50 protein-coding genes and 1 pseudogene (1 of these 51 only partly in view) are annotated in these 57,671 nt (G+C 46.1%); 38 read left to right on the top strand and 13 right to left on the bottom strand.

Annotation, left to right across the window (positions count from 1 at the left end; genetic code table 11):
- The 6 genes from C0J08_RS20700 to C0J08_RS20675 form a co-directional block, all read left to right on the top strand.
- Positions 1-930, top strand: partial view of an ABC transporter permease gene (locus C0J08_RS20700; RefSeq protein WP_212653779.1) — the 3' portion only. The gene continues 153 nt to the left of window position 1, outside the view; the window shows 930 of its 1,083 coding nt (coding positions 154-1,083); its start codon lies beyond the left edge, outside the window; it ends in the stop codon at positions 928-930.
- Positions 930-1,727 (top strand): ATP-binding cassette domain-containing protein, encoded by a 798-nt coding sequence (locus C0J08_RS20695; protein ID WP_212653778.1) that lies wholly within the window; start codon positions 930-932, stop codon positions 1,725-1,727. The genes C0J08_RS20700 and C0J08_RS20695 overlap by 1 nt, the downstream gene beginning before the upstream one ends.
- 74 nt (positions 1,728-1,801) lie before the next feature.
- Complete coding sequence (locus tag C0J08_RS20690; RefSeq protein ID WP_212653777.1) at positions 1,802-2,779, top strand: substrate-binding domain-containing protein; 978 nt, start codon at positions 1,802-1,804, stop codon at positions 2,777-2,779.
- A 68-nt stretch (positions 2,780-2,847) separates the two neighbouring features.
- Entirely contained in the window at positions 2,848-3,735 is an 888-nt protein-coding gene (locus C0J08_RS20685; RefSeq protein WP_212653776.1) for an AEC family transporter, read from the top strand.
- A 21-nt stretch (positions 3,736-3,756) separates the two neighbouring features.
- Positions 3,757-4,308: a mechanosensitive ion channel domain-containing protein gene (locus C0J08_RS20680; protein WP_212653775.1), complete on the top strand. Its 552-nt coding sequence runs from the start codon at positions 3,757-3,759 to the stop codon at positions 4,306-4,308.
- Positions 4,309-4,410: 102 nt separating this feature from the next.
- The gene (locus C0J08_RS20675) at positions 4,411-4,686 is read left to right on the top strand and encodes a hypothetical protein (RefSeq protein ID WP_110575042.1); all 276 of its coding nucleotides are present in this window, start codon (positions 4,411-4,413) and stop codon (positions 4,684-4,686) included.
- A gap of 23 nt (positions 4,687-4,709) precedes the next feature.
- Here the strand turns inward: C0J08_RS20675 and C0J08_RS20670 are convergent, their stop codons facing one another.
- The gene (locus tag C0J08_RS20670) at positions 4,710-5,885 is read right to left on the bottom strand and encodes a thiolase family protein (protein WP_212653774.1); all 1,176 of its coding nucleotides are present in this window, start codon (positions 5,883-5,885) and stop codon (positions 4,710-4,712) included.
- Positions 5,886-6,048: 163 nt separating this feature from the next.
- On the opposite strand from C0J08_RS20670, the gene C0J08_RS20665 reads away from it, so the two are divergent.
- The 17 genes from C0J08_RS20665 to C0J08_RS20585 all read left to right on the top strand — a co-directional run bounded on the left by C0J08_RS20665 (position 6,049) and on the right by C0J08_RS20585 (position 24,222).
- On the top strand, positions 6,049-7,989 hold the full coding sequence (locus C0J08_RS20665) for an acetoacetate--CoA ligase (RefSeq protein WP_212653773.1): 1,941 nt from the start codon (positions 6,049-6,051) through the stop codon (positions 7,987-7,989).
- Complete coding sequence (locus C0J08_RS20660; protein ID WP_212653772.1) at positions 7,986-9,170, top strand: thiolase family protein; 1,185 nt, start codon at positions 7,986-7,988, stop codon at positions 9,168-9,170. The genes C0J08_RS20665 and C0J08_RS20660 overlap by 4 nt, the downstream gene beginning before the upstream one ends.
- Positions 9,167-9,604: a Zn-ribbon domain-containing OB-fold protein gene (locus C0J08_RS20655; RefSeq protein WP_212653771.1), complete on the top strand. Its 438-nt coding sequence runs from the start codon at positions 9,167-9,169 to the stop codon at positions 9,602-9,604. Before C0J08_RS20660 ends, C0J08_RS20655 begins: the two co-directional genes overlap by 4 nt.
- Complete coding sequence (locus C0J08_RS20650) at positions 9,594-10,043, top strand: MaoC family dehydratase (protein WP_012071839.1); 450 nt, start codon at positions 9,594-9,596, stop codon at positions 10,041-10,043. Before C0J08_RS20655 ends, C0J08_RS20650 begins: the two co-directional genes overlap by 11 nt.
- Before the next feature lie 2 nt (positions 10,044-10,045).
- Positions 10,046-11,263 (top strand): MFS transporter, encoded by a 1,218-nt coding sequence (locus tag C0J08_RS20645; RefSeq protein ID WP_212653770.1) that lies wholly within the window; start codon positions 10,046-10,048, stop codon positions 11,261-11,263.
- A gap of 94 nt (positions 11,264-11,357) precedes the next feature.
- The gene (locus C0J08_RS20640) at positions 11,358-12,215 is read left to right on the top strand and encodes a GntR family transcriptional regulator (RefSeq protein ID WP_212653769.1); all 858 of its coding nucleotides are present in this window, start codon (positions 11,358-11,360) and stop codon (positions 12,213-12,215) included.
- Positions 12,216-12,482: 267 nt separating this feature from the next.
- Positions 12,483-13,259, top strand: a complete 777-nt coding sequence (locus C0J08_RS20635) for an SDR family NAD(P)-dependent oxidoreductase (RefSeq protein ID WP_212653768.1) — start codon at positions 12,483-12,485, stop codon at positions 13,257-13,259.
- Between the two features lie 14 nt (positions 13,260-13,273).
- Entirely contained in the window at positions 13,274-13,930 is a 657-nt protein-coding gene (locus C0J08_RS20630; RefSeq protein ID WP_249344406.1) for a class II aldolase/adducin family protein, read from the top strand.
- Positions 13,931-13,999: 69 nt separating this feature from the next.
- Entirely contained in the window at positions 14,000-14,953 is a 954-nt protein-coding gene (locus C0J08_RS20625) for a sugar ABC transporter substrate-binding protein (protein ID WP_212653767.1), read from the top strand.
- A 92-nt stretch (positions 14,954-15,045) separates the two neighbouring features.
- Positions 15,046-16,560, top strand: a complete 1,515-nt coding sequence (locus C0J08_RS20620; RefSeq protein ID WP_212653766.1) for a sugar ABC transporter ATP-binding protein — start codon at positions 15,046-15,048, stop codon at positions 16,558-16,560.
- Positions 16,557-17,546 carry an ABC transporter permease gene (locus C0J08_RS20615; RefSeq protein ID WP_212653765.1) on the top strand — a complete coding sequence of 330 codons (990 nt, stop codon included), beginning with the start codon at positions 16,557-16,559 and terminating at the stop codon, positions 17,544-17,546. Before C0J08_RS20620 ends, C0J08_RS20615 begins: the two co-directional genes overlap by 4 nt.
- A gap of 9 nt (positions 17,547-17,555) precedes the next feature.
- Positions 17,556-18,539, top strand: a complete 984-nt coding sequence (locus C0J08_RS20610; RefSeq protein WP_212653764.1) for an ABC transporter permease — start codon at positions 17,556-17,558, stop codon at positions 18,537-18,539.
- A gap of 10 nt (positions 18,540-18,549) precedes the next feature.
- Positions 18,550-19,512 (top strand): carbohydrate kinase family protein, encoded by a 963-nt coding sequence (locus C0J08_RS20605; protein WP_212653763.1) that lies wholly within the window; start codon positions 18,550-18,552, stop codon positions 19,510-19,512.
- 56 nt (positions 19,513-19,568) lie between these two features.
- Entirely contained in the window at positions 19,569-20,327 is a 759-nt protein-coding gene (locus C0J08_RS20600) for an SDR family NAD(P)-dependent oxidoreductase (RefSeq protein ID WP_212653762.1), read from the top strand.
- A gap of 10 nt (positions 20,328-20,337) precedes the next feature.
- Positions 20,338-21,780, top strand: coding sequence for a flavin-containing monooxygenase (locus C0J08_RS20595; protein WP_212653761.1), 1,443 nt, complete (start codon positions 20,338-20,340; stop codon positions 21,778-21,780).
- A 12-nt stretch (positions 21,781-21,792) separates the two neighbouring features.
- A complete protein-coding gene (locus tag C0J08_RS20590; RefSeq protein WP_212653760.1) occupies positions 21,793-23,214 on the top strand; it encodes an aldehyde dehydrogenase family protein in 1,422 nt (473 codons plus the stop codon).
- Positions 23,215-23,391: 177 nt separating this feature from the next.
- The gene (locus tag C0J08_RS20585; protein WP_212653759.1) at positions 23,392-24,222 is read left to right on the top strand and encodes an ion transporter; all 831 of its coding nucleotides are present in this window, start codon (positions 23,392-23,394) and stop codon (positions 24,220-24,222) included.
- An 11-nt stretch (positions 24,223-24,233) separates the two neighbouring features.
- Here C0J08_RS20585 and C0J08_RS20580 read toward each other — a convergent pair whose 3' ends face one another.
- A complete protein-coding gene (locus tag C0J08_RS20580) occupies positions 24,234-25,130 on the bottom strand; it encodes an EamA family transporter (protein ID WP_212653758.1) in 897 nt (298 codons plus the stop codon).
- A 295-nt stretch (positions 25,131-25,425) separates the two neighbouring features.
- Here C0J08_RS20580 and C0J08_RS20575 point away from each other — a divergent pair, with 295 nt between their 5' ends.
- From C0J08_RS20575 to C0J08_RS20555, 5 genes are all read left to right on the top strand, one after another.
- Positions 25,426-26,097 carry a response regulator transcription factor gene (locus C0J08_RS20575; RefSeq protein ID WP_212653757.1) on the top strand — a complete coding sequence of 224 codons (672 nt, stop codon included), beginning with the start codon at positions 25,426-25,428 and terminating at the stop codon, positions 26,095-26,097.
- Entirely contained in the window at positions 26,090-27,520 is a 1,431-nt protein-coding gene (locus tag C0J08_RS20570) for a sensor histidine kinase (protein ID WP_212653756.1), read from the top strand. Before C0J08_RS20575 ends, C0J08_RS20570 begins: the two co-directional genes overlap by 8 nt.
- Positions 27,510-28,613: an ABC transporter substrate-binding protein gene (locus tag C0J08_RS20565; RefSeq protein WP_212653755.1), complete on the top strand. Its 1,104-nt coding sequence runs from the start codon at positions 27,510-27,512 to the stop codon at positions 28,611-28,613. Before C0J08_RS20570 ends, C0J08_RS20565 begins: the two co-directional genes overlap by 11 nt.
- Positions 28,614-28,712: 99 nt before the next feature.
- Positions 28,713-29,651: a TAXI family TRAP transporter solute-binding subunit gene (locus C0J08_RS20560; RefSeq protein WP_212653754.1), complete on the top strand. Its 939-nt coding sequence runs from the start codon at positions 28,713-28,715 to the stop codon at positions 29,649-29,651.
- A 10-nt stretch (positions 29,652-29,661) separates the two neighbouring features.
- Positions 29,662-31,614, top strand: coding sequence for a TRAP transporter permease (locus C0J08_RS20555; protein ID WP_212653753.1), 1,953 nt, complete (start codon positions 29,662-29,664; stop codon positions 31,612-31,614).
- A 92-nt stretch (positions 31,615-31,706) separates the two neighbouring features.
- Here the strand turns inward: C0J08_RS20555 and C0J08_RS20550 are convergent, their stop codons facing one another.
- From C0J08_RS20550 to C0J08_RS20540, 3 genes are read right to left on the bottom strand one after another with little or no spacing between them, the layout of a single operon-like run.
- Positions 31,707-31,844, bottom strand: a complete 138-nt coding sequence (locus C0J08_RS20550) for a hypothetical protein (protein ID WP_212653752.1) — start codon at positions 31,842-31,844, stop codon at positions 31,707-31,709.
- A complete protein-coding gene (gene cydB, locus C0J08_RS20545) occupies positions 31,844-32,857 on the bottom strand; it encodes a cytochrome d ubiquinol oxidase subunit II (RefSeq protein ID WP_249344405.1) in 1,014 nt (337 codons plus the stop codon). The genes C0J08_RS20550 and cydB overlap by 1 nt, the downstream gene beginning before the upstream one ends.
- A complete protein-coding gene (locus C0J08_RS20540; RefSeq protein WP_212653751.1) occupies positions 32,854-34,299 on the bottom strand; it encodes a cytochrome ubiquinol oxidase subunit I in 1,446 nt (481 codons plus the stop codon). Before C0J08_RS20540 ends, cydB begins: the two co-directional genes overlap by 4 nt.
- Before the next feature lie 333 nt (positions 34,300-34,632).
- On the opposite strand from C0J08_RS20540, the gene C0J08_RS20535 reads away from it, so the two are divergent.
- The 3 genes from C0J08_RS20535 (at position 34,633) to C0J08_RS20525 (ending at position 39,985) form a co-directional block, all read left to right on the top strand.
- Positions 34,633-36,549, top strand: a complete 1,917-nt coding sequence (locus C0J08_RS20535) for a sensor histidine kinase (protein WP_249344403.1) — start codon at positions 34,633-34,635, stop codon at positions 36,547-36,549.
- Positions 36,536-37,903 carry a sigma-54-dependent transcriptional regulator gene (locus C0J08_RS20530; protein ID WP_212653750.1) on the top strand — a complete coding sequence of 456 codons (1,368 nt, stop codon included), beginning with the start codon at positions 36,536-36,538 and terminating at the stop codon, positions 37,901-37,903. Before C0J08_RS20535 ends, C0J08_RS20530 begins: the two co-directional genes overlap by 14 nt.
- A 153-nt stretch (positions 37,904-38,056) precedes the next feature.
- Positions 38,057-39,985 carry a methyl-accepting chemotaxis protein gene (locus C0J08_RS20525; RefSeq protein WP_212653749.1) on the top strand — a complete coding sequence of 643 codons (1,929 nt, stop codon included), beginning with the start codon at positions 38,057-38,059 and terminating at the stop codon, positions 39,983-39,985.
- A 65-nt stretch (positions 39,986-40,050) separates the two neighbouring features.
- On the opposite strand, the gene C0J08_RS20520 is transcribed toward C0J08_RS20525, so the two are convergent.
- Positions 40,051-40,950 (bottom strand): LysR family transcriptional regulator, encoded by a 900-nt coding sequence (locus tag C0J08_RS20520; protein WP_212653748.1) that lies wholly within the window; start codon positions 40,948-40,950, stop codon positions 40,051-40,053.
- 106 nt (positions 40,951-41,056) lie between these two features.
- On the opposite strand from C0J08_RS20520, the gene C0J08_RS20515 reads away from it, so the two are divergent.
- Together C0J08_RS20515 and C0J08_RS20510 are read left to right on the top strand one after the other, a co-directional pair.
- Positions 41,057-42,460: a M20 family metallopeptidase gene (locus C0J08_RS20515; protein ID WP_212653747.1), complete on the top strand. Its 1,404-nt coding sequence runs from the start codon at positions 41,057-41,059 to the stop codon at positions 42,458-42,460.
- 9 nt (positions 42,461-42,469) lie between these two features.
- The gene (locus C0J08_RS20510) at positions 42,470-43,252 is read left to right on the top strand and encodes a sulfite exporter TauE/SafE family protein (RefSeq protein WP_212653746.1); all 783 of its coding nucleotides are present in this window, start codon (positions 42,470-42,472) and stop codon (positions 43,250-43,252) included.
- Positions 43,253-43,513: 261 nt separating this feature from the next.
- On the opposite strand, the gene C0J08_RS20505 is transcribed toward C0J08_RS20510, so the two are convergent.
- Positions 43,514-44,803 (bottom strand): MFS transporter, encoded by a 1,290-nt coding sequence (locus C0J08_RS20505; RefSeq protein WP_212653745.1) that lies wholly within the window; start codon positions 44,801-44,803, stop codon positions 43,514-43,516.
- 145 nt (positions 44,804-44,948) lie between these two features.
- Complete coding sequence (gene xseA, locus C0J08_RS20500; protein WP_212653744.1) at positions 44,949-46,304, bottom strand: exodeoxyribonuclease VII large subunit; 1,356 nt, start codon at positions 46,302-46,304, stop codon at positions 44,949-44,951.
- Positions 46,305-46,397: 93 nt separating this feature from the next.
- Here xseA and guaB point away from each other — a divergent pair, with 93 nt between their 5' ends.
- On the top strand, positions 46,398-47,864 hold the full coding sequence (gene guaB / locus C0J08_RS20495; RefSeq protein ID WP_212653743.1) for an IMP dehydrogenase: 1,467 nt from the start codon (positions 46,398-46,400) through the stop codon (positions 47,862-47,864).
- A gap of 130 nt (positions 47,865-47,994) precedes the next feature.
- Positions 47,995-49,572: a glutamine-hydrolyzing GMP synthase gene (gene guaA, locus C0J08_RS20490; RefSeq protein ID WP_212653742.1), complete on the top strand. Its 1,578-nt coding sequence runs from the start codon at positions 47,995-47,997 to the stop codon at positions 49,570-49,572.
- Between the two features lie 172 nt (positions 49,573-49,744).
- On the opposite strand, the gene soxR is transcribed toward guaA, so the two are convergent.
- Positions 49,745-50,194 carry a redox-sensitive transcriptional activator SoxR gene (soxR, locus tag C0J08_RS20485; RefSeq protein WP_212653741.1) on the bottom strand — a complete coding sequence of 150 codons (450 nt, stop codon included), beginning with the start codon at positions 50,192-50,194 and terminating at the stop codon, positions 49,745-49,747.
- A gap of 83 nt (positions 50,195-50,277) precedes the next feature.
- Between soxR and C0J08_RS20480 the strand changes: the two genes are divergently transcribed.
- Entirely contained in the window at positions 50,278-51,471 is a 1,194-nt protein-coding gene (locus C0J08_RS20480; protein ID WP_212653740.1) for an MFS transporter, read from the top strand.
- A gap of 1 nt (position 51,472) precedes the next feature.
- Positions 51,473-52,003 (top strand): annotated as a pseudogene (locus C0J08_RS20475) (NADPH-dependent FMN reductase).
- Between the two features lie 190 nt (positions 52,004-52,193).
- Here C0J08_RS20475 and C0J08_RS20470 read toward each other — a convergent pair.
- The 4 genes from C0J08_RS20470 to C0J08_RS20455 form a co-directional block, all read right to left on the bottom strand.
- Positions 52,194-53,408, bottom strand: a complete 1,215-nt coding sequence (locus C0J08_RS20470) for an MFS transporter (RefSeq protein ID WP_212653739.1) — start codon at positions 53,406-53,408, stop codon at positions 52,194-52,196.
- Between the two features lie 317 nt (positions 53,409-53,725).
- Positions 53,726-54,682 (bottom strand): LysR family transcriptional regulator, encoded by a 957-nt coding sequence (locus C0J08_RS20465; protein ID WP_212653738.1) that lies wholly within the window; start codon positions 54,680-54,682, stop codon positions 53,726-53,728.
- 161 nt (positions 54,683-54,843) lie between these two features.
- Positions 54,844-55,479: a LysE family translocator gene (locus C0J08_RS20460; protein WP_212653737.1), complete on the bottom strand. Its 636-nt coding sequence runs from the start codon at positions 55,477-55,479 to the stop codon at positions 54,844-54,846.
- Positions 55,480-55,526: 47 nt separating this feature from the next.
- Positions 55,527-56,363, bottom strand: coding sequence for an AraC family transcriptional regulator (locus C0J08_RS20455; RefSeq protein WP_212656365.1), 837 nt, complete (start codon positions 56,361-56,363; stop codon positions 55,527-55,529).
- A 180-nt stretch (positions 56,364-56,543) separates the two neighbouring features.
- Here C0J08_RS20455 and sfsA point away from each other — a divergent pair, with 180 nt between their 5' ends.
- A complete protein-coding gene (sfsA, locus tag C0J08_RS20450; protein WP_212653736.1) occupies positions 56,544-57,257 on the top strand; it encodes a DNA/RNA nuclease SfsA in 714 nt (237 codons plus the stop codon).
- Positions 57,258-57,671 lie beyond the last annotated feature (414 nt).

Here is a 57,671-nt window from a genome sequence, read left to right as displayed (position 1 = left end):
AGTATCGTTTTAATTTTGGCGATCGTTGGTTTTAGCATGATAGTGGGTGGGCGCTTTCTGCACCCATTTAACCTGTCTTTGATTCTGCAACAAGTCACTATTATCGGTGTGATTGGTGTTGCTCAGACCTTAATAATTCTAACGGCGGGAATCGATTTGTCCGTCGGTGCCATCATGGTATTGGCGTCCGTGGTCATGGGCCGTATGGCGATGGATTATGGCTTCGAAGCTTGGCTTGCCTTGTTGATTGGTATTGGTGTTGGTGCACTGGCTGGCTTTATTAATGGCCTATTGATTACGCGTATGAAACTGCCGCCATTTATTGCCACTCTTGGTTCCTGGAACGTCTTTTTTGCTTTGAACTTGTGGTACTCAAAGAGCGAAACCATTCGTTCTCAAGATATTAGTGCTGCTGCGCCTTTGTTGCAGTGGTTGGGTGAAACCATCAACGTATTTGGTGCCAGATTAACTTATGGTTCTTTGTTGATGTTGGCGATCTTCTTTGTGATTTGGTATGCGTTAAATTGGACTCCGTGGGGACGTCACGTTTATGCCACAGGTGATGATCCTGCGGCCGCGAAATTGGCGGGTATCCGTACCGACCGTATCTTGCTGTCTGTGTATATTTTAGCGGGTGTGGTGTGTGCTATTGGTGCTTGGGTATTGATTGGTCGTATTGGTTCTATCAGTCCACAGGCTGGTTACACGACAAACTTAGACAGTATTACCGCTGTGGTTATCGGTGGTTGCAGCTTGTTTGGTGGTCGCGGGTCGATTTATGGCACCTTGATTGGCGCCTTAGTGGTTGGCGTGTTTCGTAATGGTTTGGCACTCGCTGGTGTCGATGTGCTTTGGCAAGAGTTCACCGTCGGTATTTTGATTATTGTTGCCGTTGGTGTCGATCAGTGGATCCGAAGAGGAACAGCATAATGGTAGCTCAATACGATAAGACTCCTGTGTTACAAACCAAGAATTTGGTAAAGCGCTATGGCAGTGTAACAGCCATTGATCATGCGGATTTCGAGCTGTACCCAGGTGAAATTTTAGCGGTGATTGGTGATAACGGGGCAGGTAAGTCCTCATTGATCAAAGCCTTGTCTGGCGCATTGATTCCTGATGAAGGCGAGATCTTGTTAGACGGTAAGCCAGTGCATTTTACGTCACCAATGGAAGCCCGCGCATTAGGCATTGAAACGGTTTATCAGAATTTGGCGGTTTCTCCAGCGTTGAACATTTCTGATAATTTGTTCCTTGGTCGTGAATTACTCAAGCCTGGGATTCTTGGCAAGGTGTTCCGCATGCTAGATAAAAAGGAAATGGAGCGCCGTGCTCGCGATAAGATGGCCGAGCTTGGGTTGATGACGATTCAAAATATCAGTCAAGCCGTTGAATCTTTGTCTGGTGGTCAACGTCAAGGTGTGGCGGTTGCACGCTCTGCTTTATTTGGCAGCAAGGTGGTTATTATGGATGAGCCTACCGCCGCCCTTGGGGTGAAAGAGTCACGCCGAGTCTTGAATCTGATTAAAGAAGTACGTGACCGTGGATTGCCTATCATCTTGATCAGTCACAATATGCCCCATGTATTTGAAGTGGCTGACCGCATCCATATTCATCGCTTGGGTAAGCGAGCGGCGATTGTCACTCCACAGTCTCATACTATGTCTGACGCTGTGGCCATTATGACAGGCGCTATGGACGTCGGTGAATCCGAGGAAGCCGCTGCCTAAGATAAAAGTGAAACCGCTATTTTTATCTGTCATCAGGTAGGGCAAAATAGCGGCCTTTCATCAGGGGAAATACCATGAGCGCAAGCAAACCATCTACGTCGCTTTTTGATAAAGCACGACAGCTTTGGAAGTCGTACCGAGTGATGCCTAGCCTGTTGGCGGTTTCGGTCATTGCTGTTTCTCTTTCCCCTTTGGTATCGCAATCTTCAGAGCCTCAACCTCTCAAGTCAATTGGTATTAGTGTTGCGGATTTGGGTAATCCTTACTTTGTTCAGCTGGTGGAGACGGCTTCTGCCAAAGCAGAAGAACTGGCGGGCGAACCGGTTAAAATGTTGATTCGTTCTGATGCCTATGATTGGCAGCGCCAGATAGGACAAATTAATGATTTTATTAAGCAAAAAGTTGACCTGATTGTTTTAACCGCGGCGGATGAGTACAAGGTGGCAGCCGTTGTCGCCAAAGCTCAGCGGGCGGGAATTAAGGTAATTGCGGTTGATGTGAATGCCCAAGGCGCGGATGCCACGATCACGACGGATAACGTTCAGGCTGGTGCGATTGCCTGTGAAAAATTGGCGGAGAAAATCAATTACCAAGGTAACTTCGTAATTATTAACGGGGTGCTAGTCTCTTCTGTCATAGAACGTGTGGCGGGCTGTAAATCCGCATTGCACAAATACCCAAATATCTCTCTTTTAAGCGATCGCATGAATGGTACAGGCAGTGTGGAAGGTGGCATGGAAGCCATGACGTATTTGATGGAAGAGTACGATCACATTGATGCGGTGTTTACCATTAATGATCCAACTGCATTGGGAGCGTTGCGTGCTGCTCAACAAGCTAATCGCAGTGAGTTTTTGATGGCGTCTATTGATGGCTCCCCTTTCGCTGCGAAAATCATTAAGCAAAATAATAATCCGTGGATTGCTACTGCTGTTCAGCGGCCCATTCCTATGGCGGAAAAAGCCATCGAAATCGGAATGGATTTATTGAAAGGTAAAAGCGTTGCTCAGCGTTTTATTTTGATTCCATCGACGCTTATTGAGAAAAACTAATCTCTATTCCATCTTGGTCTTTGAATACAAGGGCGTTAAGCTAGTGCCCTTCAGGATAGAGGTTATTAATGGACACTTCGACGTTATTCTTACAAATTTTTAATACAGTTTTCCCCCTGGCCAGCATAGTGCTGGTGGCTTTCTTTTATGCACGAGTTCGACCTACCGACATGACGGTCGCGAATCGTATTAATATCAGTGTGTTTTGTCCTGCGCTGATTTTCTCCGTAATGTCGTCAAAAGATTTTCATATTGCTCAGTATGTTGATTTGATTGTTGCGGCAACGGTTGTCGTTTTAGGCTCTGGATTACTCATTTGGCCGCTGTGTAAGTGGTTGAAAATATCGCCTAAAACATTGGTTCCTCCCATGATGTTCAATAACAGTGGTAACTTGGGTATTCCGCTGATTGTATTGGCGTTTGGTGAACCGGCTTTGCCTATTGCTGTGGTGTTGTTCCTAACCGAGAACTTGCTGCATTTTACTGTTGGCATGTATTTACTTAACCCCAAAACCAACCTGCTTAATGTGCTGAAGATGCCAATGATTATCGCGACGATTCTTGGTCTAATCTGGAGTCTGCAAGGTTGGACTGTTATGCCCGCGGTGAAAGTCTCTGTAGATATGATGGGACAAATTGCCATTCCGTTGATGTTGTTTGCGCTTGGTGTGCGCATGACGAATGTGGACTTCAGTGAGTGGAAGCTTGGTGTCATCGCTGGCTTCCTGTGTCCATTGAGTGGTCTGATTATTGCGTCTATTTGGTACTATGTGGTTGGAATGTCGGTAGAGAGTTTCGGTTATCTATTGATTTTTGCCTGTTTGCCGCCTGCTGTATTGAATTATATGGTGGCCGAGCTTTATCAACAGGAACCTCACAAAGTGGCGTCGATTGTGTTAATCAGTAATTTGATGAGTGTTGGGATTATTCCTTGTGTTTTGTTCTATGTTTTATAAATCCACACTAGGAGAGCAAGCATGATGTTACAAATTGCTTTAATCGCTTTATTGGTGGCTGCTTACGCCATTGCTTCTCGTGTTTTAAAGTCCAGTATCGCTTTGTTAGGGAAAAAGAAACTTGCCAATGAAGTGCGCATCACCTACGTTTCGAAAATGCTTCACCTTGGCTTGACCGCTTTTTTTATTTTGCTGGTTTGCTTAGTGTTAGGCGTTGGTTACGGACAGCTGGCGATCTTTTTTTCCTCTGTGTTTGCTGTTGTTGGTGTGGCTCTATTTGCTCAATGGTCTATTTTAAGTAACATCACGGCGAGTTTGATTATCTTCTTTGGTTTTCCTTATCGTGTTGGTGATTGGGTCAAGGTTGTCGACAAAGACGATGAGATTTTAGGGCAAATTATGGAGATATCGTCTTTTCACGTGATTATTCATCGTTTGTCAGGTGATGTGGTGACTTATCCAAATAGTTTGATTTTGCAAAAAGCCGTGGTGCGTTTTGAGAACAAAGAAGCCGCACTGGCAATGAGTCAATTTACGCCTTCCAGTCCCTCATCAGATAAGGTGACAGATTAAGTTTGTTTATTTTGAATTGAACAAAAAATAACCAAATTTTTTAAGATTGCTGGTATTTGTGTCATACTAAGAGGCTTTCATCAGTAAGAAGAGAAGCTGCCAGTGAAATCTGATCCTGAGTCTTTATTAAAAAACAATGACGAGCTTATCCATTCTGATGCGCTTAAAGTCAAATCTCACGCCCAACGACCTCAAGAAGATTGGGTTCTTCATACCCTAATGATTGAAGGCTACGACGTGCCTTTCCGCTTTAAACGCCAGGGGAAATACCGCACATTACGTGGTGCTCGTGTCAATTTAACCTACTACCCCACGCAAGAAATGGTTGCCGGCATTCCGGTTGAAATCATGAAAGTTGTTAGGGTAAAACGAACCTAGTTGGTCGTTTAATCATGTGGCTTTCAGCACCGTTCTAGGCAGATCGCTACGCCCATCCCGCCTCCAATGCATAACGTCGCCACACCCTTTTTGGCTGATCGGCGCTGCATCTCGTGCAGCAGTGAGACAACAATGCGACAACCCGATCCTGCTAAAGGATGACCGAGGGCGATAGCGCCGCCGTTAACGTTGACGATTTCAGGGTCAATGCCAAGTTCTCTCAAGACGATGATAGATTGTCCAGCAAAGGCTTCATTGATCTCTGCTAGTTCTATTTGACCTATGTCCCAGCCTGCTATATGCAGCGCTTTTTGGGTAGCACCGATTGGGCCAAGTCCCATATTCATTGGCTCTAGTGCAAACGACGCATAGGAAGCAATGCGTACAACGGGGTCCAAGTTGGCTGTTAATAAAGCCTGTTCACTTGCGACGAGAACGGCCGCAGCACCGTCGTTTAGACCGGATGCATTGCCTACTGTGATGGTGCCCGTTTCGCAAAAAGCCGGCTTAAGTCGCGCCAGTTTTTCTAATGAAGATAGGTAAGGGTGCTCATCCTTGCTGAAGTAAATATCGCCTTGCTTAGAAGGGAGTTTAATGGGGGTCAGTTCTGCATCAAAGCGATTGGATCGTATGGCATCATCGGCTTTTAACTGTGAATGGTGCGCGAAGCGATCCTGCTCTTCCCGCGATATTTGCCATCTGGCGATAAGATGTTCGACCGTGTCACCCATGTGAAGGTTATGAAACGCATCCCATAAGCCATCAATAATCATACTGTCTTGGATTTTGAGAGGGCGTTGTTTTGCTGCGATCTGATTGGACATGATCAATTGAGGGGCATTGCTCATAGAGTCTTGCCCGCCCGCAATAATCAGGTTCGCATCGCCTGCTTTAATTGCTTGAGCCGCTAGGTGAATAGATTTTTGCCCACCCCCACAGACCTTGTTCACCGTAAAGGCGCTAACGTTAGGCGCAAGCCCTGCGAGTAATGCTGCTTGCCTTGCGGGATTCTGCCCCGCACCGCCAGTAAGTACTTGCCCAATAATAACCTCATCTATGTGCGTTGGATCTAGGTCTAACTCCTGCAACATATGAGCGATAACTTGAGCGCCAATGTCCGCGGCGTTCAGATCAGTTAACCCTCCTGATAGTTTGGCAATTGGCGACCGTTTCCCCGCAACAATGTAGACCTCGTTCATAGCATCAACCTATTCAGCATTTTTGTTGTTCTATTGATTTGATATTCTAAGTATAACCAGAATATTGATTTCTGAGTATACTTAGAATAGTCTTGATTCTTAGATAAATACAAAAATAAAAACAAATTGTGCGAATTAGGCACACTGTTAAGAGGTAAGGAATGTGAATCAGTCATTGTGGTCACCGACGCAATCAATGAAAGACGATTGTGCTTTAACACGTTTTGCTCATCAGGTTGGTTTACCAAATCATGATTATGATGCGTTGCATCGATGGTCAATCAGCGACCTAGACGGTTTCTGGTCCCAAGTGTGGGATTTCGCAGGGGTGATAGGCGAAAAAGGGAGCGATATATTTGTCTCTAACGCTGAGCACTGGATGACGGAATCACAGTTCTTTCCTTCTGCGCGGTTAAATCTAGCGGAGAATTTACTCAAACAGACGGGCAGCGCGCCTTGCGTGATTGAAACCAATGAATCTGGCGATCGGCAGGTTTATAGTGCGGATGAGGTGCGTGCAGAAGTCGCACGCGTGGCTCAAGGTTTAAGGCAAGCGGGGATTGAGCCAGGAGACCGAGTTGCGGTCGTGATGCCCAATAAATTCTCCTGTTTGGTGACGCATTTGGCGACCTTAGCTGTCGGCGGCGTATGGACCTCGTGCTCTCCAGATTTTGGGGTAGAGGCCATTATAGATCGGATTGGTCAGGTTACTCCCAAGCTCCTGTTCGTAGAGCCCACTTTTCAATACGCTGGCAAACAGCATGACATCTCACAATCTGCACTGTTATTGGCACAACGCATAGAAAGTGTTGAGCAGTTAGTCATCGTCGGGCCCCACAGTTTAGAACCCCAAGATAAGGTCACGCACTGGTCTGATTTTGGAGATGAAGCAAACCTAGAGTTTACGCGTGTCGGCTTCGATGATCCGGCTTATATCTTATATACCTCGGGTACAACGGGCGTTCCCAAAGCGATTGTTCATCGCACTGGGGGAGTACTTCTGCAGCAATTAAAAGAGCATTTGCTGCATAATGATGTGCGTAAGGGAGATCGGGTGCTGTGGTACACCAACACCGCTTGGATGATGTATCACTGGATTGTAGCCGCGCTAGGTTGTGATGCAGTACTGGTTTTATATGACGGCGCTCCCATTTTAAAGCAACAAGCCGGATTGGATTGCGCGCCTTTATGGCGAGTTGTCGAGCAAGAACAGCTCACTCATTTAGGTATCTCTCCAAAGTATCTGGGGACGCTCGCTGAAGCCGAATTTGAACCCCAGCAACACCATGATTTGTCGTCATTACGTTGGCTCTTATCGGCCGGCAGCCCAGTTGCGCCGAGCCAATATGATTGGATCTACTCAGCGATTTCAAAGCAGGTTGGTTTTTCGTCTATTTCGGGCGGTACCGAATTGATGGGCTGTTTCTTACTGGGGTCGCCTTGGCACTCATTGCGAAAAGGGACCTTAACCGCTAAGGCTCTAGGGATGGCCATCAATGTGCTGGATAATCGAGGGGCGCCTGTTATGGGGAGACAAGGCAATCTGGTATGTACCGAGCCTTTCCCGTCGATGCCTCTTTCGTTTTGGGGTGAGGATGGCTTCGCACGGTACAAGAAAACGTATTTCTCAGACAGGGATGAAATTTGGGTGCATGGCGACCACGCTCAAATGAACAGTGATGGCACCGCAGTTATCTACGGCCGTTCCGACAATACACTCAATCCCGGCGGGGTCCGAATTGGCACCGCTGATATCTATAATGCCTGTGAAGGTATCAAAGAGATCGAAGATTGTGTTGTCTTTGGTCGCCCGATTGCGGGAGACGAAGAAATTGTCTTGTGTATTCAGCTAAGAGAAGACGTGACTGCTCATGATGGATTGGCTCAGCGGATACGTAAAAGTATCAGAATGGCCTGTTCACCTCGACACGTCCCCGCTGCGATCTATTTAGTAGACGATGTGCCGTACACCCTGAATGGTAAGCGTGTTGAAGGTGCAGCTCAGTCATCATTACTTGGCAAACCGGTGAACAACGTGGCTTCGTTACAAAACCCACAATGCCTTGAGCAATATCGAAACCTTGCTCAGGAGCGTGCGTTATGAGCCAGCCCAAGGCCGCTATTATTGGTGTAGGAGAACTCAAACCTTGTCGAGTGACCAACGGCGCGAGCACGCTAGGGATGCTGGCCCAAGCATCAGCGCTCGCGTTGAAAGACGCGGGCATCCGTAAGTCTGACATCGATGGCTTACTGGTCGGCCCTCAGGTAGGCGAGACTCCCCAGCACGTACCCGCGACTGTGGCAGAATACCTCGGCTTACAACCAAATATGGCGAATGTCGTGGATCTAGGCGGTGCGTCTGGCCCAGGGATGATATGGCGTGCCGCCGCCGCTATCGAAGCAGGGATGTGTCATACCGTGCTCTGTGTGCTGGGAAATCATCGTAATCCTGAGGTTCCACGAAGCCCAAATCGCAATCCGATTCGTGAGTTTGATGTCCCCTTTGGTGCCTCGGGCGCCAACACAACGTATGCGCAACTTAAACAAGCCCATATGACCGCTTTTCAGTCGAAGGACGAGGACTTTGCGCTGATTACGCAATGGGCGCGTCATAATGCGCAGTATCATCCCCATGCCATTTTCAACGGTAAGCCATGTGATGCGAGCGATGTTTTGCAATCACCCCTTATCGCAGAGCCTTTGCATTTGTACGAAATTGTCATGCCAGTCGCAGGGGCAGAAGCGGTCATCGTCACGTCTGTCGAGCGTGCCAAAGCGCTCAATAAACCCGCCGCTTATTTAATGGGAGCGGGGGAGAAAGTGACACATCGCGCATTATCTCAAGCGCCTGATCTAACGTCTGGCCCTCTAAAGCCTTCGATGGCGCAGGCGTTTAAGCAATCGAATACATCGGTTACGGATATGGATTTGCTGTCTTTGTATGACTGCTACACGATTATGGTGGCGCTGACACTGGAAGACAGTGGTATTTGTCCACCCGGAAAATTTGGCGATTTCTTACGTCACAATACCTTTGGCTACGATGGTAGCTGTCCTATGAATACGCATGGCGGACAACTTGGCTTTGGGCAACCTGATTTAGCCGGGGGAATGACGCATGTGGTTGAGGCCGTTCATCAGCTCAGAGAGACAGCCCATGGCCGTCAGATCCGCTCCGCACAGTATGCCCTTGTGACGGGAAACGGAGCCACCTTATCTGAAGCAGTAGCTTTGGTACTCGCCAGTGAAAAGGTCGCACTAGACAATCTAGGAGAAGGCCAATGAAATCGTTTGATTTTGCGCCGCTGAAAGTCCCCGGCCCGACTAAAATCCCGCTTACAGAGCCGTTTTGGCAAGCAGCCGCCAACGGTGAGCTGCATACGCAATACTGTGAATGTTGCCAGTCGTATGTATTTTATCCGCGCGAAATATGCCCCTTTTGTTGGAGCGATCAGTTGACGTGGCGTCAAGTGTCTGGACAAGCGACGATCAAAACCCACACCACTATATGGAAGCCTGGTCACCCTGGTTGGTCGGCTGTGACGCCTTATACCGTTGGCATTATTCAGTTAGATGAAGGCCCTAGTATGTTGGCACTTTTGTTGTTAGAGCCCGAGCAACTAGAAGTTGGGCGAGCGGTTTGCTTTAAAACCATCAATATCGGCGGACAACTAATGCCCGCTTTTACCATCCCTGAGGACAATCATCATGACAAATAAAAATAACGCTTGGACGAATACTATGCACGCTCAGCCCGCTGTGGGAGATGTGGCGGAAATCAGTCGCACGACTTGTGCGGAGGATATAACGGCATTTACTCAAATGACAGGGGATCATAATCCCGTTCACTATGACAAAGCGTTAGCGGAAAAGACGCCTTTTGGCAAAATCATTGTCCAAGGAGGAGTTTCTTCTGGCATATTAAATGCGGTCGTTGCAGAACGTGTGCCCGGGCCTGGTACTGTGTTTTTAGGTGTTCAATGGAATTTCAAAAAAGCCGTTGGTGTTAATGAAACCATTACCGGGCGCGTAGAAGTGGTCAGCGTGCGTGACGATAAACCAATTTGCCAACTCAAGACCACGGTTATCGACAGTACCGGAGACGTGTGTATTGAAGGTACTGCTACCACTTATACCATGCCACTGAAGGATCTTTAATAATGTTAGACCAACCCGCAGGCCGATGGTCCGCCCTGATGGTCATCTGCCTAGGTGTTGTAGGCGTATTGGCGACTTGGTTCTCAGCGACGGCCATCATCCCTGAGTTAATTAAGGTGTGGCACTTATCTAACAATGCTGCATCGTGGTTAACCAACGCAGTACAACTGGGCTTTGTCGTTGGTGCCTTGTCTGCGTCGTTGGTGAATCTGCCTGATATTATCCGCCTCAATCGACTAATGGCGCTGTCTGCCTTATTAGCTGCCATATCGAACAGTTTGCTACTGCTAACCCCCTCGGTAGAAGTCGCCATTTTATTGCGTTTTCTAACCGGTATGTGTCTCGCGGGCGTCTACCCTGCCGCACTGAAACTGATGGCGACGTGGTTTACCAAGGGAAGAGGTTTAGCGTTGGGGTTTCTGATTGGGGCGCTGACGATTGGCTCGTCTGCGCCTCATTTATTTCGTGCCGTCACGGACAATATTCAATGGCAATGGGTGGTCCTGGTGTCGTCATCGACATCACTGTTTGCGGCGGTTTTGTTTTCATGGAAGGTAAAAGAAGGCCCTTATGCATTTGGTAAGGCGCTGTTTGATCCGAAACAGTGTTTGAAGGTCTTCACATCGAAGCCATTGTTCCTCGTCAATATGGGGTATTTTGGCCACATGTGGGAGCTCTATGCTATGTGGGCATGGCTGTTGGCCTATGCCAACGCGGCGTCGCTGCATTTGGAGTCTTTCCCTTTTGGGTCACCCTCCATGTTTTGTTTTATCGTCGTGGCATCGGGCAGCGTCGGGTGTATTTTAGGTGGAGTACTGTCTGACCGCTTTGGTCGCTGCTATACCACGATTGGGATGATGTCGGTTTCGGGCTGCTGTGCATTGCTGATGGGGTTCGTATTTGATGGCCCGGGTTGGTTGTTGGCGAGTGTGGCCGTGATTTGGGGAATGAGTATTATCGGCGACAGTGCGCAGTTTTCTGCGGCGGTGACAGAGCTAGCGGATAAGGACTTCGTCGGCACAGCATTGGCGCTACAATTAGGCATAGGGTTTGCTCTAACCGTGATTGCTATTTCAATATTGCCGCTGTTGGCAAATGCGCTAGACGGGTGGCAGTGGGTCTTTTTGATACTGGTTCCGGGGCCTGTTATAGGGAGTGTTGCAATGGCGCTTTTGCGCAGGTTGCCTGATGCAGAACGACTTGCGGCAGGGGCGAAGTAAATGTAATACGTCTTAATAGAATGCATATTTTTACTGGGCCGTCACAAACAGGCATAATGCTACTTAACACAACATGTTATAGGGCATAAGATCGATGAATGGCGATGCAGTGGAAATGGATAAGCGAAGCAGGGGACGCCCTAAGAATGATGAAAATAATAGCCCTGCAGCAAAAGCGTTGCGCCAGATGGCTAAAGACAAAGCGTTTTTTGACCGCAAGTCCCATACACCGCTTTGGGTGCAATTTAAAAATGCACTAGCTGACAAGATTCATTGTCAGGTTTTACTGCCTGATATGCGCTTACCCTCCGAACAAACCATCTGCGAAATTTTTGGAGTGTCTCGCTCGGTCGTGCGTATGGCATTAGGTAGTCTGGCGACGGAAGGGCTCCTTTACAAGGTTGCAAGAACGGGAGTCTTCGTTGCTCAGCCTCGCATGGAAACCGATTTCTTGACCTCCAACATGTCAGTGCACGCTGATTTAGAAGCGCGCGGCTACACTGTGACCTCAAAAACATTTGAGTTCAGTCGAGTGAAAGCGGATGACGCTGAGATACGCGTGTTCAACCTTTCAAAAGACGGCACTGTCGTCCGAATTGGGCGAATCTATTACTCCGATGGCGCGCCCATTACCCATACCATTATTTCGTTACCAGGTTATAAGGTTCCAGACTTTGAACACTTGGATATCGAAGATAAATCTATGTTCCAGCTCCTAAAAGACCGTTACGGCTTAGTAGCAAAGCGAGCGGAGCGTTGGTTCACCGCCGCGATGCCATCGGTAGAAGTCTGTGAACGACTTGCCCTAAGCAGTGACCAGCCTGTGATCGCAATCGAATCCATTGCCTATGATACGAATGATATGCCGCTAGAATTTTATCGTGCTTACTATAATTCAGCGGTTGCACGAATTCATGTCGCTACTAGCAATGGAGATTCCGGTAGCAATTAAAATAGGTGGGTTTTAAAGCCCTTTGATACATTATACCCCATAGTAAACCTTTGTTTTTTTAATCAAAAAACAAAGGTTTTTTTTGCGTTGATGAAATAAAAAACACCTTCAAAAATCACTTTTTTCTGGTAATGACCAAAAATAATTCAATTTCTGGTAATTACCAGATTGACATGGTCGAATTTCATGCACTATAGTGATTTCTACAGGATGAGCAGGCGCTTAGTTCTGACGAGTTGATAACAATAAATAAAAAAAGAGATCGACATGAACTATCCCGATATTTTTGATTTATCAAAAAAAGTCGTCGTTATCACAGGCGCAGCCAGTGGTATTGGGCTTGAATCTGCCACGGCATTTGCTGCTTGCGGTGCCAATCTGGTGCTGATAGATCTCAATCAATCCTCGTTGGAATTGCTAAAAGAGACCCTTCTCAATCAATACTTCATCACCATTTCTACTTATGCCGTCGACGCAACGAATGAAGCGGCCATCGTTGATTGTGCTCAGAATGCGATGAGCACTTTCGGACAGATTGATGTGTTAGTGAATTCTGCTGGAATCGCTTTGTTGCATTCAGCGGCCGACATTTCTTCTGAAGACTGGAATAAAGTGCTTGATGTGAACATCAACGGCACTTTCTGGGCTTGCCGAGCGTTTGCCGCGCAGATGATGAAACAAGGCGGTGGATCGATTATCAACTTAGGATCTATGTCGGGCAACGTCATCAATCAACCTCAGTTTGCTTCAAGCTACATGGTTTCCAAAGCGGCCGTGCACCAGCTAACCAAAGCTTTGGCGGTTGAGTGGGCACAACAAGGCGTAAGAGTAAATGCTCTGGCGCCGGGGTATGTTGCAACAGATATGACATTAGAGATGCGCGCACAGCCGGAGTTATTCAACAAATGGCTAGAAATGACGCCGTTAGGTCGACTAGGTTCGCCTTCAGAAATCGCTGCGATGATTCTATTTCTTGGATCTGATGCATCTACTTATTTAACAGGCTCCGTCGTTGCCATCGACGGTGGTTACACCTGTCTTTAGACGTGAGGGACACAATGAACAACTCAACAGAATTAATGGAAATTGATATTCGCCAAAGCATCATTGATGCCTGTATTTCAATGAATGCGTTGCACATTAACCAAGGCACATCGGGCAATATTTCTGTGCGCTTCGGAGAGGGGATTCTTATTACACCGACATCCATGCCCTACAAGACTATGACTCCTGCAGACATTGTTTGGATGGGGTTTGATGGGCAGATTGTGGGCAACAGAGCGCCTTCGTCTGAGTGGAATTTTCATATGGAAATTATGCGACGTAAGCCTGAAGTCAATGCCGTGGTGCATGCACACCCTACGGCTTGTACAACTCTATCTATTATGGAAAAGGAAATACCGCCTATCCATTACATGGTAGCTGTTTGTGGTGGTCACAATATTCGTTGTGCACCTTATGCAACGTTTGGGGTCAGCCAATTATCGGAAAATGCATTGCAAGCGCTAGAAGGACGTTCTGCTTGCTTGCTTGCACATCATGGAATGATTGCTACGGCGGCGTCACTGGATAAAGCTCTGTGGCTAGCTGTAGAAGTAGAAACTCTTGCGAAACAATATTTAGGTTGTTTGCCAATGGGCGAACCCCCTTTGTTATCAGAAGAAGAGATTCAGAATGTTATCAATAGGATGTCTGGTTACGGACATGCTGATTGAAAATGATGAAATTGGCTGAGTCAGTTTTTGTACTGAATCAGCATTCACTCACAACATAGGAATATCAAAATGCAATCAAATAAAAACAAAAATCGCACAATGATCACGACTTCAATTTTAACCATGGCTGTAGCAGTAAGTTCCTACAGTGTTGCAGCTGAGAAACTTCCTTTATCCGGTAAGACAGTCGGCGTAACCGTTATCGGCACAGACCATGATTGGGATCTAAAAGCCTATCAAGGGCAAGTTGATGAGTTAAAGGCATTAGGAGCAGAAGTGATTGCTCTTGATGCTGGTCGTAATGATCAGACTCAAATTAGTCAAATTCAAACGCTAATTGCACAACGGCCTGATGCCATTATTGAGCAATTAGGTAATCTGAAAGTTCTTAACCCATGGTTGAAACGAATTAATAAAGCCGGCATTCCTTTATTTACCGTTGATACGGCAACCCCTTATGCGATCAATAATACGACCTCTAATAACTACAATATCGGTGCTGAATTGGCTCTACAAATGGTGCAGGATATGGATGGCAAGGGCAAAGTTGTAATGTTTAATGGGTTTGCATCGGTGCCTGTTTGTAAAATTCGTCTCGATCAAGTCCGTTATGTATTTGAGTCGTACCCAGATATTGAAATCATTGACCCCGAATTACGTGATGTGATCCCTAACACAGTTCAGCAAGCGTATTCTGATATGACAGATATGCTCACGAAATATGGACCAGATTCTGGTTTGAAGTCCGTCGTTGCCTGCTGGGATGTGCCAATGATTGGTGCGACTCAAGCCATTGAAGCGTCGGGTCGTACAGATGTGAAAACCTATGGGGTAGATGGCAGTCCTGAATATGTGGAAATGGTCCTAGACCCAAATTCACAAGCAGGTGCTGTCGTTGCTCAACAAGCCTATGAAATTGGTAAACAAGCCGCCCAAAACGTTGCGACCTATTTGAATGGTGGAAAAGTTCCTTCATTTACTATGGTGCCAGCTGTGTTGATTAATAAAAGCGGTAAAAACTGATTCGAATAAATTCGAAGCAGAATCATTGTTCGGTTAATCGTGCCTGCATTCAGTAGAGGTATGATTAACCGCCTATTTTCTTAGGGGGAATCATGAATTCAGTCGCAGTAGAAATGCGAGACGTATCCAAGGTATTTGGACCTGTCAAAGCACTCAATCAAGCATCGTTGACTATTGAGTACGGGACGATTCATGGGGTTGTTGGTCAAAATGGTGCGGGTAAATCCACTATTATTAAAGTCTTGGCGGGGATTTATCGTCACGATGAGGGTTCTATCTTTGTCGAGGGCAAAGAGCTAAAAAGTATTACCCCGAAGATCATCGAGAAGTGCGGCATTCATTTCATTCACCAAGATCGTTTACTGGTTAGCACCGCAACGGTAGCCGAAGCTATTTTTTTGCGTAATGAGCCAACCTTTGGACCATTTATTAATCACCGAAAGATGAATGCGCAAGCAACAGAGCTGTTGCAGCGATACTTTGATTTGGAGCTGGATCCAACAACGCTGATAACCGACTTATCTACGGCACAGCAGAAAATCGTGCAGATTACGCGATCTCTCAGCCAGAACGCAAAAGTCCTCGTGCTAGACGAGCCGACCGCAGCGTTGGTTACGAAAGAAGTGGAAAGCCTATTTACAGTGTTACGTCGCCTAAAAGAGGAAGGCATCGCCATTGTATTCATTTCTCATTACATGTCAGAAATTGAGAGTATTTGTGACACGGTGACGGTATTGCGTAACGGTGAAAATGTCGGCCAAGTGTCACCAAAAGAAGTCGGCATCGAAAAGATCGTCACCATGATGACCAATCGAGACACTTCCGAGATGTACCCAAGACGTAATGTCGACGTCGGTGCGCCCGTTTTGGAAGTGGACAATCTCAGCCTAGCCAGCCATTTCGACAGCGTGTCGTTTCAAGTTGGCGCGGGTGAAGTGGTCGGTCTGGCTGGTTTGCTTGGATCGGGTGATAAGGAAGTACTGCAAAGCTTGTTTGGTCTGTTACCACCTGACAGCGGTACGGTTTCTATCGATGGCACACCTCATAAATTCCGAAGCCCTGTTAACGCTGTAGAAAATGGTATTGCCATGATACCGGAAGATCGCCGTGCGCACGGTGTTGCCGTCAATCTCTCTATCGCTGAAAACATCACCTTAGCCTCGGTCGACAAAATCTCCAAGAGAGGGTTTGTGAATCGCCAAGAAGAAATCGAATCAGTCGACGCATTGATCGAAGAGCTTGGGGTTAAAACACCAAGTGGCGACATGCTGGTGCGAAACCTATCAGGTGGTAATCAACAGAAAGTGGTCGTTGCCAAATGGTTGTCATGTGATAGCCGAGTGTACTTATTGGATGAGCCGACTGTAGCCGTTGATGTAGGCTCTAAGATCGAAATCTATGGGCTGATTAACCGATTGGCGGCGGAAGGTAAAGGGATTGTGTTTGTCTCCTCTGATTTTGAAGAGTTAGCAGAGATGTGTGATCGAGTGCTGGTGATCTATAAGGGCGAAATTATCGGTGAGTACGAAGGCAGTAGCATTAATTCTGAGCAACTGCTCGCAGCCGCTTCGGGTAAAAAAATAACGATAAATAGGAGTGCAGTATGAAGCTCCAACTGTTCAAGTCCGACATGAATTCAAATGGTTATACCCTACAAAAAATGGCGATACGGCTCGGTGCATTCGCGGCGTTTTTAGGGATTATGGTGTTCTTTGCTGTGACAGCGAGGGGCTTTACCACAAGTTACAACATACTCAATATCATTGAGCAATCGACGATTTTAGGTTTTTTAGCGTTCGGTATTACGGTGGTGTTTATCGGCACTGGGACCGATGTGCAAAAAGGCGGTATCGATCTTTCAATTGCTGCCAACGCGGGTCTCTGTGCGGCGGTGTATGCGGTATTGTTAGAGCGCGGTTATGGCGATAGTTTGGCGATTCCAGCGGCCATTGCTACCGGTTTGTGTGTCGGCTTTCTCAATGGCTTTGCCGTGGTGACACTGCGCATTATGCCGTTATTGAGTACGCTCGCTGTCATGAATATCGCAGCGGGGTTAGAGCTGGCGGTGACGCAAAACACCGTGATAGGTGCCGCGTCACCTCTTCTTGACACCCTTGCGTTTGGTAAATTCCTTGGTATCAGCGCGCTGGCTTGGTGTCTCATCATTGGTGCCGCCCTGATGGTTGCTATTGTGCATTATAGCCCAGTGGGGTTACGGCTTTATTCGGTTGGTGGCAACGTCGAAGCCGCTAAATCCGTGGGCATCTATGCGGGGCGATATGTGTATGGCAGTTATCTCTTTTCAGGCTTTGCTGCGAGCGCAGCTTCGATATTAATCGTTGCGCGGTTAAGCGCATCTACGCCTGGCACTGGACTGTTGTTGTTGCCTGTCTTGGCGGCAGCGCTGCTTGGTGCGGTCTTTTCACGGCGCTTTGTGCCGACCATTGGCGGTACGTTATTGGCGGTATTGTTTATCGGCGCATTGTCGAATGGCTTTCAGCTACTAGGTATCTCTTCTTACTGGGTAAGCGGCGTACAAGGCGCTCTGATTCTAGTGGTCGTGGCCGTTACTTCATTTGCAAAAAAATCATAGGGGAAGGATATGACTGTTAATAATAAAACGCTTACCCCAAAAATGTCCCTCGAGTCGATGTCGCACAAAGCGGTTTACGTTGCCTTTATCGGTGTATTTATTCTGTTTTCGATGACGGCCGAAGGCTTTTTGAACTTCGATAACTTTTCCAATTTGATTGCGAACAAAGTGGTCCTGCTGGCGATTGTCGCCTTGGGAATGACCATCGTTATCGCAGCAGGTGGGATTGATTTGTCTGTTGGCGTGTCGATCGACCTCGCTTCTATGGCGTTTATTATGATGATTGGCGCGGGACATCATGGTGTGTTTGCTGTCATCGTCGCTATTTTAGTCGCGGCTTGTGTCGGGCTAACCAATTCTCTGTTGATCAATAAGCTCAAGATCGATCCGTTCTTAGCGACACTCGGGGTGCTGTTTATTGGTAAGTCGGTACAGCAACTGGCGACGTCTGGTGGTGTACCGATTTATCTGACAAAAAGTGAGTTCGCGGCACCGTTTGAAGCGATCACTCGTACGTCTTTGTTTGGCATTCCAACACCGTTTCTCGTATTAGTGGCTTGCGTCATAGCCGTTTACCTTGCGTTGCATCGCGGTAAATTTGGTCGTTATGTGAGTGCTCTAGGCGCGCAGCCTGGTGTGGCCAAATACTCAGGTATTCGAGTGCCATTTCAGCTCACCTTAGTGTTCGTCTCGTGCTCGGTTTTGTGTGGCATTTCCGGTGTGTTGTTGTCTTCAACAGTGCGCTCCTATGTACCGCTTGCGGGAGACGCCTTTTTGCTGGATGCCATTGGCGCGACGTTTATCGGTACCGCCATTAGTAAAGAACGCAAACCTTCTGTGTTCGGTACCATTTTAGGTGTGTTGTTCTTGGCAATGTTGAGAAATGGGTTGCTGCTGCTTGGTTTGAACTTCTTCTGGCAGCAAGTTGGGATCGGGCTGCTTGTATTTATTGTATTAGGTTTGTCTTTTGGCCTTCGAAAACGTGCGGAATAAGGGGAATAAAATGCCAAGTTTTGATGTAAGTTCTGTCGGTTTTGCTGTGCTGGATGTCCTAGGCTATCCCGTGAGTCGTATTCCCGAAGGAGGGCGCGCGGACTTTATTGAACAAATACGGATGACCGTCGCAGGCACAGCCGCGGCGACCGCGGTGGACTGCGCCATTCTAGGTTTGAATACGCGTATGGTAAGCACCGTCGGCACAGATGAAATGGGCGACTTTTTAGTTAATAAAATGAATGCTTTCGGTCTTGATACGACGCTAGTGAGACGTGACGGAAGCGTTCAAACCTCTGCAACCATTTTGCCTGTGCGACCCAATGGCGAGCGTCCTGCCTTACATGTACCGGGAACGGCCGCGACCTTTGATGTGGCGGATGAAGATATGGAAGCCGCTTTGGATGCTCGCATTATTCATATTGGCGGCACGGGGTTACTGCGCACATTCGACGGTGCCAAGACATTGCGTTTTATTCAAAAAGCGAAAGAGCTTGGGCGCATCACAACGTTTGACTTGATTCAAGCAACGCCAGAGACCACGGAGTTAGTGTTACCACTGCTACCGTATATCGACTACTTCATACCTTCCATCGAGGAAGCATCGGCGATGGCCGGTTTGGAGTCTCCTGTTGAGGTGGCTTATTGGTTCAAAGAAAAAGGCGTCAAAAATGTCATCTTGACTATGGGGGGAGACGGTGTATACGTCGACCCAGAACAAGGGCAGCCATTCTCATTGGCGGCGCATGAGATTGATGTCGTCGATACCACGGGATGTGGCGATAGCTTTTCTGCCGGCGTCATTGTCGGGCTGGTTAAAGGCTGGACGTTACAAGAAAGCGTTCGATTTGCCGGTGCGGTAGCGGCAAAAGTGGCGATGGGGCTTGGATCGGACGGCACATTAACATCGTTTGATGATACATGGTCGGCAATGAACGATTGGCCTTTGAAAGCAATGTCGGCAACGAGTTAGCGCGGCTGGGTCTGCCAAATTCGCAAACTATTTAAAACAAGAATAAGAGGTTCGCAATGTCTGATTTAACAAATAAGGTTGTTTTGGTGACAGGTGCTAGCCGTGGGATCGGTCGAGCGCTTGCAGAAGGCTTGGCTGAGCATGGCGCGGATGTGGTGATTTGTGATTTACCACGTGAAGAAAAAGGGTTAAACGAAGCAAAGTCTGCCATTGAAAAGCTTGGTCGCAAATGTTGGGTGTTTGGCGCAGATATTACCGATAAGAGTGCCGTCGAAAACATGGTGGCGCAAGCGACAGAGCAAGCTGGGCATATTGATGTATTAGTAAATAATGCAGGCATTCTTAAACCGTCATTACTGGAAGACCTTAGTGAAGGTGATTGGGATGCGCACTTTGCGGTGAATGGTAAAGGCTTATTGTTTGTCACCAATGCGGTGCTACCGCAAATGCGCCAGCGCAAAAATGGGCGCATCATCAACATCGCCTCGATCGCCGCCCGTCAAGGTGTGCCAACACAAGGGCATTATGCGGCAACCAAAGCAACGGCGGTGACCTTAACACGTGTCTATGCCCAAGAAACGGGGATGGATGGCATCACCGTCAATGCCATTTGCCCCGGCATCATTTTAACGGAAATGGGCAAAAACAATCTTGGGTCTGAAGAAGCCATCAATCATTGGAAAGAGGTGGCGGCGCTGAAACGTCTAGGTGAGCCGAGTGACATTGTTGGGCCTGCGGTGTTTTTTGCCTCGGATTTAAGCGCATTTGTGACCGGGCAAGCACTGAACGTATGTGGTGGTATTTACTTTCACTAAGGAGGCTATGATGGAATCGGTAGCAATTATTGGTGGGGGGCCAAGTGGGATCGCGGCGGCCCGATATTTGAAGTCACAAGGCTTTGCCCCAGTGATTTATGAGAGCCACAGTGACGTCGGAGGGCAATGGGCATGCAAAAACCCAAACTCAGGCGTGTGGCCCCAAATGCGTACGAATACTGCGAGAATGGTGACGCGCTTTTCTGATCTTGATCATAAAGATGACATCGCACTGTTCCCGAAAAATACGGAGATTCAGCAATACTTAAAAGACTATTTGAGCGCGTTTGAGCTAGACAGTGTATTGCAGACTCAGACACGTCTCACATCGTTATCACGGGTAGAGGGCGTTTGGCATCTTGAGCTTGATCATGATGGTGAGGTGCAACACAAAACCTTCGATAAAGTGGTGATTGCAACAGGCGCTTACAACACGCCTGACATCCCGAAGATTGAGGGCTTAGCAGAGTTCTCAGGTGACTGTGGTGTGATTCATGCCTTTAATTATGACGACCCAGAACGCTACCGCGGCAAAAAAGTGCTCGTCGCTGGGGGGAATATCTCATCATTAGAAATCGCGTCTGACTTGGCTATGCTCGGCACAGAAAGTGTTACAACCACGATGCGCCGCCAGCGATATGTGATGCCTAAATTGATCACAGGTACGCCAACAGAATGTTATGCCTTCACTCGGAGTGCCGCGCTTTGGCAAGAGCAGGCAACACCAGAGGAATGGGCGGTGGAGACACGAGAATTCATTCTGAAATATTCAGGTAACCCTGCTTGGTATGGGGCTCCAGAACCTGACGAAGATGTGCTTGTTGCGGGGACGACGGGCAGTCAGAATTTTTTGCATCTGATCGCAGAAAATAGAATTACCTGTAAACCTTGGATCGAAAAAGTAGAGGGCCGAGTTGTCCACTTTACCGATGGTAGCCAAGCGGACTTTGACGGCATTATCTTTGGTACAGGGTATACCTTGAATTTACCATTTTTGAGTGACGAGTTACGGCAACAGCTAAACGTAACCAACAAACACATTACCTTAGCAAATCATACCTTTCACCCAGATGTACCGAACCTAGCCTTCATGGGATTGTGGGGACAAATCGGCCCTTACTTGCCTGTACTGGAACAACAAGCTCGTTATCTCGCTTACAGTTGGAGCGGCTTGATACCTCTAGATGAAGACACACTCCGAACCGCCTGCAATGACAGTGTGAACCAGAAAGGTAAGGATCTCTACCAACATATGCAGACGATCAAATTTGCGCGATTGAATGGTTCAGACCCAGAAGGGAAAGTGCCAGAAGATGTTGCGACACTGATTCATCATCATCCGGTGACGGCGCTGACGTTCAAATTGGTTGGCCCTGATGCAATTCCCGATGCTTATGAGCAACTACAGCAAGAGTCGATGCGTTTCGGCTTGAAACCCACGTCTTTGCGTTAGAAGGAAACAACGATGAACAATATCGATAAATTTTATATCAATGGCCAATGGGTGACGCCCCACGGTACGGCAAAGCATCCACTCATTAACCCCGCAGATGAAAGCTTTCTTTATGATATCCCGATGGGCAATGAGCAAGATGTGAACGATGCCGTTCAAGCTGCCCGCCAAGCGTTTGACGCGTGGCAATTGACCAGTAAAGCAGAGCGGCTGACGCTGTTGCGTCGGCTACTAGAGCTTTATAACGAGCGTTACGACGAGATTGCTCAACTGATGACGAAAGAAATGGGAACCGTTTTGTCGTTTTCAAAAGACGCTCAGGCGTGGGTAGGGCGGGCTCACCTAGAAGCGGCGATTGACGCACTGGATGAGCTTGAAATGGACACCATGCAGGGCAACACGCAGATATCCTACGAGGCTGTTGGTGTGTGCGGTTTGATTACACCTTGGAATTGGCCCATGAACCAACTCGTGGTGAAAGTCGCTCCAGCTTTGGCCGCGGGCTGCACCGTGGTGGCAAAGCCATCTGAGTACTCTCCGCTCTCTTCACTGCTGTTTGCCGAGTTGATCGAACAGGCAGGCTTTCCGGCAGGCGTTTATAACCATGTTACGGGCTATGGTGAGGTAGCTGGGGAAGCGCTTTCTGCCCACCCTGACGTGGACATGATTTCGATTACGGGATCGACTCGCGCGGGGATTGCGGTGGCCAAAACGGCAGCGGAAACGGTCAAACGTGTTGCTCAAGAGTTAGGAGGCAAATCTGCCAATATCGTAACGCCTGAAGCCGATCTAAAAACTGCGATTTTTGAAGGGGTCGGAGCGTGTTTTGTAAACTGTGGTCAGGCGTGTCGTTCACCCGGACGTTTACTGGTCCCAGCCGACAAAATGGAACAAGCGAAGCTATACGCCAAAGAAGCCGCAGAAGCACATACCGTGGGTCACCCTGAACAAGCGGTGAGTCTTGGTCCTGTGGTGAATCAACTGCAATTTACGCGTATCCAGTCTCTGATTCAGTCTGGTATTGAAGAAGGTGCAACCTTAGTGAGCGGCGGGCTTGGTCGCCCTGAAGGGTTGGAGTCAGGGTTCTACATTAAGCCCACCGTGTTTGCTGATGTAACACCAGGTATGACGATTGAACGTGAAGAAATCTTCGGGCCAGTCATTACGCTTATCCCATATCAAGATATCGATGAGGCGATACGAATTGCCAACGATACTGTGTACGGTCTGTCTGGTTATGTGCAGTGCCCAGATTTAGATAAGGCACGCTATATTGCGCGGCGCCTGCGTGTTGGGTCGATCTGGATTAACAATGCTGCTTGGGATGCCAGAGCCCCGTTTGGCGGCTACAAACAATCAGGCAATGGTCGTGAGCACGGTAAATGGGGGCTGCATGACTATCTTGAAATAAAGTCCACCGCAGGTTGGTCCTAAGCTCTACAGTGTTTGATATGACTCCACTCTAGCTGCGTTTACTCCCAGCGGGTTTGCCCACCTATAAAGTGGGCATTTTATCTACCGATTCTTTTCTTCTTCATGATATGAACTTAATATGGCGCTACCTGTCTTTAATGCAGGTTTTCAAGATTGCATATTAGGTGTAGAAAAATAATGGAAGTGAGTCGTTCTGGAAATTGGTTTGCTACGATAAAGCGTATTGAGCGCAGTGTGTGGTTCCAAGGTTTCATCATCAGTATCATTGTGGTTGCTGCCTTAACCGTTGGTGCAAAAACCTATTCTTTACCCTATGGCATTGATACGGCCATTAACTATTTAGACAATTTTATTACTGTCTTCTTTTTGGTAGAGCTGTCGCTGCGCTTTATCGCTTGTGATGATAAACGTCGCTTCTTTAAGGATCCTTGGAACGTTTTCGATACGGTTATTGTGATTGGTAGCTTGGTGCCCATTTCGAATACAGAAATGATTTTGGTGGCTCGTCTGTTACGAGTTTTCCGCGTTTTACGTTTGGTCTCGATCATTCCAGACTTACGCTTTTTGATTAATGCCTTGCTGAAAGCCATTCCGAAAATGGGCTACATCGCCTTGTTGATGTTTATCATTTTTTACATCTTCGCGGCGGTTGGCTCTATCTTTTTCCATCAAGTGAATGAGACCCTTTGGGGGGATATTGCTATCTCAATGCTGACGCTGTTCCGCGTTGCCACGTTCGAAGATTGGACGGATGTGATGTACGAGACGATGGACGTTTATCCATTCAGCTGGATTTTCTACATCATCTTTATCTTTCTCACCGCGTTTGTTTTTTTAAACATGATGGTTGGTGTGGTGTTGGATGTGATGACGCGTGAAACCGCGCAAGAAGAGCACGAAAACCAAGAGAATCATCATCAAGCCTTGGTTTCTCAAATCTCTGAATTGCAAGCTCAAGTGGCGCGTCTTGCGGATAAAATCGACGCGCAGCAAGACAAAAAAGATTAGGTTCTAGTCATTTAAGCGGTGCGCTGGCTAATTTTCTTTAGCCAGCGGCCACCGAATGTGTTCAACATTAACCCCAGCAAAACGATTAAAATTCCTATCCATTGCATAGAACTCACCGTTTCTGACAGAAAGATCTCGGCTGATGTTAAGCCAACCACGGGAACGCCCAAGGTAAGAGGTGCGACAGTTGCTGCAGGGTAGCGAGACAATAGATGACTCCACAAACCATACCCCGCCAATGTCGCAAAGATGGATAAATAGGCCAGCGATGAAATCGATTTGAAGTTTAGTCCAGTGAGGTTGTTCCACATTACGTCTGGACCATCTATGAGGTAAGCGCAAATAAAGAAAGGAATCGGTGGAATCCAACTCGACCATACAATCATGTTTAAGTTAGTGTCATAACCTTTTCGGCTGATGATCTTGGTGAAAATATTACCCAATGCCCAGCTTGAGCCCGCCGCAAGCGTTAATCCAAAACCCAGTGCCGACATGGTGGTGTCTTCATTGTCAAAACCTATGACCGCTAAGCCTCCAATAGCAATACCTATGGCCAATACCTGATAGGGCCGAATGGTTTCTTTTAATAACAAGATGGCGAATAGTAAGGTGAAAATGGCCTGAGATTGCAGCACCAAAGAAGCCAATCCAGCCGGCATACCAAAGGACATAGCACTGAATAAAAACGCAAATTGCCCGAAGTTTAACGACAGAGCATAACCTATACACCAAAGCAGCGGCGTCTTAGGTCGAGAGAAAAAGAAACAGCCAATCATACCAATAACGAGAAAACGTAATCCGCCAAGCATCATGGGAGTTAACTCATCCAGTCCCCAACGCATAACGATAAAGTTAAAGCCCCACGCAAAAATAATGAGCAGTGCCAAAAACATATCTTTGCGAATCATGTTGAGTCCTTAACTTAAGAATGCTGAGGTGAAAAGTAAACTAACCACCTTACGTGTTTTCGGTGGTCTTGCACATGGACAGATAAAGAAAGAACGAAGGATACAGACCGGCAATCGTACCTGTAATTAAAAAAGCCCAGTATTCATTTTTTCTTTGATGTATTGATAGGAGAGATAGTCCATTCTTTCAGGTCAAAATATAGGTTAAATTGACAAGGTTGTAAGAAAGATTGGAAGATCGCCTATATTCAATCTGCCTTATAACAATAAAGACGTCACAAGAGCAATTAGTATCATGCGTATTTTAGTAGTGGAAGATGACCGGATTTTAGGTGAGGCCATCAGTCAAAGAATCAGTCGAATGGGGCATGGTCTTGATCTTGCCCAGACGGGTTTACAAGCGAATCAAATGTTGGCTTTGCAAGAGTATGATCTCATGCTTTTAGACCTAAACCTGCCAGATATGACAGGCAATCAAATTTTACAGACGCTTCGGAAAAAACATTCTAATACGCCGGTTATTGTGCTGACTGCGCGTGATGGTATTAAAGATCGTATTGAGTTATTAGATTTAGGCGCAGATGACTATATGACGAAGCCAGTGGATTTTGGCGAGCTGGAAGCTCGCTGTCGTGCCTTGCTTCGACGTAGTCAAGGGCAAGCACAAAATACCATAGAGTATGGCAATGTTAGTTTAGATCTTCAGGCATGCTCAGTGACGGTAGACGGTCATCTTATCGACCTGAAACAACGAGAATTTCGTTTATTAGAAGTCTTTATTAGTCACACGGGTCGAGTTTTAAGTAAAGAAGCCTTAATCGAGCATATTTATAACTTTAATGAAAACCCAAATCCAAGTGTGATTGAAATCTACGTAGCGCGCTTGCGCAAATCCTTGCAAGGCAGTGATATCAATATTAGAACCATTCGTGGCTTGGGTTATTTGCTGGAAAAACATCGTGGCTAAGGCGACTACGTCGATTCGTCGGCAATTGATTTTAATGGTTGCGACGGTATTGATCGTGATTAATGTGATTGCTCTTTGGAGTGCGCATATTTATGCGAATAGGGCGGCAAAAGAGTCTTATGATCGGCTTTTATATGGTTCCGCTTTGCAGATGGCCGAGAATATTAACCTCTTGGATTCGCAGTTTTTTATCGATTTACCTGTTTCTGCTTTTGAAACCTTGGCGTTATCTACCTCAGATCGCGCGTTTTATTCCATTATGAATGGACAGTATCAGGTGCTGACAGGGTATAAAGATCTTCCCAGTATTCCGTTCACCCAGTTGCTTCAGCAATCCATCGAAAAAGAGAAATTTGTTCCTATTTATTATGAAGCCATGTATCACGGTGAGACGGTGCGGTTTGTGGCGTTGGGAAAGCGCTTATTAGAGGCGGATAGCGTGAACGATGTCTTTATTATTGTTGGGCAAACACTAGACGCACGACGTGCTGCCGCGACCGAAATTAGTCATATGGCTCTGCAGTTTGTTACCTTGTTCTTCTTTATCACTTTGCTTTTATTGCTTTTTGTTATTTGGCGAGTATTACAGCCATTGCAAGCAATCAAACAAGCCATTACAGAACGTTCTCCCCAAGAACTATCGCCACTGGAAGCCAAGGTACCCAGTGAGATAGCGCCTTTGTTAAAGAGCATTAATTACTTTATGGCTCAACTGGATAATACGTTAATTCGTTTAAAGCGCTTCACCGCGGAAGCGGCCCATCAAATACGTACTCCCTTGGCAGGTCTAAACTCACAGGCCCAAAATGCCCTAGATGAAACCGATGAAGAGCTACGTCAAAAGCAACTGCAACATATTTTAGAGAGCAGCAATGTATTGACTAATACGGTTAATCAGCTGCTTAGCCGCGCTACATTGACGCATCGTTATCAGAGTCACCCTTTTAGTCCTGTCGCTTTGGATCATGTGATCAAAGAGACTTGTCGCGAGTTAGTGGTTTGGGCATTAGAGCGACAGGTTGAAATTGAATATATAGGAGACATCCAAGTTACTATTAAAGGAGATGAATTCGCGCTTAAACAAATGCTACAAAACATCATTGAAAATGCGATCAAATACAGCCCAAAAGGCGGTGTCGTTGAAGTTGAATTAATGATGATGGATGAGCTATCTCAGACGTCGATCGTGTTACAAATTCGAGACCAAGGAGTGGGGGTTCCAGATCAGGATAAGGAACATATTTTTGAGTATTTTTATCGTAGTCCGGATAACTTTGCGTCGGGTTCTGGAATTGGTCTATCGATAGCAAAAGAAGTCGCAGAGCACCATGACGCTCGATTTCATTTAAAAGACAATCAACCAACCGGGCTGATTGTGGAAGTTATTTTTTCCCAACAAAAAGGGCTTTCTTATGAAAGTTAGTTGCTTGCTGGGACTTTGTTTCATTTTGCTTAGTCAGATGGTCTTTGCTGATTCAGGGCAACAAAGCAGCTATGTTGCTTTTCCAAGCTTGGATAAAAAACTGAACCAACAAGAAGCGGTTCTTATTGTCCATGGCGCTATAAATCATCAGGCAATTTCACCTTTGTTTAGGGCATATCAAGAAAGGTATCCGAATATCGCTATTCATTACACTGAATCGAATACTCGACACCTTTATGAGCAATTTATATCACAACCAAATACTCGACCTGATGTGATGCTTAGCCCTGCGATGGATCTTCAGTTTAAATTGGCAAACGATGGTTATGCATTGGCTTATGATTCGCCAGAGCTTGTTAATGTCCCCAAGGATTCTCATTGGCGAAATGAGCTGTTTGGTTTTACTTACGAGCCAATAGTGACAGCGATCAACGCTGATATTTTGGCTGGAGCCGCTTTGCCTCAAAGTCGCGAACAGTTGTTGAATTTGATCCGCAGTAAGAACCACCTTTTAGACGATAAAATAGGGTTGTTTGATATTCAGCAGTCAGGTTTTGGTTATTTGGCGTGGGCTTATGATGGACAACAATCTCGCAGTTATGGAAGGTTATTAGAAGCGTTTGGTACACATCAAGCTCGGCTTTATACCGAGACTTCATTAATGCTGAATGCGCTGCTAAAGGGGCAAATATTTGTCGCTTATAACCTGGTAGGTGCTTATTCTTATCAATGGTCCCAAGCATACTCGTGGATTAAGACCATCATGCCGACGGATTATACGACCATTATTATGCGTACCGCATTTATCCCTCGCGATGCTAAGCAAGCAACGTTAGCGAAGCGTTTTATTGATCTTTTATTGTCTCCAGAAGGGCAGCATATACTTGCTAATCAATCTGGTGTTACGCCAATTAGTACCAAGGTGAAAGGTCCATATAGTCGTGATGAGTTGAGTAAGTTACCGCATGGGATTTTTCGTCCAATTCCTCTTGGGCTAGAGTTACTTCTCCAAACAGACGATGCAAAAAAACGGCTTATTTATCATGAGTGGGACAGTGCCATGTTGTATGCCCCTAATGATTCCACACCATAGCTTTTTATTTTATATAAAATGGCCATGAAAGGTTCATGAAAGGTTTCCTCGCTAGAGTGTTTTAGGCAATAACAAAACAAAAATAATTTGGAGAATACTATGTTTAAAAAACTGCTTATAGCGAGTGCTCTGTGTGCGACTTTAGTTAATAGTCCTGTACAAGCTGCAGAACGTGTATCCATTGGTACAGGTGGAACCGGTGGTTTGTTTTATGTAATTGGCGCAGGTATTTCTGAAACACTTAATAAGTATATGGAAAATACGACGGCACGAGCTGAAGTGACAGGTGCGTCAGTGGAGAATAACCATCGTGTTGCTGCAGGACAAATGACACTGGGGCTTTCCTCTTCTTCGACACTGTTTGAAGCAAAAAATGGCAAAGGTCCATTTAAAGTGAGTGGGCCATTAGATGTTGCTGGTATTGCCTACTTGTATCCAGCCGTATTGCAGGTAGCAACGATTTCCGGAAATGGTGTCGACTCTTTTGAACAGTTAAAAGGCAAACGTGTCAGCATGGGGCCTCCAGGCAGTAATGCGGCTGTATTAGCTACGCGCTTGTTGCAAGAATATGGCGTTTTTGACGATATAACACCACGTTTTCTTTCTTATAATGAAGGGGTAAAAGCACTGGTTAACGGCCAAGTTGACGCTACGGTGGTTTTGGCTGGTGCTCCGACTTCCTCTTTGATTGATCTAGATTCACAGACCGACATGAAGTTATTGTCAGCGGATGTGGCTAAGCTGGATACCTTGATCCAAAAATACCCTTTCTACCAAGCATACTCTTTACCTGCAGGAACGTATCCTGATCAAACAAAACAAGTTGTGATGATTAATGATCCGGCGATTTTGTTTACCAGTGGTAAAGAAGATCAGAGCAAAATTTATAACATCACTAAAACAATTTTTTCTCATCTAGATGAGCTTGGTCAGATTCACCCTCAAGCGAAAGCAATTACGTTAAAAACAGCGCAGCGTACTCCTATTGCTTTGCACCCAGGTGCGAAAAAATACTATGACGAAGTAAGCGGTAAATAGGAGCGTCATCATGTTGAACTCAGGTTCCAGCAATGGCTTTCAAAGCTTGCTCCTTGAATCAAAATTCGCTGGTAGCAAGGAACGTCTAGCAGTCTCTTTATTGTTTAGTGTGATCGCCGCTGGAATCGCCGGTCTTGTACTTTACGGAGCTTATTATGGCGGCATCACCGCATTACTATTGAGGTCGTCGTTTTTCTCTTTAGTTGCGGCAGCGGCCATGTTGTTCTATGCACTGAGGTACAAAAGTCTCGTCGGGCGTGGGGTGTTTTATCTATTCGCGCTGCTGGCGTTAATTCCGGGGCCTTACTTGTGGCATTACTACATTGATATTGTCATGCGTGGCGCTATGTCAGTAGAGCAAGATAGATGGATCTTTATTGCTTTAATTATGGTGGTATTTGTCTTTGTGCGTATCGCCGTAGGTTGGGCATTAATTGCTCTAATGACGCTCGCTTTTCTCTATGCCTACTTTGGCTATCTAATACCGGGTAAATACGGTCACGGCGGCTATGACATTAGCCGATTAACCTCTACTTTGATGTTATCGACAGAAGGGGTTTATGGTGTGCCAATGGGGGTCGCCGTTGAGTATATTTTCCTCTTTGGCTTATTCGGTGCCATCTTAACTAAGATTGGTACGGGGGAAGTATTTGTCGATTTGGCTCGTGGTTTGACTGGACGAGTGCAAGGTGGTCCAGGTTTGTCTGCGGCTTTATCGAGTGCATTGCTAGGCTCCCTTAATGGCAGTGCTGTGGCAAACGTAGTGACCACTGGTACTTTTACTATTCCACTGATGAAACGTGTCGGTTACAGCGCCAAATTAGCTGGTGCGATTGAAGCCGCGGCATCTTCGGCTGGACAAATTATGCCGCCAGTGATGGGCGCAGCGGCTTTCTTGATGGCGGAAATGATTGGAATTCCTTATGCCGAAGTGGCATTAGCCGCCTTAGTTCCCGCACTCTTGTATATTTTGGCTTTGATGATTTCTGTTCGACTAGAAGCAGGACGTCTTAACTTAGCAAGAGACACCGAAGCAGGATTGCAACTTTTGATTAACACCCTGAGAACGAAGAGTTATCTTTTGCTTCCCTTGGTGGTGTTGATTGGCTTGATGATCTCAGGCAAGTCGCCAACCCAAGCTGCGGTTATGGGAATTCTTGCTGGGTTGCTGGTTTGTCCGTGGAAAAAAGCCACTCGTATCAATCCGTTAGATATCATCTCTGCTTGTAAAGAGACTTTGTCCTCAACTTTACCTATTGTTGCCGCCGTTGCTGCTGCTGGTGTGATTATTGGGATATTGAACCTTACCGGCATGGGCTTAATGTTGTCTGGTTTGATCATTGAACTGGGCGATGGCAATTTGTGGGCCGTCTTGTTGCTCACTGCATTGGCATCCTTCGTCTTAGGAATGGGATTACCAACATCGGCGGCGTATTTATTACTCGCAGTATTGGTCGCGCCTGCAATGACGCAATTAGGTATGGAAACCTTGTCAGCGCATATGTTTATTTTCTACTTTGGTTTGGTGTCGGCGATTACGCCACCTGTCGCATTGGCTGCTTATGCGGCTTCGACTATTTCCGGGGCGGAACCAAATGAAACGGCGGTTGAGTCTATGCGTTTGGGTTTTGTAAAACTCTTAGTGCCGTTCTTGTTTGTCACCATGCCTGGGGTTTTATTGATCGGAACAACGGAGAGCGTAATGGCCGCGATTGTGTTTGCAACCTTGGCAACGACTTCCATGAGTATCGGTTTTTCTGGCTGGTTACGTGAGAACTTATCTTGGGTAACGCGTTTGTTATATGTTGTTGCTGCTGTACTTATTGCATGGCCTGCAGCGGCAACAGATACCTCTATTGCTGTTATGGGGGCTCGAGTAATCGGTATTGTTCTGCTTGCTGGCTTGTTGTTTAAAGCCAGTATTCAAACAAAATCCAATACAACACTTAAAGCGGAATCTTAGTTAGTCGCTAGGAAAGCAAAATAAACGGCATAAAAAAGCGCATATTTTGAAGTATGCGCTTTTTTTTATGGTGCTCCTTTAAGGTCGTCCTGCTAAGGCAGCCCTGTCATCAGGAGTTTAATGCCGTATGAGGTAGTGAGTACGGCGATAAACCCCGCACCGTATAAAAGTAAAAACCATTGCCACGATTTGAGCTTGGCGGCTTTGGCCTTCAGACTTTTTAGAGTCATTAGTAGCCCTCCTGATAATCTTCCACCTTGCCAGCAAAAACACGGTAGCCCCATAACGTGTAGGTGCAAATTAATGGAACGAAAATACATACGCCCGGAAGCAAGAAGAGCAAGCTGCTGTCTGGCGAGGCGGCTTCCATAAAGGTTAACTGTCTTGGTATTAGATATGGGAATAAACCCACCACAAGACCCGCGAAGCCTAATAAAAACAAGGTGGCGGCATACCAAAATGGTCGGCCTTCATGGTGCACTGTGCCATTCGCGTGACTGTTTAGATCTTTCCAAGCCAACAGTGCAACCACCAAGGTGATGATAGGCAAGGGCGATAACCACAAGAAATTGAATCCCGAAAACCAACGCTGACGAATTTCAACTTGGCTTGCTACTGTCCACACACTGACGATCACCATGGCCAAAATCGTGATCAACAAGAGCTGTTTGCCGAGTTTTGCGGCATGTTCTTGAATGCGACCACGGCTCTTCATAAACAGATAACAAGCGGCCAACAGCGCATAACCCGCCATAACGGCAAAACCAGTCAAGATGGAAAAGGGTGTTAACCAATGCAAGCTAGACAAACTGTCTACCCCAGCTGGCACACCTTGCACGATTGAGCCTAGCAACATGCCTTGGCAAAACGCCGCAATGGCAGAACCCGCACTAAAGGCAAAATCCCAATAGGGGCGAGAGGTATCGGATTTAAACCGATATTCAAACGCCACCCCGCGAAAGATCAAAGCAAACAGCATTAGCATGATAGGCAAATAAAAGGTTGACGTAATGCCAGCATAAGCCGCAGGAAACGCGGCAAATAACACCACGCCCCCAAACACCAACCAAGTTTCGTTGCCATCCCAAACGTGTGAGATAGAACGCATTAGATGATCACGCTCGCCGTCTTGGTCAAACCAAGGGTAGAGAATGCCAATCCCTAGGTCGAAGCCATCGAGCAACACATACATAAAGATGGCAAAGCCCAATACAAGGAAGTAGAAAAAAGCCAAATCCATCATTTATCTCCTTGTTTGATTGTCGGGTTATTGTGTGTTTGTCCATTCTGCTCTTGAGTTGTCAGAGATTTCACCCAAGCTAAGGCGTAACCCGGTGCTTTCATACCAATAAGTTGCTGTTCTAGCGCTTCCATAGACGGAGGCCCTTTTTTAATCAACTTACGCATGAAGTACAGATAAACACCAATCAGCAGACTGTAAATGATGACAAACATGGTCAAGGTAAAGAGCACGCGTTCTGCGGGCAGTGGCGACACGATCTCGGAGGTTCTAACCAGATTATAGACAATCCAAGGTTGGCGACCGATTTCGACCACATACCAACCCGCCAGTACCGCAATGACGCCCATCGGTGTAAAGAAGGTTACCAAGGAGAGAAACGCTTTGTTCTCATACAAGCGTCCTTTACGACGCAATAGGAGGGCTAGCGCAGCAATGCCCATCATGCCGACACCAATCCCGACCATGACACGGAAAGACCAAAATACTAACGGCACGTTTGGTCTGTCTTCTGGTGGTACGGCTTTCAAACCTTGTACCGCGCCTTCCCAAGAGTGAGTTAGGATCAAGCTGCCTAGGTTTGGAATACCGACTTGATAATCGTTGGATTCGGTCTCCATGTTAGGCATAGCAAATAGCAAGAGCGGAACGTTTTCCTCTTCGGCAGGCCAAATGCCTTCCATCGCCGCCAACTTAGTGGGCTGATGCTCTCTCACGTTTAAGCCATGCATATCGCCAATCCATGCTTGCAACGGTGTTAACACCAAAGCAAACCACATGCACATAGATAAGCCTTTTTTGGCAAAAGGAATGTTTTTCTTTTTCAGCAAGTAATAGGCGCTGATGCCCGCTACCACGAAGGTTGCCGTAATTAATGACGCCATCACCATGTGAGTGAGACGATAAGGCATGGATGGGTTGAAGATGACGGCCATCCAGCTTTCCACTTCAAACTTGCCATCGATGATCTTGTAGCCCGCTGGGGTTTGCATCCAAGAGTTGGCCACTATGATCCAAAACGCTGAAATCCAAGTACCTATCATCACAGTGAGTGTGGAAAAGAAATGCAGCTTGCGACCAACGCGCTGCCAACCAAATAGCATCACGCCAAGGAAGCCGGCTTCCATGAAGAAAGCGGTGAGCACTTCGTAAGCCATCAGCGGCCCAAGTACTGCGCCAGTAATCTCCGAGAATTTGGAGAAGTTGGTGCCAAATTCATAGGACAAAACGATGCCAGACACCACCCCCATACCGAAGGTAATGGCAAAAGGTTTGATCCAGAATTTGGCCAGTTGGAGGTAATAAGGATTGTGTGTTTTTAGCCACATGCCTTCCCAAATGGCGATCAGTGTCGCCAAACCAATGGTGATACTGGGAAAAATAATATGAAAGCTCACCGTAAAGGCGAACTGAATGCGAGATAAAATGGCGACATCGAGATCCATGGCAACTCCCGTTTAAAAATTAATATGGACTTAGGAATTGTTCTTAACGCGTTGAGCACGCATTTGTTGTAACGCCAGAGGCAATAGGGCTAAGCCTACAATGCTAAAAAGCGCGATGATTTCGGTCATTAAAAAGCCAGTATTCATGATGCTTGTCCTGTCATTTGAAAATAGTTTGATTTAAATCAAGGTTGTCTTACCTATAGCAAGGGACAGGCCAACTATTAGTTAAATTTATACCATTGATTTTAAAGGAAAAATTTCTGGCTTTGCGTGAGGTGTAAAAAAGGTTTACGATTTTCTCACTTTTAGATGTAAACGAGGTTTACGATTTTGACACTTTCCCTGATGTTTGAAGCGGCCATGTTGGTGACCAGTGTCTGCGGCGTATTGGTCGCGGTCTGGTTGTTGTGGCGAGCTAGAAAACAAAGTGATCTACAAGCTCTAGCAGGTTTTGCCATTATGATGGCGATTTGGTGTTTTGGGCATGTGGTCTTGTTCCAAGGCTATAAGCAAATAGGCATTCATATCATTTTGGCTAATCCACTGATGCCAACGTTCTTTTTGCATTTTGCCATACGCTTTGTGAACTCGGGGGCTGTTAAAGAGCCGCTGTTAGAACGTTTATATCGGCTTGTGCCTTGGTTTTATTTCACCAGTTTTGCCGTCGTCCTACAAAGCTGGTGGGTTGGTGCAGGGGAGGCTATCAGTACTTTGGATACGCGTTCCTTTTTCATCTTCACCGAGGCGGGGGCATGGAACCTTGCCTACACAGTATTGGTCGGTATCTTGGCGCATGGGGTGTTGTTATTTGGCTGGTATCGTCATTCCGGCAATAAAAAACGCTCGATTTTGGCGATGTTTGGCGTTGGCGCTTGGGGCTTGTTGTTAGCGACCAGTTTTGTGTTTCCTTCCTTTGGCATTAGTTGGTTTCCGTACCCCATGCTCTTGCTGCCAACCTATTTGCTGTTGTTGGTTTATGCGGTAGTTCGCTATCAAATTTTGTCGGTCAATGCCTTTGCCAATCGTGCTTTGCTTTGGGTTGCCATGATGTTGGTGATTCTCTGTGTGATCGCGGTCATCAGCGTGGTGTCTGGTCGTATCGGCTTGCAAGCGCTGGCCAATGTACCCAGTTGGCAGCTCTGGTTGTATTCCTTGCTGATTTTGGTGGTAGCGGCGGTGATTTATCAGCCTTTAAGTCGTTTGGTTTCTCGGCTGATTTATCCCGGCGCGTTATTAAATGAAGCCGTGTTAGATATCTGGTCAACCCAATTGAAAGAGGCTCAGGACTGGGCAGAATTGACCAACGTTGGTGAGCAGTTACTCTCGCGACAAATAAGACAAACTGTTGCCATTCAATTGCAACATGGCGACTTTCCAGTAGAAGAAAAGAATAATGCGTTGGCCATACAAGTGTCTCGGTCTGAGTCAGATTGGCACTTTGTATTAATCGGTTGGGAAGATGCCAGCCCTGGCATGCGTCTTACGGCGGAAGTGTTTGCGTCTTTGTTTACCACCAGTTGTGGTTTGTTGGAAAGATCCTTGGCATTGGCGGTGGCGGAACGAAAACGCATGGATGAACAGCATTTGGTGGAACTGGGCAGTTTGTCTGCGGCCATGGCCCATGAGCTGCGCAACCCGCTTAATATCATTTCCATGGCGGCTTATGACACCCCTGTGGAGACGCGCCAACACATTCAGACCCAGCTTAAGCGAGCCGACCGTTTAGTGAGCGACATGTTGGTGTACTCAGGTGGCTTGTCATTGCAAATTGTTGCCACGCCATTGCGATCATTGATTGCTAGCGTATTGGCACAAGCTCAGCTTGAAGGCGTGAGTTATGAGCTTGATATAGAGGAAACAATGGAGCTGGAGGCCGACTCGCAGCGATTGCAGCAAGTGTTCATCAACCTGATTGATAATGCCGTGTCCTTTTTACGCTCCACGCCCGACGGCAAGTTGTTTATTGAAGCCAAAGAAGAGGACCAACAGATTGTGATTCACGTCCATAACAACGGACCCGCAATCGATACCAGTTTACAAGGCGAGGCCTTGTTTCAACCCTTTGTGACCAAGCGAGCGGGCGGTAGTGGTCTTGGCTTAGCCATTGTGCGCCGTATTGTTGACGCCCATGGTGGGAAGATTTGGCATCGCTCTGATTTGGCTTGGCCAGTGACCTTCGAACTTATTTTACCGCGCCATTTTTCTGGTGCAGCGCTTTCAAATAGAGAATTCCATGACTCAAAATAAAATACTATTGGTTGATGACGAACCTGCTTTTCGTGAACTGGCAAGCCGTTGGTTGGCGAACCAAGATTACCATGTGAAAACGGCGGCAAGTTTAGCCGAAGCGAAATTGGCGTTAGCGGAATTTGATGCGGACTTGGTGTTATTGGATTTATCTATGCCGCCGCATTTTGATCCGCAAGTGACCTTGGAGGCGATGGATGAATTCGCTGGCCGCCCAGTGATTATTATCACAGGCCACGCCGATCGAGACTTGGCCTTAAAAGCCATTGAACTCGGGGCATGGGACTTCATTGCCAAGCCGATTGATCCTGATATGTTGGCCGTAGTGGTGCGTCGAGCCATCACCAAAACCACCTTAGAACGTGAATTAACTCAGTTAAAACAAGTGAGTGGATCCGCTCATGGGGCGTCAGCCTACATTGGTCATTCGGTGAGTTCGCAAAAGGTGAGGGCGCTGGTGGAGCGAATTGCGCCGACCGATGTACGTGTCTTGGTGACTGGGCCATCTGGTACTGGCAAAGAGGTCATTTCTCGTACCTTGCATGACTTGAGCCACCGCGCGGCCAAGCCGTTTGTGTCTGTTCACTGTGGTGCGATTCCAGCGGAATTGTTGGAAAGCGAGTTGTTTGGTTATGTGAAAGGTGCGTTCACTGGGGCGGAAAAAGACAAAGTCGGTTTATTGAGTTTAGCCGATGGTGGCACCTTGTTTTTGGATGAAATCGGCGAAATGCCATTGGCCATGCAGGTCAAGTTGCTGCGGGTGTTGCAGGAAGGCACTTTCTTTCCGGTGGGAGGACGAGAGCAGAAGCACATCGACATTCGAGTGATCTCAGCGACCAATGCCGATTTAGTGGAAAAGGTTCGCGAAGGCAGCTTCCGAGAGGACCTGTATTACCGTATTAAAGGCGTCAATATTGAAAACCAAGCACTGTCGGAGCGACTCGAAGATGTGCCTGTGTTGCTGCAATCCTTCTTGCAGCGTTTGCAAAATCAGCAAGCCATGCCACTCCAGCTGAGCCCCGAAGCCGTGCAATGGTTTCGTGATCAAGCTTGGCCTGGCAACGTTCGTGAATTGAAAAATGCGCTGGAAAGTGTGGCCTCTATTTGTCCACAGGGGCAAATCACGATGGACGATATTCAACTCTTGTATCCAAATGGCGAGAAAATTCGTCCAACGTCGGTTAATTTGCCAACAAGTGACGCTTCGCTGGATGAACAGGTGCGTGATCTTGAAATTCGTTTGATTACCCAAGCCTTAGAAAAGAATCAAGGCAACCGCACTCAAGCGGCTAAGCAATTAGGGATTTCTCGACAAGGCTTGATTAAAAAAATCGAGCGCTATGGGTTGTCATAACTTTGGTATGCCTGAGTTCGTTCTTTGATGAAGCAATACTTTCGACTCTTGAAGATATTGTTTTTTGTACAAAATTTATTTTGTTGTTTTTATGAACTGCGGTGTAGTATCTGACGATAATTTTACAAAATAGCGAATAATAAGGATGTTATTATGAAGTGGCAAAGTCTATCGATTAGAAGTCGCATGTTCTCTGTGCTCGCTGTGTTGCTGGTGGTTAGCACTGTGGTGTCTGTCAGCACTCAGGCTCTTTCCACTCTGGATACTGAGTTGGAACAGTTAAAAAAAGACGTTTTACCTACCTATCTGGCCAATTTGGCCTCGCAAATCAGTACGGAAATTACCCCGTTAATTACAGCCTCACATCTGATGACTAATGACAATTTTGTTGAAGATTGGGTGCGTAAAGGGGCGTCAGATAACCAGATTGCGTTTATAGAAGCTAAGTTGAAATCCGTGAAAGAGATCGCAGGAAGTGACTCGACGTTTTATGTGTTAAATGGGCCAAATGGGTTGGAATATTTTGGCTATGAAAAAGACTTTTTTAGGACGCCGTTAACGGACTACCCATTCAAAGAGTTCTATCCAAACTTTTTGGCGACAGGACAAGATTATGAACTGAATTTAGAATATGAATACAAGATGTTGTTTATTAACTATCGCAGTGATGATCTTGATCCAAACACTAATAAACCTTATTCCGTAGCAGGGCTTGGCATTAAAGCGGATAAGCTGATTAATATGGTTCAGAAGCTTAAAGTAGGACAGCAAGGTCGTGCCATGTTAGTAACAAGTGATGGTGAGGTTCAGGCAAAGGGTGATTCACCGTTTATGGAAGTGGTCGATAAAAGTCATCTTTCTAGCCTGTTAAACAACAAAAAGGACGTCGTACTCGATGATGTGACGATTAATGGGCAGGTTTATTATCTTGGCTCTTTATGGGTGCCTTTGTTGGATAGATTTGTGATGCTTTCTGTACCGAAGCAGCAAATTATGGCACCGATTTATAAGCAGCTGCAGAATGCCTTCCTTTATTCCATTGTTTTTATTTTAATTTCTTTGTTCATTCTTCATTTTGTGATCGGTTCTCTGACTCGTCCCATCGTTGCGATTGGCAAGGATGTTCGTTATGTGTCTGATAGCTTAGATCTTAATTATCAAGTCAAAAGCTCTGATAAGGCTGAAATTGGTGGTTTGGCCGATGCCGTTAACTCCTTGTTATCAACTTTGAAAAGTTCGCTTTTGACAGTGAATGATGCGGTTAAAACGACCGATGGTGCTATTGCTGGTTTGCATCAACAGGTGGATGAACTTTCCAAAGCCTCTGAGGCAGAGAAGCAATCGGTTGATCAAATTTTTAACTCTACCCAAGACATTACCGAGCAGAGTGCGCAGGTAAAAGATTTAGCCACCAAAGCGGGTGAATTGTCGGATCAAAGTAATGTCGAGCTTCAGCAAGCGAATAAAGAAGTTCAGAGCAGTTTGGTTTTTCTTGAAGCGCTGGAAGTGGATATGTTGCAAAGCAAAACCAGCTTAGGCGAGTTGAACGACAATATAGAGAAGATTGTTTCTGTTTTGGATGTGATCAGCTCGATTTCTGAACAGACTAATTTGCTGGCTCTTAATGCGGCCATCGAAGCCGCTCGGGCGGGCGAACATGGTCGCGGCTTTGCCGTGGTGTCGGATGAAGTTCGTATGTTGTCGCAGCGTACCAGCGAATCCACCAATGAAATTCAAAGTATCATTACTCAGTTAAGAAGCGCATCGACTCAAGTGACGTCACAGATGGATGTAGCCTGTGAAAAAAGCGTTCAGACCTTAGATAGTCAAAAATTGGTGTCAGAAAAAGTGAATGCACTTGATGACTTCTTACAGCAACTATTTGATATGAATGAACAGGTCGCCGAGCGGGCAGGCATTCAAAACGCTTCTGTGGAGGATATCAATCAACACTTATCTATGTTGGCAGCACAAAGCGAGCAGACAACTGAATTATTCCATCAGAGTCGAGCGGCGACGAATGCCATTGGCGATGAAATGCATCACCTTAAAGAGAAAGTGGATCTGTTTAAAGTGACTTGATGCTTATTATGACTTTTACCGAGCCTAGAAAGTTAGGCTCGGTTTTGACTGATTTTAGTATCGGGTTAACTGGCTTTTTTAAGTGACTCGGTTAGGTGAGTGAGAAAGTATTGTACGATAGCTGGTAACTGCCTTCCTGACATAACTTGCACTTGCAAGCTACGCTGGGCTAAAGAAGGCTCGCGCATTGGTCTGATGACCAGTCCGTCTTGCTTGGCTCGTCGCGCTACCGTTAATTCTCCACATAAAGCAATGGCATTTTCACTTTCGCTGGCAAAGGTATAGATGGAGCCAACCGATTCGCTCGATAAGGCTGGAATAATCTGTACTCCTTCCACATGGCAGGCGATATCAAATAAATAGCCAACTGTTGTACCTGCGCCTGATGTTGCAATAGGGTAATCGACTAAGTCTTTGACGCTAATCGATTTTTGATGAGCAAGAGGGTGATGTTTAGATAGCATGGCAATGATGGGAGAGGGGACTTGCATGGAGACCTCGACTCCTTGCTCTGGTTGCAAGTTAAAGGTGAAAGCTGCGTCTACACTCCCTTCTCTGACCAGCTGTGAAGCTCGGCTAGACTCTACCACTTTTAAGGAAAACCTCGCGGCTGGGTATTTAACCCGAAACGTCGCAATGACATTGGGTAAGAAGTCCCAAGCCATCCCCTCTGGACAAGCAATGACAACAGACTGTTGTTGGATGTTACTGAGCCCACGCATTTCTGAGACAACATTTTTAAATTCTAAGACGTTGCGTAGTGAGTAGGTGTACAGCACTTCGCCTGCAGGTGTGAGTGTCATCCCTCGTGCTTTGCGCTCAAACAGTGTCAGTTGCAGCCGTTCTTCCAGTTGTGTGATTTGACGGCTGATGGCAGATACTGCCACATGCAGCTCTTCCGAGGCGGCAGAAAGGGAGCCTGTTTTGGCAACCGAATGGAAATATTTAAGTGGAATCTCATGCATGGCTTTCTATTAAATCGAACTCTTGGTTACAGAAATGATAATTGTGATAAACCAGTGGTCATCTTAAGCTAAACCACAATTAAAAATCGACTTCTTAGGAGATAAAATGCCAGATTCATCCTCACAAGGGCGTCAGTTGGCTTTGGATTATGCTGTCCAAAATATAGCAGATGGGCAATTTTTTGAGACATTACAACGTCGTGTCGCTTATCAATCAGAAAGTCAAAATCCGGATGCCTTACCTGAGCTGGCTCGTTATCTAAGTGAAGAGATTCTCCCATACCTAGAAATGTTGGGTTTTCACTGTGACATATTCGACAATCCTATTGCTGGCTGCCCGCCGTTATTGATTGGTACTAGAATAGAAGACCCGAGCTTACCAACCTTACTTACTTACGGGCATGGTGATGTAACCAATGGGCAGGCTGAACGTTGGCAAACAGGGACGCACCCATGGCAGCTGACTCAGCACGGTGATCAACTATTTGGACGTGGTACAGCAGACAATAAAGGTCAGCACACCATCAATCTGATGGCTTTGGAAGCGGTGTTAAAGGTTCGAAAAGGCAAGTTGGGATACAACCTAAAAGTCTTGTTCGAAATGAGTGAGGAAGTAGGTTCAAAAGGTCTTGAACAATTCTGTCAATTGCATAAAGAAGCATTGAGTGCAGACTTATTTTTAGCGTCCGATGGGCCGCGCTTAAATGCTAAAACACCAACTATCTTTTTAGGCTCTCGTGGTGTTTGGCAGTTTCGTTTGCGTTGTAAAACGGAAAATGGTGCGCGTCATTCTGGGAACTGGGGCGGTATTATTACCAATACGGCTATTCGACTACAACATGCTTTAGCGACACTGGTTTCGCCGCAAGGTAAGGTTATTCCTGATTGTTTGCGAGCACCTTTTCCAGAAGGGCTTACCGCTGACATGATGCGAGCTTTACCGGTTGGCGGGTATGCAGGTGATCCTGAACTAAATGACAATTGGGGGGAGCCACAACTGTCTCTGGGAGAACGTTTGTTTGGTTGTAACACTCTTGAAGTCATTGCGTTAGGTGCGGGTGATGTTAACAAACCGATTGGCGCGATTCCTGATCTTGCTGAAGCGGTATGTCATCTTCGTACTGTACCGGGTACGGATCACAATATAGTCGAAAATCTGTCTGCGTATTTGAAAGAAAAAGGTTTTGCTGATATCGAAGTGATTGTTGAGGGCGGGTACAGTGCAACGCGTCTTGATCCTAATCACCCGTGGGTAAGCTTTGTTCAGTCATCAATGAATGCTTCGTTAGGACAAGAGACTACCGTACTACCGAACTTAGGAGGAACCATACCAAATCATTGTTTTGCTGATGTGCTTGGTTTGCCTACGGTTTGGATGCCGCATTCATATCCTTCTTGTAAACAACATGCTCCAGATGAACATTTGCTTGTCAGTGTGGCTGAGCAAGGTTTGGCTGCGGCAGCGGGCGTTTTTTGGGACTTAGCTGATTTTCAAGTAGTTTCAAAATAGAGAAAACAGATGGATTTTTTAATGTATTTATTGCTAGGGGCCTGTTCAGGCGTTCTAGCTGGATTATTTGGTATTGGCGGTGGGTTGATTATCGTGCCTGTGCTGGTATTTAGTTTTACCGCTCAAGGTGTGGATGGCGAGGTGCTAACACACTTAGCGGTGGGGACATCACTGGCCGCCATCTTCTTTACCTCCATTAACTCTGTCTTAGCACACAATAAGAAACAAGCTGTATTGTGGTCTATGGTGATCTGGCTTGGTGTAGGAATTTTGTTTGGTAGTGCTTTCGGTGGCATTTCTGCGGCATATATTCCAGGTGATAATTTACAGAAAATTATTGGCGTATTTGCGCTGGTTATGTCGTTGCAAATGGCGTCTGGCTGGCGACCTTCGAGTCAATCGAACAATTTGTCTAGGCCGGTAATGATGTTCTCGGGCGGTATCATTGGTTGGGCTTCGGCTATTTTTGGTATTGGCGGCGGTTCTCTCATGGTGCCTTTCTTAACTTGGAAAGGTGTGGAGATGAAAAAAGCCGTTGCCACTTCGGCGGCATGTGGGCTGCCAATTGCGTTATCAGGTGCCCTATCTTTTATTTCTATGGGCTGGAAGCAAGATAATTTACCAGAATACAGTATTGGATTCGTTTATTTGCCTGCGTTGGTGGGGATCGCCTTGACCAGCTTCTTTTTCGCGCGCCTAGGCGCCAAGCTTGCCCATCAACTTAACCCTGTGTTGCTAAAGCGTTTGTTTGCTTTGTTGCTGGCTTTAGTCGGTATAAATTTTTTATTGTAAGTAAAGTGCAGATTCTTCTGTCAGCGTGTTAGTCCCCTAAAGTGTTTGTCCTCCCAGGCGCACTTTAGTTTTTCCTCAGTAGGTTCGTCCTGCTGGGGATTTTTTATAGTAATTCAGTGCATAGTCCGATTAAAAGTATCCATTAAGACTACTTGGTGATTCAGAGTGTCGGGGTGTTAGTTTAGATACAAGCCGATTTAAGATGGTCTTCTAGGCATAAAAAAGCCGTGTCTGGCACGGCTTTGAGTATGGAATAAAACTTTAGGCTATGTGGAAGCGTTTGCGAATAACGATTAGCGTTAATAAGCTCACGACACAGGTAAATAGCAAGTAGTAACTTGGAGCCAATAAATCGTCGGTGGCACTGATCACCCAAACTAATAAGAAAGGCGTGAAACTACCGAATAGAGTCGTGCTAACGTTATAGCTTAACGCCATGCCTGTGGCCCGTACTTTGGTTGGGAACAGTTCTGACATCAATGCTGGTAAGCCACCGAAATACATGGCTTTCAGGATGCTTAGCCAGAATAAAACCGAGGCCAGCATGAGCAAGGTCGCATTATGAGACAGCAATAAAAACGCAGGATAGACCGTAAAGAAGAACAACAGACCGGCGATTGTCATGAGTCGAGTTCGGCCCATCCGATCAGACAGAATGCCGATGAAAGGAGTAAGCAATGTCAGAACGGTGTAGCTGATGAGGGTTCCACCGTAACCAATAGAGCTACTTAGACCTAAATACTTGGTGGCATAGGTCGGCATAAAAATAATGGAGTAAGTCACAGAGGTCGACAGTATCATTGCGCCAATATTGCATAAAATCGCTCCCTTATTGTCTTTAAATAGCTCAAATAACGGCACCTTAGCGTGTTCCGCTTCTTTGAACTCTCCCGCTTCTTCAATATGGCGGCGAATATAAAGGCCAATCGGGCCGATCAACAGACCGAAAATAAAAGGGATTCTCCACCCCCAGCTCTCCAGTTGATCTGTAGTCAATGTGGCGGTCAGCACTAAGCCAAAACCAGCACCTAACAATCCACTGACGCCTTGACTGGCAAACATGAAGCTAGAAATAAAGCCTTTGCGTTCTGGATAGTGCTCAACCAACATGGCTGTGGCGCTGCCAAACTCACCGCCAGCAGAAAAGCCTTGTAGCAAGCGTGCTAATAAAATGCCAAGCGGTGCCAGTAAACCAATCGTGTCATAAGTTGGCATGATTGCGATTAAGAAAGTGCCAGCCATCATTAACCAAATGGTTAATAGCATTGCCGCTTTCCGGCCTACTTTATCGGCATAGCTGCCAATCACTATTGCGCCCAAAGGTCGAATTAAATAAGACATGGCAAAAGCGAACAGAGCCAACATTAAAGATAAGGTTTCGTCATCCGTTGGGAAGAAGAGCTTTGAAATGGTGCGCGCAAAAAATGCATAGGCAATGAGGTCGAACCACTCTAGGGCATTGCCAATAGAAGAGGCAACGATAAGCTTTAAAAGCTTTCTGTCTTTTGTTTGGTCAGTGGCAGCTAAGTTGCCTGAAACAGTGTCTGACATTGAAGGGGACTCCACAGTTTATTTAATAATTATTTCAATGGAAGATACTATGGAGTCATTAGGTTTTGCACAATTGTTCATTTATTAAGACATCTTTGCCTTTTTTAGAAAAGAGGTTTGATCATTTTGGTGCGTGATTATGCGTTTACTTAGAAAGAGCGTTACTCTCATTCACCGTGCAATGTATCTCGCCATCCTGAACTCTCACCGAAATCGCATCGCCTTTTTTTGTTTCATTGATTGAGCGAATGATTTGATCGTCTTTCGAGGCAATGGCGTAGCCTCTGGCGAGCGTATTAAGAGGGCTGACGAGATTGAGCTTATCAAGGATACGAGCAAAAGCCGTTTGTTTATTGGCCAGTGTGTGACTCAGTGCACGAGCAAGTCGGGCATCCATGTCTTTTAGTTTTTGTCTATCCTGATCAATTCGGCGGTTAGGGCTATTTTTTACAAGCCGATGAGTCAAGTTGGTGGTTTGAGTGTGTTGCTCCAGCATCTTGCGCTGCATGCTTTGTTGCAAGCGACGTTTCAATTGCTCAAGTTGGTTTTGCTGTTGTTCAATACGCTCTTTGGGGTGACGAATGCGCTTGGTGGTAAAGTCGAGCTGTTGCTGACATTGTTCGAGGATGCGTGACATACGTCGAACCAGTTGTTTTTCTTGTTGCTCAATTTGCCGAATTAGATGATTGCGATCTGGGCTCAAAAGCTCTGCGGCAGCCGTTGGTGTGGCGGCGCGCACGTCGGCCACAAAGTCGGCAATGGTAAAATCGGTTTCATGGCCAACGGCAGAAACAATAGGCGTTTGGGCAGAAAAGATCGCTCGGGCCAAAGTTTCGTCGTTAAAACTCCATAAATCTTCCAATGAACCGCCGCCGCGACCAAGGATGATGGCGTCAAAATGTCCGCTGCCGTCGGCTCGTTGTAATTGTCTTAGAATGTTTTTGGCAGCGTCTTGGCCTTGTACTAAAGACGGCAGAATAGTCAGTTCGGTCAACGGAAAGCGGCGACGGAAAGCAATGACCATATCTCGTACTGCTGCACCGATGGGAGAGGTGATAATGGCAACCCGCTCTGGTTTGGTTGGCAATGGTTTTTTGTGTTCCGGTGCGAACAGACCTTCCGCTTGCAAACTGTTCTTTAGGCGTTCAAATGCCTGTTGTAGTGCGCCTTCGCCAGCGGATTCCATACTTTCCACGCTAAGTTGGCAGTCGCCTCTTGGGCCATAAAACGTCACTCGAGCACGCAGCCGAACCATGTCGCCATCTTTAGGTTTAAAACGTACAGCGGCATTTTTGCCTTTGAACATAGCGCAGCGTATTTGGGCTCGATCATCTTTTAAAGAAAAGTACCAGTGTCCTGAGCCTGGTTTGGCGAGATTGGATATTTCCCCTTCCACTAAGATCCACGGTAAGCTGGCTTCAAGTAGTTGTTGTATTTGTCTATTTAGTTGTGAGACGGTGAAGGCGGTTTCTTGCGTTGTAGGAGCTGTAAATTTTTTCATCAATCTCTCGTGGTTTTGATTTACCGAATGCAACTATTGGAGTAGAATTACTTGCCATCTTAACACCCTTGTTGGCATTGGAAACTCCCCATTATGTTACGAATTATGCAAGAAGCTTTAACGTTTGACGACGTATTGCTTGTCCCCGGCTATTCCGAAGTTCTTCCTAAGGATGTTAGCCTCAAAACGAAAATCACTAAAGACATTGAATTAAATATTCCGCTTACGTCTTCAGCGATGGATACCGTTACGGAACATCGTATGGCGATTGCTCTGGCTCAAGAAGGTGGCATTGGCATTGTGCACAAAAACTTGACCATTGAAGAGCAAGCGCGTGAAGTGCGTCGTGTGAAAAAATTCGAAAGTGGCATCGTTCGCGATCTCGTTACCATCAATCCTGAAGCCAGTGTTCAAGAGCTTATGGATTTGACGGCGGCGAACAGTATCTCAAGTGTACCTGTTGTTAAGGGTTCTGACTTGGTTGGTATCGTGACAAGTCGTGATGTGCGCTTTGTGAAAGACTTTGACAAAAAAGTCTCTGACATTATGACACCAAAAGATCGTCTTGTGACGGCACTTGAAGGTGCTTCATCTGGTTCTATTCGCAAATTGCTTCATGAAAATCGCATTGAAAAAGTGTTGATTGTTAATGAGCAGTTTGAATTGCGTGGCATGGTTACCGTAACCGACTTTAATAAAGCCACCACTTTCCCAAATGCTTGTAAAGACGACCAAGGTCGTTTGCGCGTTGGTGCCGCCGTTGGTACGGGGGCCGATACAGAAGAACGTGTGAAAGCGTTGTCTGATGCGGGTGTGGATATCATCGTTGTTGATACGGCACACGGTCATTCTAAAGGCGTAATCGATCGCGTTCGTTGGGTAAAAGAAAACTTCCCTCATATTCAAGTGGTTGGTGGTAATATTGCAACCGCCGAAGCCGCGATTGCTCTAGCAGATGCGGGCGCTGATGGCGTGAAAGTCGGTATTGGCCCAGGTTCTATTTGTACTACTCGTATCGTTGCGGGTGTGGGTGTTCCACAAATCAGTGCGGTGGCGAATGTGGCTGAGGTGATGAATCCTCGTGGCATTCCGGTTATCGCTGATGGTGGCGTTCGCTTTTCTGGTGACATTGCAAAAGCCATTGCGGCTGGCGCGAGTGTCATTATGGTTGGTGGTCTGCTTGCTGGTACTGATGAAGCACCAGGCGAGGTTGTCTTGTTTCAAGGTCGTGCTTATAAAGCCTACCGTGGTATGGGTTCATTGGGTGCAATGTCTCAAGCGCAAGGCTCTAGTGACCGTTATTTCCAAGATTCAAGCAGCGTTGAAAAATTGGTTCCAGAAGGCATTGAAGGCCGTGTACCGTCTAAAGGCCCAATGGTGGCAGTTGTTCATCAGCTTATGGGGGGGGTTCGCTCTTCCATGGGTTATACTGGCTCGGCTGATATTGAAACAATGCGTACCAAGACTCAGTTCTCTAAAATTACGGGCGCTGGTATGCGTGAGAGTCATGTTCATGATGTGACGATTACCAAAGAAGCGCCAAATTATCACGTGGGTTAATCGCGAGATAATTTGACACTGAGATGGGGCGTACAACACGCCCCATCTTTATTTATTGCTCTTACTATTTATTGATTGCTTCTACAAAAAAGATTGGTTTCTTTGAGTAGAGTGAAAGGAATGGCTAATAATGTCGCAAGATATCCACGCTCATAAAATTCTTATTCTTGATTTCGGTTCTCAGTACACTCAGCTCATTGCGCGTCGTGTTCGTGAAATCGGTGTTTACTGTGAAGTTCGTGCTTTTGATATGGAAGATCAAGAAGTTATCGACTTCGATCCAAAAGGCATCATCTTAGCGGGTGGCCCTGAATCCGTTCCTGAGCCAGGTTCTCCTCGTGCTCCAGAAGCTGTATTCACATTGGGTGTGCCGGTATTTGGTATTTGCTACGGCATGCAAACCATGGCAGAGCAATTGGGCGGTAAAGTTCAAGGTTCTGAAATTCGTGAGTTTGGTTACGCGCAAATTCGTAAGCACGAAGGGCCTGCGTTGTTTGATGAGATTCAAGATCACATTGCTAACAATGGTGTTGCCTTGCTTGATGTATGGATGAGCCATGGCGATAAAGTGATTGAAATGCCAGAAGACTTTACTTTGATGGCATCAACCGACAGCTGCCCAATTGCGGCTATGGCCAACGAAGCGAAGAAATTCTACGGTGTACAATTCCACCCAGAAGTCACTCACACCCTACAAGGTGGCCGCATCCTATCGCGTTTCATCGTCGATATTTGTGGTTGTGATACTTTGTGGACGCCTGCCAACATTGCACAAGATGCGATTGAGCGTATGCAAGAACAAGTTGGCGACAAAAAAGTTCTTCTAGCCCTTTCTGGTGGCGTGGACTCTTCTGTTGTGGCGGCATTGCTTCATAAAGCGATTGGCGATCAATTGACGTGTGTCTTTGTCGACAACGGCTTGCTTCGTCTACATGAAGGCGATCAAGTCATGAAAATGTTTGCCGACAACATGGGTGTAAAAGTGATTCGTGTTGATGCGGAAGACTTGTTCCTTGGCAAACTAGCAAACGAAGCGGATCCAGAGAAAAAACGTAAGATCATTGGTAACACCTTTATCGACGTATTCGACACAGAAGCGACCAAACTGACGGATGTAGAGTTCCTTGCACAAGGTACTATTTACCCAGACGTGATTGAATCTGCTGCGTCTAAAACAGGCAAAGCACACGTTATCAAATCTCACCACAACGTAGGTGGTCTGCCAGAAGACATGCAATTCAAACTGGTTGAGCCTTTGCGTGAACTGTTCAAAGACGAAGTGCGTAAGCTGGGTCTTGAACTAGGCCTACCGTATGACATGGTTTACCGTCATCCTTTCCCAGGGCCAGGTCTAGGTGTTCGTATCCTTGGCGAAGTGAAGAAAGAATACGCTGACATCCTACGTCGTGCCGATGCTATCTTCATCGAAGAGCTACGCAACGCTGGCTGGTACGAGAAAACAAGCCAAGCCTTCGCGGTATTCCTTCCAGTTAAATCTGTTGGCGTAGTAGGCGACGGCCGCCGTTACGAATACGTGGTAGCACTTCGTGCCGTTGAAACCATCGACTTCATGACAGCACGTTGGGCGCACCTACCGTACGAACTGCTAGAGAAAGTGTCTGGTCGTATCATCAACGAAATTGAACACATCTCCCGCGTGACCTACGACGTATCCTCTAAGCCACCTGCTACTATCGAGTGGGAGTAGGGCTGATTATAAATAGCTAATAAAGCCTTTAGGAAATAAATGAAATGCCAGCCAGTAATACTGACTGGCATTTTTTATTTTAATAATTTATCGAATCAAAGTTTCCTATCAACTTAAGTTGTTCAGACGCTCGTTTTTTTATGAGTGATTCTTTACTTGTACTAATTCATACTTATTCTGTCATGCGTCTCGGTCCGTTTCCTTCTGCACCCAACTCATCGTAAGGGTTGAGAAGTTTGCATCGTTCAAGAGACAGGCAACCACAGCCAATGCAATCGGCCATCATGTTTTTCAATTCTGTTAATTGCGTAATCTTCTTATCTAACTCATATTGCCAACGCAATCCTAAGGCTTCCCAATCTTCTAGGGTGACGCGGTTACGGTTAGCGAGTTCTTCCAGCTCTAATAAAATATCGTCTAACGAAAATCCCGTTCGTTGAGCCACCTGAATCAAAGAGACAATGCGAATAACATGCTTAGGATATTGCCGATGGTTAGAGGTGTTTCTCTGACTTTTTATTAGTCCTTTTCGTTCGTAGAAATGCAAAGCCGATACCGCTACTCCTGTTCTTTCACTTAAGGTTCCGACTGAAATCCATTCAGGCATGATTATTTTGCGCATAATGCTTGACCTCAACTTAAGTTTAGGTTTCAGAATAGTCGAAAATTTCAACTATCTCAATCTTTTTGCCGAGGAAAGGTTTTATGAAACTAAAAATGCTCGATGCCAGCGCCCTGTGTCTACTGATGATTTCCACACTAACGGTCATGTCGAATGCGACGATTGCCCCAGCGTTACCTGGGTTGGCCAATGAATTTTCAGGGACAACTTCTTCTGGATTGCTAGTCAAAATGCTGTTGCCGATCCCCGCGTTATTTGTGGTTATCTTCGCGCCAATTCTAGGCTGGACAGCCGATAAATTCGGTCGCAAAAATCAAATCATTATTGCAACCATCGTCTTTGCTGTAACCGGCTCTGCAGGGGCTCAGTTGCAATCTCTCGAAAGTATTCTTATTAGCCGCGCCATTTTAGGTATATGTGTTGCTGGCTTGATGACGGCGGTAACCGCGCTGATTACCGATTATTATGCGGGAGATAAAAGAAGCCAGTTTATGGGGCTGCAACAAGCCTTCTCTAATATCGGTGGTATTATTTTTATTGTTACAGCAGGTTATTTATCAGGTATCAGCGCACGGCTTCCTTTTTATATCTATGCCATGGCTATTTTGCTGGTTCCACTCGTATTTCTCTCGATTCACGATAACCAAAAAAGCCATAAACAGAGCGTTAGTAACAGTGACGATATCGATACAGGTTGGAAATTCCCTCTACTCGGTTGTGCGATATTCATTTTCTGTCACATGGTTGTCTTTTATATCTTGCCAACCCAAATCCCATTTTTTATGGCGGAAATAGGCGTTGCTGACCCCAGTCTGTCGGGCTTAGCTATCGGCATGAGCACATTAACCGCGGCAATCACAGGCGTTTTGTTTGGCAAGCTAGTCACGAAAATTCAAAGTTATGGTGTGGCACTTGTTGGTTTTCTTTTTATGAGTCTGGCCATGTTGGTGTTATCCCAAGCCACGTCGTATAGCCTCGTAATGCTTGGCTGTAGCCTGATGGGCGTTTGTATGGGGCTGATAATGCCTAACTTCATGGTGAAAGGTATGGAGTTAGTTCCCAGCGCTAAACGTGGTCTTGCATCTGGCGTATTAACCAGCAGCATTTTTATTGGGCAATTTGTCTCGCCATTTATTACCTCATCACTCATTTCCAAGTTTGGATATAGCGATTTTTATTTATCAGCGATGGTTTTCACCGTCATTCTAGCCATTGCTGGTACCACCATACTGAAAAAGCAATCATCGATAACTTCCACTTTTAACAGAGGTAACTAACATGAAAGTATTGGCTTTTGGCACAAGTAACAGCAAACACTCTATCAACAAAATACTCGCCTATTACGCGGCACAAAAAATAAGCGACGCCGAAGTAACATTGCTCGATCTGAACGAGTTTGAAATGCCCATCTACAGCGTGGATAGAGAGCAAGAGTAGGGGATTCTACAGTTAGCACGCGATTTTTATCGGGCAATTGGTGGGTCCGATGTGGTAGTGATATCGTTTGCCGAATATAACGGCTCGTATACCTCAGCCTATAAAAATGTGTTTGATTGGGCTTCTCGTATCGATATGCAAGTGTTTCAGAATAAAACTGTATTGATGTTAGCCACGTCGCCGGGCCCAAGTGGAGCGCAGAGTGTTTTAGGTGCAGCACAGGCGTCAGCGCCTTACTTTGCTGCAAATGTGATCAGTGCGATATCGTTGCCTAGTTTTTATGATCATTTCGATTTAGAGAGTAATGTAATTACTGATGAAGTGTTCAATCAGAATTTGCTCACAGCCATCAGTAAGCTTTCAGTTTTTTAATGCTTGACGCCTTTAAGTGTTAAGCTTGCGAGACGCAAAAAATAAAAAGAATCGACACATGGTACAGATGATGGTATCGATAATGAGTGTCTTTCTAAGGGCTGTTATATAAGCTAATTTTTTATTGGCTAATGGTCTGTGTTCGAGTGTAAAAAAGCCCCCAACATTGCATGTTAGGAGCCTGTGGGAATTAGGCTGTTGCCATTCTTAAACGTAAGACAGGTCTGTCGTCGATTGGCAGGTGGAGTAAGGCCGAGATAAAGGCGAGGATGACGGCTGACCACCAAATTGGGTCGTATGAGCCGTAATAGTCGTAGACCAAGCCACCGACCCATGCCCCTAAGAAGCTGCCGATTTGGTGAGAGAAAAACACCAAGCCATAGAGCGTTGATAGGTAGCGAGCACCAAAGATTTGACGCACTAAGCCGGAGGTAATGGGGACGGTTCCTAACCAGCAAAAGCCGATGGCAGCCCCGAAAATGCCAGCGGTTAGTTCGGTGGTGGGGATTAACACAAAGGCGGCGATGACGGCGGTACGTACGAAGTACAAGGCTGACATAACATAGTGTTTACTAAAACGGTCTGCCATGGCGCCCCAGAAGTAAGATCCTAGGATGTTAAATATGCCCACGTAGGCCAGTGCCATAGCGGCAGTGGATGCGGGTAGATTTTTATCCAGCACGTAGCTTGGGAGGTGGGTGGCGATAAACATCACATGGAAACCACAGACAAAAAAACCAATATGAATTAACCAGTACCCTTTGTGCGAAAAGGCTTCTTTCAAGGCTTCTTTTATTGTTTGTTTGTCTTCGTGTATCGGAGTTGTGTGATGAGTCTCTTTCTTGGCGGTCTTAATGAATAGAGCAAATACCACGATGAAGCTACACAGGACTGCGAATATCTGCATGGCGCTTTGCCAGTCATAAATGCTCAACATGGTTTGCGCACCTGGGATCATGGCAAACATGCCAAATGATCCTGCCGCTGTGGTTAGACCGAAGGCTTTTGCCGCATGTTGCGCCGGTACTACTTTCGCGATGGCACCCAGTACGATCACGTAGCTGGTGGCACTTAAGCCCAGTCCAACCAGTACACCTAATGTTATGTACATCATGGTGGGTTCGACCGTGATCGATGTTAAGTACAGACCTAAAGCGTAAGAGATAGCGCCTAAAACGATGATGCGTTTTGGCCCCCAACGGTCCGCGGCCATGCCAACAAATGGCTGGAACGCGCCAAACAGTAAGTTTTGCAAGGCAATGGCAAAACTGAAGAACTCTCGTCCCGTATGGAAATAGTCGGAAATGGGAGCCATGAAGATACCAAAAGATTGCCTGATCCCTAGGCTGGTAATCAATATCCCTATGCCTAGCCAAACTAGGAGTGGAAACCGGAAACTAAACATAATATTGCTCTTAATTATGGCTATGGGGATGAGAGAGTTCTTTGTTTCCTCCTATGGATTTATGGCCACCACGGTTAATGGTTTGCGCTGTCATTATTTCTCTGGGCTGGGTGAGCGATAGATAAAGGTCAATGACAGACACAACATAGTTAACAATCTCAGCACTTTAGCGACAGTGGAATGAAACAAGTGCGTATGTGCGCTTAACTAGTATATTGGCGGAGTTTAGAGCGTATTTGGTAGGGACTCAAATGATAAAAAGTGAAGGGGTCTATGCAAAATATACATAAATTAAATTTATCATTAATCAGGCTGAACTATGGCGTTAGCTCCGCATCCAGCCCCATCTCTACCACGCGTTTAGCGATTAGTTTGCCACACTCTTCTTTTACAATACTTCTTAGCCATTTTTCTGAGGGGGAGTACTCGCACCTAGGATGCCAAATCATGGAATAATCAAACGGAGTAAAATGAAAGGGTAAAGGTTTGACGACCAGATCATAGCGTTCAGACATTAAATAAGCCAAATCGGCTGGTACGGTAATAATAAGTGGCATCATATCTACAATGGCCAGTGCCGCTTCTAAATGATAGGCCCTTAGAACCATTTGGCGTTTTGGTTTATCTTCTAGTGCTTGCTCAATAAGAGATTTAACCCCATCGCTTATGGCGATCATGGCGTGAGGAAAATTTAAATAATCCTCTAGGCTCATCTGTTTATTGGCTAGTGGGTGTTGTTTAGACAATAGACATGACACTCCAACTCGGCCCAATGTTTCATATTGTAATGGTTCAATAGAATGTATGGGGCGGCAAATCGCCAAATCTGCTCGACCGTAGGTGAGTTGTTCTTTTAAATGTGCGTCTTGTAGTGGCAAAAACTCGAAGGCGACATTGGGAGCTTCTTGATAAATGCGGGGCAAGGCAAAAGGTAAAATGGTTTGCATCGCATAATCTGTTGTCACAATGGTGAATGTTTGGTCGCAGGACTTAGGGTCAAAATCAATGGGGGATAATAGCTGTCTAAGAGAGTTGAGAGGTTCACCTAATGCTCTGTTCATTGACAAGGCCTTTTCGGTTGGAACCAAGTATTGTCCCTGACGGGTAAATAAAGGGTCCGATAATAAGGTGCGTAATCGTCCCAGCACTCGGCTCATGGCGGATTGGCTGAGGTTTAAGCGAGCAGCAGCTTTGCTTACGCTGCGCTCCTCAACGAGGATTTGTAACGCCACTAACAGGTTTAAATCCCGACGATAGCTTTCTTCTACTTTCATACCTAGCCTGAAACAATCTAACAACCTTAACAGTGTCACCAGCAAATGTCGGAAAACACCCTCTAGTTTGGAAATTATACTCTGTCAAATCCTTCAGGCTTGGTCTTTTCTAGACGTAATTTTGCCTATTATCCCCCATGGTTTAAGTAGCCAGATGGATGTTAAAGAAAATACCCCGCAAATAAGGTCAGACCAAAGCCTATTAGGATGGCGCCGGCCACTCTCTCAACTATGTGTATGTAGGCTTTTAAATAGGTTTGAACCTGGGGGCGACCGATGGCGGTTGCGATAAATAAGTCCCAAAACAGCACAGCAAGGAACATCCATACGCCGCAAGAGATTTGTTGAATCAATGTCACCTCACTGCCAAGGATGACTGTCATTAAGCTCATATAAAATAAAGCGTTTTTAGGATTGAGTAGAGCAGAGTTTAACCCGAGGATGAGTTGGTGCATGGCGGAGGGTGGCGTCTCTTGACCGGTTTCCAGTAGCGCGTTGTTTTTTCTGCTGCGTAGGAGTTTTTGCCCGACCCATAAAAGGTAAATGGCACCAGCGGCTTGAATCAATGCAAAAGCCATTTGATTATCTCGAAGGTTTGCCCATCCCAGTATGACGAGTGCGATATAAATCGCATTACCTAGGGCGACGCCAAGACAGATAAACCTACTGCCTTGTAATCGGTGGCGAATAGAGTGGGCAATGATTAGGAAAAAGTCCTGTCCTGGGCTTAATAACGCGACGAAGTGGGCCAGTGCTAATGCAGGAAAAGCCGCAGGAAGAAGGGTTGTGAGTGACATAACAAGTTACCTATAGATTATTTTTTTCCAACTATAGGCTTTGGGTGTCAGGGAATATTGTCGAAAATTGACGTTCCTTGTTGATATTGGCGAGGCGTTGAAGCGGTATAGTTCACAAAAGTACGATGCAGTTGGCTCTGATCTGAAAAACCAACTTCCGCGGAGACATCCACTATGCTCATTCCTTGTCTTAATAAAATCTTAGCTTGCTCGATGCGGTTATTGTTAAGAAAGGATTTTGGCGTGATGCCATAATGCTTTTTAAAACGGCGAATTAATGTTTCCGCAGGTTTGCCAAGTTCTTTCGCTATGACATCAAGGGACGGAGCCTGTGTTATATCTTGTAAGAGTCGAGTTTTTAGCTCACTGGCTAAATGGCTTTCGTCTTCATGTTCCAGAATAGGAGAGCAATAGCGGGTGACTAGGTTAAACACCTGCCTTTCTAGGCGGCTTGCTGTTTCCTCGTTGTCTTGATTTAACACGGCATGGATTAGCTCCGACAATTTTATCTCTGTGTCTAGGGCTGGTAGTAAATTGTGCTGGCAGTCGTATTTTTTGATCTTGTAACCATAGAGTTTTGACAACAAGTGGCAGCACCATGTGTTGTCGATATAGAGCATGTGGTAACTGCGTGGTTGACCCTGCAAGGGATTACAGGAGTGAACGACGTTGGGCTCAATAAGAACCATGTCCGCTATTTCAAGCGTCATCTTATTGTTTGGTAGGGTTAACTGTGTTGTACCTGACTCAATGATGCCAATGGAGAGTTCGGAGTGACAGTGTGCTTTATAGCTTTGCGTGCTGTTTTGAGTTGTGCGTATTGTGAGGAATGGAATACCCTTGCTACTCCAAAAATGCTGATTAACATTACGAACCGTATCCATCACAAAGCAAAACTCCAAACCAAGGATCTTATGATCCTATTGCACCAATTGGTTTTGCGCAACCGCCTAGGGCTCTCTTAACGTTGGTGTCTGTTTAAGGTCTATGAAAATGCCTTTCCTTATAGGAGAGGGGTTGTTTTAGATGGTGATGGTTTTCATAAAAAATTCTGGAGTCCAGTTGTGAAATTTCCAACACCCTTAATAGAAGGGAAATTGATTAAGCGCTATAAGCGTTTTTTGTCTGACATCGAGTTGCCAAACGGTGACGTTGTGGTGGCTCATTGCCCAAATACGGGCTCCATGAAACGATGTCAGCAGGATGGGGCTCGTGTTTGGCTATCTAAAAGTGATAACCCAAAGCGTAAGCTGGCTTATACCTGGGAGCTGGTGGAAGTCGACGCTCAGTATCTAGCGTGTATTAATACCGGTTACCCAAATAAGTTAGTCGGTGAAGCCATTGCAAATGGCGTGGTGAAAGAACTTGCTGACTACCCTGAACAAAAAGCGGAAGTGAAATACGGAGAGAGAAGCCGTATTGATTGGTTGCTCACAGGCAATGATGGTCGTAAATGCTACGTGGAAGTGAAAAACGTCACCTTATTAGAAGAGGACGGTTTGGGGTGTTTTCCAGATGCGGTGACGGATCGTGGTCGCAAACACTTATATGAACTGGCGAAGATGGTTGAAGAAGGTCATCGAGCAGTAATGTTCTTCTGTGTGAGCCATACAGGGATAAATTCAGTGACTCCAGCAGTTCATATAGATAAAAAGTATGCGCAGGCTTTTGTTGAAGTGGTAGCGAAAGGGGTGGAAGTGATTGCCTATCAAGTAGCGATTGATTCCCAAGAGATGAAAGTAGTGCGATCGGTGCCCGTGGTTATGCCAGATCTATGAGAGTAAGCAGCTTGTTTTTGTGTTGTTTTGGTCATTTAACAACCAAAAAAAGCGTTCTTTGATGGTTTTATGAACGAATACCCTTTTATTTAAAATAAATTGAAAGAAAATGTCGAAAAGGGTTGCACAAAATCTGTAGATCCTTAATATACGCCCTCGCTGACACGGACAAGGCTTCAGAGCAACGAAGACCAAGTTCAACTAACCAAACATAAGTTTGCTTAGTCATTCAAGTTAGCACGCTCTTTAAAATAGATAATCAGATAATTTGTGTGGGCGCTCGCTGGAGGCTTCAGAAGATCCTTTTAGGATCAAAAAAATTGAAGTCTTGCGAAACGTCTAACACGTCAATTCGCTTTATGTTGGCTTGTTGTTCTTCGGGACAGTGAGTCGATTAAGTTATTGTTAGTGTAA

Origin of the sequence: Marinomonas sp. CT5 (assembly GCF_018336975.1) — a bacterium.
In the GTDB taxonomy this organism is placed as follows: domain Bacteria; phylum Pseudomonadota; class Gammaproteobacteria; order Pseudomonadales; family Marinomonadaceae; genus Marinomonas.
The sequence above is the reverse complement of the archived record's forward strand: the minus strand, read 5'-3'. Positions and strand labels throughout refer to the sequence as shown.

Bases quoted from the DNA above. Each gene is read 5' to 3' on its own strand.
- C0J08_RS20455 (WP_212656365.1), bottom strand. From the start codon at position 56,363: ATGGATACGGTTCGTAATGTTAATCAGCATTTTTGGAGTAGCAAGGGT.
- C0J08_RS20620 (WP_212653766.1), top strand. From the start codon at position 15,046: ATGAATTCAGTCGCAGTAGAAATGCGAGACGTATCCAAGGTATTTGGA.
- C0J08_RS20555 (WP_212653753.1), top strand. From the start codon at position 29,662: ATGTTGAACTCAGGTTCCAGCAATGGCTTTCAAAGCTTGCTCCTTGAA.
- C0J08_RS20465 (WP_212653738.1), bottom strand. From the start codon at position 54,682: ATGAAAGTAGAAGAAAGCTATCGTCGGGATTTAAACCTGTTAGTGGCG.
- C0J08_RS20605 (WP_212653763.1), top strand. From the start codon at position 18,550: ATGCCAAGTTTTGATGTAAGTTCTGTCGGTTTTGCTGTGCTGGATGTC.
- C0J08_RS20525 (WP_212653749.1), top strand. From the start codon at position 38,057: ATGAAGTGGCAAAGTCTATCGATTAGAAGTCGCATGTTCTCTGTGCTC.
- C0J08_RS20515 (WP_212653747.1), top strand. From the start codon at position 41,057: ATGCCAGATTCATCCTCACAAGGGCGTCAGTTGGCTTTGGATTATGCT.
- C0J08_RS20635 (WP_212653768.1), top strand. From the start codon at position 12,483: ATGAACTATCCCGATATTTTTGATTTATCAAAAAAAGTCGTCGTTATC.
- C0J08_RS20615 (WP_212653765.1), top strand. From the start codon at position 16,557: ATGAAGCTCCAACTGTTCAAGTCCGACATGAATTCAAATGGTTATACC.
- cydB (WP_249344405.1), bottom strand. From the start codon at position 32,857: ATGATGGATTTGGCTTTTTTCTACTTCCTTGTATTGGGCTTTGCCATC.
- C0J08_RS20600 (WP_212653762.1), top strand. From the start codon at position 19,569: ATGTCTGATTTAACAAATAAGGTTGTTTTGGTGACAGGTGCTAGCCGT.
- C0J08_RS20660 (WP_212653772.1), top strand. From the start codon at position 7,986: ATGAGCCAGCCCAAGGCCGCTATTATTGGTGTAGGAGAACTCAAACCT.
- C0J08_RS20650 (WP_012071839.1), top strand. From the start codon at position 9,594: ATGACAAATAAAAATAACGCTTGGACGAATACTATGCACGCTCAGCCC.
- C0J08_RS20690 (WP_212653777.1), top strand. From the start codon at position 1,802: ATGAGCGCAAGCAAACCATCTACGTCGCTTTTTGATAAAGCACGACAG.
- guaA (WP_212653742.1), top strand. From the start codon at position 47,995: ATGTCGCAAGATATCCACGCTCATAAAATTCTTATTCTTGATTTCGGT.
- C0J08_RS20610 (WP_212653764.1), top strand. From the start codon at position 17,556: ATGACTGTTAATAATAAAACGCTTACCCCAAAAATGTCCCTCGAGTCG.
- C0J08_RS20580 (WP_212653758.1), bottom strand. From the start codon at position 25,130: ATGATTCGCAAAGATATGTTTTTGGCACTGCTCATTATTTTTGCGTGG.
- C0J08_RS20460 (WP_212653737.1), bottom strand. From the start codon at position 55,479: ATGTCACTCACAACCCTTCTTCCTGCGGCTTTTCCTGCATTAGCACTG.
- C0J08_RS20590 (WP_212653760.1), top strand. From the start codon at position 21,793: ATGAACAATATCGATAAATTTTATATCAATGGCCAATGGGTGACGCCC.
- C0J08_RS20550 (WP_212653752.1), bottom strand. From the start codon at position 31,844: ATGACTCTAAAAAGTCTGAAGGCCAAAGCCGCCAAGCTCAAATCGTGG.
- C0J08_RS20520 (WP_212653748.1), bottom strand. From the start codon at position 40,950: ATGCATGAGATTCCACTTAAATATTTCCATTCGGTTGCCAAAACAGGC.
- C0J08_RS20685 (WP_212653776.1), top strand. From the start codon at position 2,848: ATGGACACTTCGACGTTATTCTTACAAATTTTTAATACAGTTTTCCCC.
- C0J08_RS20510 (WP_212653746.1), top strand. From the start codon at position 42,470: ATGGATTTTTTAATGTATTTATTGCTAGGGGCCTGTTCAGGCGTTCTA.
- C0J08_RS20595 (WP_212653761.1), top strand. From the start codon at position 20,338: ATGGAATCGGTAGCAATTATTGGTGGGGGGCCAAGTGGGATCGCGGCG.
- C0J08_RS20640 (WP_212653769.1), top strand. From the start codon at position 11,358: ATGAATGGCGATGCAGTGGAAATGGATAAGCGAAGCAGGGGACGCCCT.
- C0J08_RS20695 (WP_212653778.1), top strand. From the start codon at position 930: ATGGTAGCTCAATACGATAAGACTCCTGTGTTACAAACCAAGAATTTG.
- C0J08_RS20585 (WP_212653759.1), top strand. From the start codon at position 23,392: ATGGAAGTGAGTCGTTCTGGAAATTGGTTTGCTACGATAAAGCGTATT.
- C0J08_RS20680 (WP_212653775.1), top strand. From the start codon at position 3,757: ATGATGTTACAAATTGCTTTAATCGCTTTATTGGTGGCTGCTTACGCC.
- soxR (WP_212653741.1), bottom strand. From the start codon at position 50,194: ATGCGCAAAATAATCATGCCTGAATGGATTTCAGTCGGAACCTTAAGT.
- C0J08_RS20645 (WP_212653770.1), top strand. From the start codon at position 10,046: ATGTTAGACCAACCCGCAGGCCGATGGTCCGCCCTGATGGTCATCTGC.
- C0J08_RS20670 (WP_212653774.1), bottom strand. From the start codon at position 5,885: ATGAACGAGGTCTACATTGTTGCGGGGAAACGGTCGCCAATTGCCAAA.
- C0J08_RS20480 (WP_212653740.1), top strand. From the start codon at position 50,278: ATGAAACTAAAAATGCTCGATGCCAGCGCCCTGTGTCTACTGATGATT.
- C0J08_RS20530 (WP_212653750.1), top strand. From the start codon at position 36,536: ATGACTCAAAATAAAATACTATTGGTTGATGACGAACCTGCTTTTCGT.
- guaB (WP_212653743.1), top strand. From the start codon at position 46,398: ATGTTACGAATTATGCAAGAAGCTTTAACGTTTGACGACGTATTGCTT.
- C0J08_RS20470 (WP_212653739.1), bottom strand. From the start codon at position 53,408: ATGTTTAGTTTCCGGTTTCCACTCCTAGTTTGGCTAGGCATAGGGATA.
- C0J08_RS20540 (WP_212653751.1), bottom strand. From the start codon at position 34,299: ATGGATCTCGATGTCGCCATTTTATCTCGCATTCAGTTCGCCTTTACG.
- C0J08_RS20505 (WP_212653745.1), bottom strand. From the start codon at position 44,803: ATGTCAGACACTGTTTCAGGCAACTTAGCTGCCACTGACCAAACAAAA.
- xseA (WP_212653744.1), bottom strand. From the start codon at position 46,304: ATGAAAAAATTTACAGCTCCTACAACGCAAGAAACCGCCTTCACCGTC.
- C0J08_RS20565 (WP_212653755.1), top strand. From the start codon at position 27,510: ATGAAAGTTAGTTGCTTGCTGGGACTTTGTTTCATTTTGCTTAGTCAG.
- C0J08_RS20625 (WP_212653767.1), top strand. From the start codon at position 14,000: ATGCAATCAAATAAAAACAAAAATCGCACAATGATCACGACTTCAATT.
- C0J08_RS20575 (WP_212653757.1), top strand. From the start codon at position 25,426: ATGCGTATTTTAGTAGTGGAAGATGACCGGATTTTAGGTGAGGCCATC.
- C0J08_RS20630 (WP_249344406.1), top strand. From the start codon at position 13,274: ATGAACAACTCAACAGAATTAATGGAAATTGATATTCGCCAAAGCATC.
- C0J08_RS20560 (WP_212653754.1), top strand. From the start codon at position 28,713: ATGTTTAAAAAACTGCTTATAGCGAGTGCTCTGTGTGCGACTTTAGTT.
- C0J08_RS20655 (WP_212653771.1), top strand. From the start codon at position 9,167: ATGAAATCGTTTGATTTTGCGCCGCTGAAAGTCCCCGGCCCGACTAAA.